This window comes from Mycobacterium sp. 2YAF39 (assembly GCF_052114565.1).
Classification (GTDB): Bacteria; Actinomycetota; Actinomycetes; order Mycobacteriales; family Mycobacteriaceae; genus Mycobacterium.
This window is the reverse complement of the sequence record NZ_JBFREZ010000002.1, coordinates 112,323-168,544: the sequence shown is the minus strand read 5'-3', so window position 1 is coordinate 168,544 and position 56,222 is coordinate 112,323. Positions and strand designations below refer to the sequence as shown.

Sequence of the window (56,222 nt, the reverse complement as noted above, 5' to 3'; positions counted from 1 at the left end):
CGGAACGACACGAGCGGGGGAAGTGCCCGATGCGGTCCCGATCAACCATGTGATCGCCCCGCCGCGCATTCTGTGGTCCGAGGGCGCGTCTCCGGGGGAGCTGGTGGTGCAGATCCGCAGCACCGACCGCACCGGTCTGCTGGCGCGGCTGACGGCGGTGTTCGAACGCGACGGCGTCGATATTGCGTGGGCGAAGGTCACCACGCTGGGCTCGTCGGTGGTCGACCTGTTCGGAATCGTGGTGCCCGATGACGTCGTCGCGGTGCGCGACGACCTCGAACGCGACCTGTTCGCCATCCTGCCTGCGCCTGCGCCTGCGAAGCCGGTTTCAGAGGCCAGTTAGGGTCCGGCGGGTTGGGTCCACGGCCACAGGCCAGGGGAGAGCGCTGGGGGCACCGCCCGCCGAAGGCAGGGGGACGACACGGGGAAGTAGGGTGGACCGCGTGTTTGAATCGCTCTCCGACCGGTTGACCGGCGCCCTGCAGGGGCTGCGCGGCAAGGGGCGGTTGTCCGACGCCGACATCGATGCCACGACCCGCGAGATTCGGTTGGCGCTGCTCGAAGCCGACGTGTCGTTGCCGGTCGTGCGCGACTTCGTCGCACGCATCAAGGAGCGCGCCAAGGGCGCCGAGGTGTCCGGCGCGCTGAACCCAGCCCAGCAGGTCGTCAAGATCGTCAACGAGGAACTGATCACGATCCTCGGCGGCGAGACACGCCAGCTGGCGTTCTCCAAGACCCCGCCGACGGTGATCATGCTCGCGGGTCTGCAAGGTTCCGGTAAGACCACGCTCGCCGGCAAGCTCGCGAAATGGCTTAAGGGTCAAGGGAATGCGCCGCTGCTCGTGGCGTGCGACCTGCAACGTCCCGGTGCCGTCAACCAGCTCCAGATCGTCGGACAGCGGGCCGGTGTCGAGGTCTTCGCCCCGCATCCCGGGACCAGGGAAGGGTCCGACGATTCGGCACCCGGTGACCCCGTCGCGGTGGCGGCCGCCGGTCTCGCCGAGGCCAAGGCCAAACACTTCGACGTCGTCATCGTCGACACCGCGGGCCGGCTCGGCATCGACGATGAGCTGATGGGCCAGGCCGCCGCGATCCGCGACACCGTCGACCCCGACGAAGTGATCTTCGTGCTCGACGCGATGATCGGCCAGGACGCCGTCACCACCGCAGAGGCGTTCCGTGAGGGCGTCGGCTTCACCGGCGTGGTGCTGACCAAGCTGGACGGCGACGCCCGCGGCGGCGCCGCGCTGTCGGTCCGGGAGATCACCGGCGTGCCGATCCTCTTCGCCTCCGCAGGTGAGAAGCTCGAGGACTTCGACGTCTTCCACCCGGACCGGATGGCGAGCCGCATCCTGGGCATGGGCGACGTCCTCACGCTCATCGAGCAGGCCGAGCAGGTTTTCGACGCCGAAAAGGCCGAGGAAGCCGCCGCGAAGATCGGCAGCGGTGAGCTAACGCTCGAGGACTTCCTCGAGCAGATGCTGGCGATCCGCAAGATGGGCCCCATCGGCAACCTGCTGGGCATGCTGCCCGGCGCCGGCCAGATGAAGGACGCGCTGGCGGCCGTCGACGACAAGTCGCTCGATCGGCTGCAGGCGATCATTCGCGGCATGACGCCCGCAGAGCGTGCCGACCCGAAGATCATCAACGGTTCGCGCCGGCTGCGCATCGCCAACGGCTCCGGCGTCACGGTCGGCGAGGTCAATCAGCTGGTCGAGCGGTTCTTCGAGGCCCGCAAAATGATGTCGTCGATGGCGGGCCAGATGGGTATGCCGTTCGGCCGCAAGAATTCGTCCCGGAAGTCGAGCAAGAGCAAACGGGGCAAGAACAAGAAGAGTGGCCGTGGGCCGACGCCGCCGAAGGTGCGCAATCCCCTCGGTGCCGGCATGCCGCCCGGATTCCCGGATCTGTCCGATATGCCCAAGGGGCTCGACGAGCTGCCTCCCGGCCTCGCCGACATCGACCTGTCGAAGCTGAAGTTCCCCAAGAACTGATGCCACTGCACGTGCGCGGTCGGGGTTTACCCGACGAAGAGCCGGTGGAGTGGTGGATCGTGGACGGCCTGCTGAGCGCCGACCCGGTCAAGGACGCCGAAACCGTGTTTGACGGCGGATGGATCCTGCCCGGGCTCGTCGACGCGCACTGCCACGTCGGCCTCGGAGAGCACGGACCGATCGAGGACCTCGACGAGTGCGTGGCGCAGGCCGAGACGGAACGCGACGTGGGTGCACTGCTGCTGCGCGACGCAGGCTCACCTATCGACACCCGCAGCCTCGACGAACGCGACGACCTGCCGCGGATCATCCGCGCCGGCCGCCATCTCGCCAGGCCCAAGCGCTATCAGCGCGGGTTCGCGATCGAAATGGACGACGAGTCCCAGTTACCCGATGCCGTCGCCGAACAGGCGCGGTTCGGCGACGGCTGGGTGAAGCTGGTCGGTGACTGGATCGACCGCGAGATCGGCGATCTGGCGCCGCTGTGGTCCGACGACGTGCTGAAAGCCGCGATCGATGCGGCGCACGACAACGGTGCCCGCGTCACCGCACATGTGTTCAGTGAGGACGCGCTGCCGGGGCTGATCAAGGCAGGCATCGACTGCATCGAGCACGGCACCGGCCTGACCGACGACACCATCGAGCTGATGGTCGAGCACGGCACCGCGCTCGTACCGACGCTGATCAACATCGAGAACTTTCCCGGAATCGCCGACGGCGCAACCAAATTCCCGGCCTATGCCCGTCACATGCGAGACCTCCACGAGAAATGCCCTGCGCGCATCGCGGCCGCGCGGGAGGCCGGCATCCCGATATTCGCGGGCACCGATGCGGGGAGCATGGTGGCCCACGGCCGGATCGCCGACGAGATCGACGCGCTCAAGGGCATCGGGATGAGTCCGACCGAGGCGTTGGGCGCGGCGTGCTGGACCGCCCGCGAGTGGTTGGGCCGCCCAGGTATCGAGCACGGTGCATCGGCCGACCTCGTCTGCTACCAAGACGACCCGAGGCAGGGCGCACGCGTCGTCAATCACCCGGACCTGGTGATCCTGCGGGGCAGGGCCTTCGGCTAGTACACGTCGCGCAGATACCGGTGTGACTTGATGAGGTCGTTGACGTACGCGTGAGCCGCGGCGGCATCCATCCCCCCGCAGTTGGCGATGATGTCGTGCAGTGTCGCGTCGACGTCCTTGGCCATCCGCTCCGCGTCACCGCAGACATAGACGTGCGCACCGTCGGAAAGCCAGTCGAAGAACTCCGCTGCATGCTCCAGCATGCGGTGCTGCACATACGTTTTCGGGACGCCATCGGCACCGTCGCGCGAGAAGGCGCAGTCGAGCCTGGTGAGCGTGCCCGAGTCCACAAAGTCCTCGAGCTCCTCGCCGTAGAGGAAGTCGGTGGCACGTCGCCTGTCCCCGAAGAACAGCCAGGACCGTCCCGGTGCCCGATTCGCCTGGCGCTCATGTAGAAATGCACGGAAGGGTGCGATGCCGGTACCCGGGCCGATCATGATGATCGGCACATCGTCGGCCGGCAGTCGGAAGTGGTTGTTCGGGCGCAGGTGCACGCGCACCGTGTCACCGCGCTCGGCAAGGAACGTCGACGCGACGCCGCCGTGCGTGCGGTCCTCGGCGCTGTAGCGCACAGTCGCGACGGTCAGGTGCACGCTTTCGGGGTGGACCAGCGGGCTCGACGCGATCGAGTAGTCGCGAAATTGCAACGGGCGCAGCGTGTCGACCACCTCGTCGGCACTCAGGCCTGCGAGTGTGATCAGGTCGAGGACATCCTTGCCGTAGAGCCACGATCCGGGTGCCGTCACCGCTTCACTGCGCAGCGCGGACGCTGCCTCGTCGTCACTGGTCCGGTCCGCGGCCAACGTCCTCAGTGCCCGCGACGGCATACGGATCTCCAGGCTTTGCGTGAGCAGGACGCCGAGTGGTGCGTCGTGACCGGCGACGGTGTAGTCGGGCCCGACGCCGAGCTGGGCCAGCACGGCAGCGACGAGCACAGGATCGTTGCTCGCATGCACCGCGATCGAATCGCCTGCCTTATAAGCGATTCCGGTGCCCGAGAGGTCCAGCTCGTAATGGCGGACCTCCTTGTCGGACTCCGGTGCGGTGAGCAGTTGGTTGACGATCAGCCGGACGTCGACCGGATGGTTGCGCTCCCGGCTGGGTGTCGCTTCGGGCTCCTGCGACTCAGGAGTGCTCACGACGGCAGCCGGCGCAGGACCGGTCAGGTCGGCCGCCAGCAGCTTCACGACGTCGGTCGACCACGCCTTGGCCGGCTGCTCGTAGAAGCCGTCGATGTCGACGCGTTCGGCCAGCCGGGTCGCGCCGAGCTCCTCGAGTCGCTCGTCGAGAATCTTGCCCGCATGGCAGAACAGGTCGTAGGAGGAGTCGCCGAGGGCGAGCACCGCGAAACCGAGATGTTCGAGCCGCTCCGTTTCACCGCTGATCGCTTCCCAGAACAGGGTGGCGTTGTCGGGGAACTCGCCGTCGCCGAACGTCGACGTGACCACCACGAAGTGAGTCGCCGTCTGCAACTCGGAGACGTCGATCTGGTTGAGTTCGATGGCCTCGGCCTCGATGCCGACGGTTTCCAGCGTTTCGGTGAAGGTCATGGCCGCGTCTTCGGCGTTGCCCATATCGGTGCCGTAGCCCACGATCAGTGAGAACTGCTGGTCAGTCACGATCGCGCCCCTTCGGTCTGCCCCCAAATTTAGGGTGACCTTACTTGAACGGGCGGCGCTGCGGCGGCCTCCCTATTCGAGGCCCGTGGCGCTAACCGGACTGGCCGAAGCCCCAGTCGAACAGGTTGATCGCCTGACCGTACAGATCGCCGTCGCCGTACATCTCCACCACGACGAGCCGGCGGTTGCCCCGTTGCGCGGCGGCGACGTACGTGTGGTGGGCGAGGTTGGTGAACCCCGTCTTTCCCGCGAATGCGCCGGGGTAGCGGGACAGCAGCTCGTTCTGGTTGGTCAGCGTCCTACCGGGGAACTGCGCCGACTCCTGCCGCATGATCTGCGCGATCAGTGGATAGTTCAGCGCCGCGCGGTAGATCACCGCGAGGTCGTGGGGCGTCGTGATGGATTCCCATCCAGGACCGTCGAGACCCGACGGTGAAGCGGCCCTGGTCGAACGCGCACCGACGGCAGCCGCCTTCCGATTCATCGCGGGGATCGCGACGCCTTGTCCGCCGAGCATGTCGGCCAACATGTTCGCGGCGTCGTTGCCCGACACCATCAGTAGCGCTTCCAGCAGCTGCTGGACGCTGTACGGCTGGCCCGGCTTCAATCCCACGCACGAGCATTCGACCTCGGTGTGCGACGAATTGGCGCGTGCGAAGTTGTTCGGGCGCAGGTTGTCCAGCACCACCATCGCCAGCAGCGGCTTGATCGTGCTTGCGGGTGCATGCTGCTCATTTGGGTTGCGGGAGGCCAGAATTGCGCCGCTGTCCAGATCGGCAACCAACCATGCCTGCGCCGGTCCGTCGGGCAGTGCGACGGCGCCGACCGGCTCAACAGCGGGCTGAGCCCCCGCGGGTGACGCGACGGCATTGGCCGAACACAGGGTGATCGCCAACGCGGCCAACAACTTTCGCACGGACGCCGAGCGTAACCGGTGCGTTTCCGGTCGCGGTCTCGAACGCGTTGCGATTCAGCAACTTCGCTGGCTAAAGCGCGCCGACGGTGGCATTCCGGTCGAGCGCAAAGCCCCAATCCAGCAGGCTGGCGGCCTGATCCCAGTACGTCGGCTGCCCGGGCTTGTCCATGCCGAACATCAGCGCGATGACCAGTCGCCTGCCGTTGCGCTGGGCCGCGCCGACGAACGTTTTCTTCGCGATGTCGGTGAAGCCGGTCTTGCCGCCGATCGCGCCGGGATAGCGCTTGAGCAACTCGTCCTGGTTGACCAGCACCGTGTCGCCCTTCTTCGTGGGGAAGACCGCGGTCGGCTGGGCGGTGATCTGCGCGAACACCGGGTCGGCCATGGCGGCGCGAAAGATGACCGCGAGGTCGTGCGGCGAGGTCCACATGTCGATGCCCGGGCCGTCGAGACCCGATGGCGAGCCCGCGTTGGTGCCGTACGCGCCGAGCAGTGCCGCCTTACCGTTCATCTTCATCACGGCGACGTCCTGACCGCCGAGCATGCTCGCCAGGGTGTTGGCGGCATCGTTGCCCGACACCAGCAGCAACGCCTCGAGCAGCTGGCGCGCGGTGTAGACCAGGCCGGGCGTGACGCCTGCGCAGTTGCACTCGACCTTGGTGTCGGCTTCGTTCGCGACGATCGTGGTGTCGAGCGGAATCTCGTCGAGCACCGTCAACGCAAGCAGGACCTTGATGGTGCTTGCCGGAGCGTACTGGCCGTATTCATCGCGAGCGGCCAGCACCTCGCCGCTGTCCATGTCGGCGAGTACCCAGGCCTGAGCCGGCCCCTCGGGTATGGGCACCGAACCCGATGGCTGGATGACGCCGGCCGGCACGGCAGACGCCACCGCGGTCCCCCCGGCAACCAAGCACAACGTGGTCGCGATGCAGACAAGAAAGCTCCGCATGACGGCTGAGCCTATCGCCAGCCAAGAGACTGCGGCGCGATCGTGTTCAATCGACGCATGTTGAGCCTTGAAGAGATATCGGATCGTCTCGAGATACAGCAGCTGCTGATCGATTACTCGACGGCCATCGACCGGCGGCAGTTCGACGATCTGGACCGGGTGTTCACGCCGGATGCGTACATCGACTATCGGGACATGGGCGGGATCGACGGCCGCTTCCCCGAGGTCAAGGCGTGGCTGGCGGAGACGTTGCCGAAAATCTTCCAGGCGCACGCCCACATGCTGGGCAACTTCGACGTGCGCATCGACGGTGACTCCGCATCGTCGCGAACCTTCTGCTTCAACCCGATGGTGTTCGGCGGGGAGAAGGACCAGGTCATGCTTTGCGGCCTGTGGTACGTCGACGAGTTCATCCGCACCGCAGAGGGTTGGCGGATGAACAAGCGCGTCGAGGAGAAGTGCTTCGACAAGCTGCTGTGAGCAGCTCAGCGCCGCCCCAGCTTGGCGGCCGCCCGGGTTAACCGGTCCGAAATGCGCACGGAGAACAGCGGATTGAAGAAGTCGGTGCGCAGGCGGGTCAGCGTCGAACTCGTGATGCGCCACTGGCCGTCGCTCTTCTCGTACGTCTCGTGATAGTGCCCCCAGCCGTCGAGGTTCAGGCCCGGTGCCAACCGCACGATGTCGTTGAGCGCCCAGATGCCGCGGGCGGTCGTCGGCGACGTCAGCTCGATCTCGGGTGCGTGGACCTGATGCACGGTCGGCTGCGTGTTCAGGTTCTTGCGCACGTACGCGACGAACTCGTCGGCGCCGTCGATCACCTTGCCGCCCGACGGCGAGGTGTCGCTGTGGAAGTCGTCGGAGAAGATGCCGCGCCAGGCCTGCCAGTCCTTGGTGTCCAGGAAACGGCAGTAGCGCGCCTTCAACTGTTTGATGGCCTCGATCTCGAGCAAGGTCTGCGCGGCGTCCATGGCGTGAGCGTGACACTTACGCCCAAATTTGGAAAGGTCCGGCACCGAGTGTGCGGTTTTGTACACCCACCGCGGCGTGTCGAGCTCGAAACCGCACACTCGAGCGCGATTTCCACCGGTAGGGCCTGTTCTGGCACAATGGGCGGCTGTCTGCCACACGACTACGGCCGGGTGGCGGTCACACACGTAAAGCAAAACCGGGTGCGGGCAATCGGCCGGCACCGCTGAATTGCAGCGTGGCAATCACAGGAGAAGTCGCTTAACCATGGCTGTCAAGATCAAGCTGACTCGGCTTGGCAAGATCCGCAATCCCCAGTACCGCATCGCCGTCGCCGACGCGCGCACCCGCCGCGACGGTCGCTCGATCGAGGTCATCGGCCGGTACCACCCGAAGGAAGATCCGAGCCTCATCGAGATCGACTCGGAGCGCGCCCAGTATTGGCTCGGCGTTGGCGCCCAGCCCACCGAACCGGTGCTGCAGCTGCTGAAGATCACCGGTGACTGGCAGAAGTTCAAGGGTCTGCCCGGCGCCGAGGGCACGCTGAAGGTCAAGGAGCCCAAGCCCAGCAAGCTGGACCTTTTCAATGCCGCGCTGGCCGAGGCCGATGGTGGACCGTCCGGCGAGGCCACCCAGGCCAAGAAGAAGAAGGCTCCCGCCAAGAAGGCAGCAGAGAAGGCCGAGACGGCTGACGACACGGCCGCCGAGACCGCGCCTGCCGAAGCCGCCGTCGAGAGCGCCGAAGCCGCACCGGCCGAGGCCGCACCCGAGTCCTCCGAGAGCTGAGCGCGACTGTGAGTTCTGTCGTCGTCGACGCAGTCGAGCATCTGGTTCGCGGGATTGTGGACAATCCCGACGACGTCCGGGTCGATATGGTGACCAGCCGCCGCGGGCGCACCGTTGAGGTGCACGTCCATCCCGACGACCTCGGAAAGGTCATCGGGCGTGGTGGACGCACCGCGACCGCGTTGCGCACGCTGGTTGCCGGCATCGGAGGCCGGGGGATCCGCGTCGACGTGGTGGACACCGACCAGTAGCCGATATGGACCTGGTTGTCGGGCGGGTCGTCAAGGCACACGGGATCACCGGTGAGGTGGTCGTCGATGTCCGCACCGACGACCCCGACACCCGTTTCGCGCCGGGAGCCAGCCTGCGTGCACGCACCAAAGGCGGAACCGAACGACGCTTGGTGGTCGACTCCGCGCGCCAACACGGGGGGCGACTGCTGGTCCGGCTCGACGGGGTCGCCGACCGTGACGGCGCCGACGCGCTGCGAGGCACGCTGTTTCTCGTCGATTCCTCGGATCTGCCTCCCATCGAGGACCCCGACGAGTTCTACGACCATCAGCTCGAAGGGCTAGCTGTCCGCACGACCGCCGGGGAACAGGTCGGCACGGTCGCCGAGGTGCTCCACACCGCGGCGGGCGAACTCCTTTCGGTGCGCAACGATGACGGCGAGATCCTGGTCCCGTTCGTCGGCGCCATCGTGACGTCCGTGTCGCTGGCCGACGGGGTCATCGAGATCGATCCGCCCGAGGGTCTGCTGGACCTGGAATGACCATGCGAATAGATGTGGTCACGGTCTTTCCGGAGTATCTCGACCCGCTGCGACAAGCGCTGCCGGGCAAGGCGATCGAGGCCGGCATCTTCACGTTCGCCGTGCACGATCTGCGACGCTGGACTCACGATGTGCACCGATCGGTGGACGACTCGCCGTACGGCGGCGGACCCGGCATGGTGATGAAAGCCCCGGTCTGGGGTGACGCTCTCGACGAAATATGTTCCGGGGAAACACTTCTGGTCGTGCCGACACCGGCGGGCAGGTTGTTCACCCAGGCCGATGCGCAACGGTGGAGCAACGAGAAACATCTCGTGTTCGCGTGTGGTCGATACGAAGGCATCGATCAACGGGTCGCCGACGATGCGGCCCGCCGGATGCGCGTCGAGGAGGTGTCGATCGGCGACTACGTACTGCCCGGCGGGGAGTCCGCCGCGCTGGTCATGATCGAAGCGGTGGTGCGCCTACTGCCCGACGTGCTCGGCAATCCCGCTTCGGCCCAAGATGATTCGCATTCAGATGGTGTTCTGGAAGGGCCGAGCTACACCCGTCCGCCGAGCTGGCGCGAACTCGACGTGCCGGAGATCCTGCTGTCCGGCGACCACGCCAAGATCGCGGCGTGGCGGCGCGAACAGGGGTTGCAGCGCACGCGCGACCGGCGGCCCGACCTCTTGGATTGAGCGCGCTCAGTTGACGTATTCGACGTTGCCGTCGAAATCCATGATGCCCAACTCGACGCCGAGCTCCGGCTCACGCTGCTGCACTTGGGTGCGAAACTCTCGCAATGCTGCGGAAAGCATGTCGGTCTCAAATGCCCTGTCCGTCTTGATCCGATCGCCGTAGGCCACTGCGGCGGCCCCGCAATCGCGGTGCGTCATCCCGACGACGCGCTTCACCCAGTGCAGGTCCACCGAGATCGCAAGGTTTTCCCAGAACGTCTCGTGCCAGGCTGCGAAGACCGGAGCCACCACGCCCACCGGGCCGCCTGCGAAGGCGAACTCGCTGTAGTTGTTCTGCCAGCCGCGGTCGGTCATGTAGTTCCACGCGTTCGTGGTGAACCGCGGATCTATGCACTTCATCAGCATCGCCTCGTAGCCCACGTCGAGCTGCGCGCGTGCCTGCGGGGCGGTGGCCAACGCGGCGACACCGAGCCCCAACCCGCCGAACATGACGCGCCGCGAGAACGACAGGGAACTGGCGTCGTGGGGGTTCTCGGTATCGGTCATCGGCTGTCACCCTTCGCGCGTCTAGCCATATTGCGAAGCGCTAACGGTAACCGGTCACCAACAGTTTTCGGCGTCGTTGGCGGGGTTTTGGAGCGGAGTTAGATGCGGCCGCCCGGGAACATGGTCTTGACCGCCTGGGTGATGGTGTTGCGCGCGGTGACGTCGTCGCTGGGCTGCATCGAGCCGATCGCCATGACGTAGCGCCGTTCCGGCCCGATCACACCGGTCGACAGGTGCACCCAGTCGCCGGCGTTCCAGCAGCAGAACCAGCCCTGTTTGACCGCGACGGGCTCGGCGTAGAAGCCGTCGGGGATGCCGAACCGCTGCGGGTAGACCCCACCGGGCACCGTGCCGTCGGGGGCGGTCGCCGTGTGCGCCGCCAGGTTGGACAGGATGACGCTGGCCTGCTCTTTCGGCAGTCCGCCCGTGCCGGCGAGCAGCTTGTCGTAGTACCGAACGAGGTCTGCCGTCGTGCTCAGGGTGTTGAACCAGCGCCCGTTGTACGGCGTCGAGGTCGAATCCAGTCCGTACCGGGCGGTGACCCGCGCGATGATCGCGCTGCCGCCGCTGCGATTCCAGAAGACCTCGGCGGCGCTGTCGTCGGAGGCCCGCAGCATGAAGTCGAGCGCCTTGCGGTCGGCGGTGGAGAGCTCGGTTTGCCCCTTCGACTGCTGTAACAGCAGGTCGTCGGCGATGAACAGCTTCGACACCGACGCTATGGGCATCGCCTCGCCGTTGCCGTTGGAGATGAGCTGGCCGGTGTTGCGGTCCAAGACGGTGATGGTGATGTCGGCGCCGGCCTTGGCGGCTTCGGCTGTCGCCATCCGCGCGCGCTCACTGAGCCCGTTGAAGGTCGCGGCAGGCTCGTCTGGCGGAGACTCGGGCAGCGGCGCCATGCCGCCCTGCGGCACGATGACGGTCAGCTGCGGACCCGAGGCCGCCGGCGGGGTTCCGTACACCCTGGCCTCACATCCATTGATGACGGATGCGGTGAGAATCACGATCGCAGTCGCCGTGACCAGCTTCGACGGCCGCCGTCGCATTGCCCTCCCTCGCCTCGCCATATCGTCAGAACCCGTGGCTCTCAGCGTAACGGCAGCTGCCTGCCATCGCTTGCTTAGGTGGGCTTGATGGTCTGGCGGTAACCTTGGCCCCGGATCGCGCCGGCCGGGGTCACAGGATTTCACTGGATCGGGGCCCATCTGGCACAATTGAGCAGTTGTCTGCGTGGGCGCGTACTCCGCCCGCCGTGAGATACACCCCGAAACGCCCGATAGCTCGGCTCGGCGCCGCGACCAACACGCGACAGCACGCCCGCAGCCGCCAACAGCAAGGAAGTGTCACCGATGAACACGCTGGACTTCGTCGATCAGACGTCGCTACGCGACGACATCCCGGACTTCAGCCCCGGCGACACCGTGAACGTGCACGTGAAGGTCATCGAGGGCTCCAAGGAGCGCATCCAGGTATTCAAGGGTGTCGTGCTGCGGCGACAGGGCGGCGGTATCCGCGAGACCTTCACCGTGCGCAAGGAAAGCTACGGCGTCGGTGTCGAGCGGACATTCCCCGTGCATTCGCCCAACATCGACCACATCGACGTCGTCACCCGCGGTGACGTGCGCCGCGCCAAGCTGTACTACCTGCGCGAACTGCGTGGCAAGAAGGCGAAGATCAAGGAAAAGCGCTGACTGTGTCCGGCCGCCGACGCGCCGGATTCTGACGCGTGGCAGCCGAGGAACGCGGCGATGATCATCGCGCTGGCTACCCTGATGCGGTGAGTGGAACCACCGATCCCGATGAGTCGCTAGAGACTGCCCCCGAGGACTCCGATTCGGTTTCCGATGTCGCCGCCGGGGCGGCTCCGCAAGACGCCGACGAAGCCCCGAAAAAGAAGCACGGTGCGCTGCGCGAGTTCGCGATTCTGATCACGATCGCGCTGGTCCTCTACTACGTCATGCTGACGTTCGTCGCTCGCCCGTACCTCATTCCCTCGGAGTCGATGGAGCCCACGCTGCACGGGTGCCCCGGCTGCACAGGTGACCGGATCATGGTCGACAAGCTGAGCTATCGGTTCTCTCAGCCAGAGCCGGGTGACGTCGTCGTCTTCAAGGGCCCACCGAATTGGAACGTCGGATACAAGTCGATCCGATCGCACAACCCCGTGATGCGCGTTGTCCAGAACGGGCTGTCCTTCATCGGGTTCGTCCCGCCCGACGAGAACGATCTGGTCAAGCGGGTGATCGCAGTGGGCGGTCAGACCGTCGAGTGCAGGGCGAACACGGGACTGACCGTCGACGGCAAGCGCCTAGACGAGCCGTACCTGAACTTCACCACGATGAACGTCGAACCCTCCAACCCCTATGCCGCCTGTCTTGGTTATGAGTTCGGGCCGGTGAAGGTCCCCGAAGGCAAGCTGTGGGTGATGGGCGACAACCGCACCCATTCCGCCGATTCGCGGGCGCACTGCACGAGTACACCCACCGATGCGCAGCGCGGGCTGTTGTGCACGGGTGACCCGGAGGCGGGCACGGTGCCGATCGCCAATGTGATTGGCAAAGCACAGTTCATCGCTTGGCCCCCCGGGCGCTGGGGCGGCGTCGACAGCGTGGACCCGCAGACCCAATAGGAGTTTCGCGATGAGCCGCTTGCGCGAAGAGCCGAGGGCCTGAGTTGCCGGCGACATGGCCTCCACGGACGGTGATCCGGAAATCCTCCGGCCTTCGCACGTTGGAGTCCGCGCTGTACCGGGGTGGTCTGGGACCGGTGGCGGGCGTGGACGAAGTGGGGCGCGGCGCCTGTGCGGGACCTCTCGTCGTCGCGGCGTGCATGCTCGGACCGAACCGCCTGGAAAGCCTCGCGGCGCTCGACGATTCCAAGAAGCTCAACGAGCGGGAGCGCGAACGGCTGTTTCCGCTGATCCGCAGGTACGCGCTGGCCTACCACGTGGTGTTCATCCCCTCGACGGAGGTCGATCGGCGCGGGGTCCACGTTGCGAACATCGAGGGCATGCGGCGTGCGGTCGCCGGGCTGTCCGTCCGGCCCGGCTATGTGCTGTCGGACGGATTTCGGGTGCCCGGCCTGCCGATGCCGTCGCTGCCGGTGGTCGGGGGCGACGCGGCCGCCGCGTGCATCGCGGCGGCAAGTGTGCTGGCGAAGGTGAGTCGTGACAGGCTGATGGTCAAGATGGAGGCCGAGCATCCGGGCTACGGCTTTGCCGAGCACAAGGGATACAGCACTCCCGCGCACAGTGCGGCGCTCGCCGAGCTGGGGCCGTGCACGCAGCACCGGTATTCGTTCATCAATGTGCGCCGGCTGGTGGCGGTCGACGGAGAGGTGGGCAGCGAGATCGGCACCGTACTGGTACCCGACTTCGCACTCGACACCGAACCCGAGCAGCAGAGCCGATTGGGGTAGGGGAGGATTGGACTCGCGATGAGCGGTTGGGAAGGACGGCTGAGCAGATGAGTGCCGAGGATCTCGAAAAGTACGAAACCGAGATGGAGCTCTCGCTCTACCGTGAATACAAGGACATCGTCGGGCAGTTCAGCTACGTCGTGGAGACGGAGCGGCGCTTCTACCTCGCGAACAGCGTCGAAATGGTGCCCAGGAACTCCGAGGGCGAGGTCTACTTCGAGCTGAGGTTGGGCGACGCCTGGGTGTGGGACATGTACCGTCCCGCGCGCTTCGTCAAACAGGTGCGGGTCATCACCTTCAAGGACGTCAACATCGAAGAGGTCGAAAAGCCCGAGCTGCGGCTGCCGGAGTGACGCCGGCGGTCATTTCGGGTTGAACGCTCCCTTCGGAATGGTGAGCGGCAGATCCACCGAGCTGACCAGACCAGGTTGTGCGGCAACGACATACGGTACGGCGTTCACGACGCGCATCGCGGTGGCCACCATGGCGCCCGCCCCTGAGGTCATGCTCTCGATTCCGGCCTTCTTGCGGTCCCGAAGCGTCGCATCGATCGTGCAGTCGATGTCGGGGGTGCCGGTGATCACCACGCGATAGCCCAGCGCGTTGGGCAGGGTGGGCCAGTGTGGCGCGACGTCGGGCGCCAGCCGGGTGACGTGTTCGATGACGATGGCTTCGTGTCCGTCGACGACCCCGATGGCCTGCATCCGCAGTGCGCCACAGGTTCCGGCCTCGACGGTACCCATCGCGACCTCCAACGTCCGTTCGGTCATCGCGCGATCGAAGGTCTCACGCATTTCGGTGACCTCCACGCCCAGTGCATCGGCGATCATGCGGATCTGGCCCTGCCACTCACCGGAGATGGCGCCCGGCATCGCGATCCACGGCTCGTATTCGGGCGGGCGGCCGAATCCCATGGCGTCGCTCATGATGTCGGGCACCCCGTAGTCGTCGTAGAGACCGATCTCGTAGGCGTGGATCTTCTCGATCTGCGACGACACCGTCGACAACACCAGGGGCAGGTAGTCGGCGGCGAAACCGGGTTCGATACCCGACGCATACAGCGACACCTGACCTTGTTTGGCCGCAGTGTCCAGTTGGTCGCGCCACTCGGCCGGTTCGTAGGCGTGCGGATTGACCAGTCGCGTCGTGCTCGTCGTCACCACGTTGAGTCCGGCGCTGAGCAACTTCACGTAGTCCGGAATGGCCTGGGCGTCACGCTCCGGGCCGCTGGCCGCATAGATGACGCAGTCGGGCTTCAGTGCGATCAGCGCATCGGCGTCGGTCGTGACGGCCAACCCGATCGGTTCGCCGTTGGCCAGCTCGCCTGCGTCCTTGCCGTCTTTCTCCGGCGAGTGCACCCAGACGCCGACGAGCTCGAGATCTTCGCGCTCCTGAATGGCACGAATCGCGATCGATCCGATGCCGCCCGTCGCCCACACCACCACGCGGTGCTTACCTTCTGTCATCACTACTCCTCATCGGGTTGCGCCCTGTTCGATCCGCTTTGAATAGTAATCACTATTAACGGCAACTGGAACAAAATTTAGGTTAGAGTCGGTCGACGTGACCCCTTCGGCCTCGACGTGGCGCTGATGTTCACACTCAGATTCGACATGCGTGCGCCCGCCACAGGCGCGCCGGCGACCGAGTTGTACGCGGCGGCCATCGAGATGTGCGCCTGGGCCGAGACGCGTGGCGCTGTCGTCGCGGTGCTGTCCGAACATCACGGGACCGACGACGGCCACCTGCCGGTCCCGCAGATCCTTGCCTCCGCCATCGCCGCTCGCACCGCGCGACTGGCAATCCTGTTGGCGGCCGTCCCGATCACGTTCTGGGATCCGGTGCGTTTGGCCGAGGAGATGAGTGTTCTCGACATCATCAGCAAGGGGCGAGTGTCCTACGCGTTCGGAATCGGGCACCGTGCACAGGAATACGAGCATTTCGGGGTGGACATGGAGGGCCGCGGCAAGCTGGCCGACGAATCACTCGCGCTACTGAGACGGCTGCTCGCCGGTGAACCCGTCGACCATGGTGGCCGGCGCATCCACCTGACGCCCCCACCCGTGACGGCAGGGGGGCCGTGCATCCTCATCGCCGGAGGGACTCGGGCCGCGGCGCGGCGGGCGGCCCGATACGGGCTCGGGTTCATCTCGCAGACCGACTCGCCTGGGCTCAAGGAGTTCTACGAATCCGAATGCCGCGCCAATGGTCATGAGCCGGGCGTGATTCAGTTCCCCGACGCAGGTGCGCCGACCACGGTATTCGTCGCCGACGATGTCGATGAGGCATGGGAAGAGCTCGGACCCCATCTACTGCACGATGCGGTGACGGCGGCCTCTTACCGGCACGGTGACGACTCGGTGGCAAGCATCTCGCGCGCCGAAAATGTGGCGGCCCTCCGTGCGGCGGACGGTCCCTACCGGATCTTCACCATCGACGAGGCGGCCGCATACATCCGAAGCGGAAGGCCGCTGCCGCTGCTGCCGCTGTGCGGCGGGGTGCCGCCGGAGACGGCGTGGCCCTATCTGGAACGGGCGGTCATGGCGGCCGAGCGCGCATGACCGACAGTGAGGAGCTCGGTGTGAAAAGTTCACTGCGCACGGTGGTTTGGTCGACGGGCGGTGTCGGATCGATCGCGATCGACGCGATTGTCCGCAGACCCGACCTCGAGCTGGTCGGGGTCTGGGTCCACTCCGATGACAAGGTCGGCAAGGACGCGGGGGAACTCGCAGGCGGTGCGCCGGTCGGCATCGCGGCCACCAGCGACGCCGAAGCACTCATCGCGCTGAAACCCGATTGTGTGGTGTACGCGGCGAGCGGGCCGGAACGCGACGCGGGCGCGGTGCCCGACTACCTGCGGTTGCTGGACGCGGGAATCAACGTGGTGTCGACGACGTCGACGAGCCTGATCTACCCGCCCGCCTACTACTCGCCTGAGTGGCGCGTGCAGCTGGAGACCGCGGCCAAGGCTGGAAGTGCATCGTTCTACGCATCCGGCATCTTTCCGGGGTTCGGCTCAGATCAGCTGGCGCTGATGCTCGCCACCCAATCGAAGAAGATCCGCTGCCTCAAGGTCACCGAGGTCGCACTCAACGACCACTACCCGGTAGCTGACGTGATGATGAACGGCATGGGTTTCGGCCATCCGCTGGACTTCGAACCTCTCTTGAAGACGCCCGGCTTCATCGAAATGGCTTGGCGAGCACCAATACATCTAATTGCGGCCGGCCTGGGTGTCGAGGTCGACGAGGTCCGCGGGAGTCTCGACCGGCGCCTCACCGACAGAGACATTCAAGTGGCGTTCGGCACGATCAAAGCAGGAACGTGCGGCGCAGTGAGTACCCGGGCGGCCGGAGTCGTCAACGGCCGGGAAGCGATCGTCGTCGAACACATCATCAGGATGGCGCGCGATGTGGCACCCGACTGGCTCGCGTCGGAGTTCGACGCAACATATCGCATCGACATCGAGGGCGATCCCGACATACATTGCGCGATGAATGTCGGTGCCGTGGAAGGTCACGCGGCGGGCCACGCGGCGATGGCCGCCACGGCGATGCGGGTGGTCAATGCGATTCCCTACGTAGTCGACGCACCCGCAGGCCTATTGAGCTCGCTCGACCTTCCGAACACGTTGCCCCGCCACGCATTCGATTGATTTCGGGACCAGAATCTGATGACCGACAAGATGGGCAGCCCATGACCGAAGTGAAGACCACCGATCTGTACTACGACCCGTTCGATTTCGACATCGATGACAATCCTTATCCGATCTGGGGCCGGTTGAGGGAAGAAGCGCCGCTCTATCGCAACGAGAAGTACAACTTCTACGCGCTGAGCCGCTATGAGGACGTCTCGCGGGAACTCCACAACTGGGATACCTACCGGTCGGGCAAGGGCACCACGATCGATGTCATCATGAGCGGCATCGAGGTGCCTCCAGGGGTCATCCTTTTCGAGGATCCGCCGCTTCATGACCTTCATCGGCGTGTGTTGTCAAAGGTTTTCACGCCGCGGCGGATGGAGGCTATCGAACCTCTGGTTCGTCAGTACTGCGTCCGTGCACTGGATGCATTGGCCGGGACCTCGACGTTCGACTTGATCACGGATTTCGGGGCGCTGATCCCGATGCGGACGATCGGCTATCTGCTGGGCATTCCCGAACAGGGGCAGCAGGAGATTCGAGACAACACCGACGCGTCGATCGGACTGAAAGATGGTAGCTTCCAGTCAGTCTCGGCCGAGGCCTTCGAGAACGCATATCAACTTTTCGCCGAGTACATCGAGTGGCGAGCTGAACACCCGTCCGATGACTTGATGACACAACTGCTCAACGCGGAGATCGAGGAGAACGGCGAGCTTCGGCGGCTGACGCGTATCGAAGTGCTGACCTATACCAGCATGATCGCCGGGGCGGGCAACGAGACAACCACCCGCCTGATCGGCTTCATCGGCCAACTCCTGGCCCAACACCCCGCGCAACGGCGCGAGCTCGCCGAGGACTTCTCGCTGATCCCCAGGGCGATAGAGGAGGTGCTGCGCTACGAGTCGCCGTCACCGGTACAGGCACGCTGCGTCGCAAGGGACACCGAGATATACGGGCAGTCAATCGCCGAAGGGTCGGTCATGTTGCTGCTCAACGGGTCAGCCAACCGGGACGAGCGGCACTTTCCGAATGGCGAGAGTTTCGACATCCACCGCACCGGAGCGCATCTGTCGTTCGGCCAAGGGCTGCACTTCTGCCTGGGTTCGTCGCTGGCCCGTATGCAGGCGCGGGTGGCACTCGAAGAGATGCTGACCCGATGGCCGGAATGGAACGTCGATCTTGACAATGCGGCGATGGCACATACTTCGAGCGTCCGTGGATGGGGTCGGTTGCCCATCGTCACCGCCTGACCGTTGAAACAGGTTCTGCCAAACGATAGGAGTGTTGATGTCGTACGAGAGCACAGCCGAGCCGATCAAGATCGGCTACCTGATGGACTTCAAGTTGTCCGACGACTTTCCGCAGCATTACCGCGACGATCTCACGATTCCGTTCGACATGGTCTTCTCTGACGCCATGGCGAAGGGCATCATCGACCGGCCCGTCGAGATCATCTATCGCGAGGTCGAGGGGCTGCCCAAGGGCACTGTGAAAGCGGTGATCGATGCCTATCAGGAACTCGTCGACGAGGGCTGCCTGGCGATCTTCGGTCCGCACATCGGGGACAATGCGGTGGCGATCAAAGATGCGCTGAACGAGCGATTCCGGGTGCCTGCGATCAGCGTCACCGGATCGGATGAAGCGCTGGGAGAGTGGTTCTTCGCCTTTCCCATGGGTTCCCACTTCGACGAGCCGATCTTCTGGACCGATCTGCTGGTCAAGGGTGGTCACACCGACGTGGGTGTGCTCATGGAGCAGTCACTGGTGGGGGAGGCCTACCTTGCGAACTTCCGAAAGGCTTGCCAGCAGCGCGGGATCAGGATCGTCGCCGAGGCCACTATCGCTCAGACCGCGCAGGACGTCGGCCAGGCCGTACGCACGCTGTATGACGCAAAGGCGCAAGCGATCGTGCACGCGGGCTTCGGCTTCGGAATCGTATTGGTCAATCCCGCACTGGCTGAACTTGACTGGGATCCGCCGCGCTTCGCAGGAACCGCGTTCGAGAACGCGTGGATCAACCCGGTGATGTGGAATGCGTTCATGGGTTGGACGGGCCTCGATCAGTACGACGAGGGCAACCAGGTAGGCCAGCGCTTCCTCGACGAATTCAAGGAGCGAACCGGCAGGCGCCCGGAATGGTGCGTGCCGGTGGTGAATCGCGATGTCGCCGTGGCGATTCTGCACGCAATCGTCGACGCGCACCCACTGAGTCCGCGCGGAGTCAAGGAGGCGCTCGAGCGAGTCAAGTCGGTCCCGGCAGCTTCCGGCGCGCCCGGCACCAGGATTTCGTTCGGCAACTGGACCCGTCGGGGCTGGATGGGCTCCGGCTACCTGGTGGCCCGGGAGCTGGAACCCGACGGTGTCAACTCCCGGCTCGTCGCCCGGTTCGGCGAGGCGTAACCGACAGCCGCCTTCGTAGTTCGCCGACCCCGGGACCGTCGAGCATCGCGAGTGTGTCCGTGCGACCAGCGACCGCCATCATCAAGAGTGCACCGGGGCCATGTATTTCGGCTCCCGAACCCCATGCTCTGCCGATATCTTCACCGTGGAGGGAAATTCCTTTTAGGCGACCCCGTGGGACGAATCCGAGCGGATGGGGGCCGGTCAGGAAGTCAAGTGCCCAACTCACCTTTTCGTCATCGGGGTGAAACGGTAGGCCGAGCGGAATCCGGATATCGCCCGAGTGCACCAGGACGTCGGTCAGGCCGGAAAAAGGTCCGGTGATCGGTGGGCTGAGCCGGTGGTCGGCGCGCAGACGGAGAGTCTGCGCGATGTCGGTCACCGATTCGCGGGCACGGCGTCGCGCGAGTTCGTCTATCGCACGGTTGAACCCACGGTATCGCAGCGCAGCGAACTGGAATTTCCAGAAGCCGTCGGCAAAGACACTGACGAGGTGGGCGGCGACGGTCTTGACATCCCATCCCGCACACAGGCTCGGCGTTGCGAGGGCGTCTTCGTCGAGGGTGTCGATCAGGTCGGCAATTCTGCGTCGTTCAGCGGCAACGGCGGTGAAGATCTGTTCGTCGACCTCACGACTCACGGACGCTGATGCCCCGCAAGGTTGTGTCACGAGCCAGGATCAACGCATTCCGCGTGCCGATCTGTTGGAGGATGTTCTCCGGGATCCACTGCTCACCGATGATGCATCGGGCAAGCGTATCGGCAGCGGGGCTGCCGTTGCGTATCTCTCCGGAGCGAATACCTTCGGAGAGTAGGGCTTTCATCTGTCTTATCCGGGTGGTGAATGACCATGCGGGATTGGACGTGTCCGGTGGCGTGTGCCGTAGCCACGCCAGTTGAATTCGGAACTCGTCGGGGAACTGGTCCAGTGCGTTGATGTTCAGCCAGCTCAACGCATCAAGCTTTTCGACCGTGGTGGAATCCGTTCGTACGATATCCGTCCACGCGCCACCGACCTTGTGTCCGAATTCCAGCATTATCGACATCAGCAGCTCGTCTTTGGAGCCGATGACGCGATACACCGTGCCGGTACCCAATCCCGCTGCGGACGCGATATCCCGAATGGTCGTCATCTCGTACCCGCGACGGCCGAACTCGGAGCGGGCCACCGCGCGCACGTGAGCCGCCTTGAGATCACTGTCGTCCTCGGTGTCGACCCAACTCTTGATCACGTCTTCGGCGGCCGCGAACGCATTCGACCCGTCCAGGTCTGTATCGGAGGGGATGTCGACGGCGAGGCCCTCGAGAGTGATGCGGCTCTTCAACGTGGCCAGTTCGTCCGTCGCAGCCTTGTGGCGTATGACGTCCAGACCGACGTGCAACATGCTCTGGCACACGCGGTCGGCCAGGGTGGGTAGATCCAGGTCGGACCTGATGTATCCGCTCCAGCGTCCTGCCCGAAGCGCCTGCAACATGGCGGCCTGGATCGTCGACGGCGGGCGCTGCGTCAACTCCATCAGCTCGGGATCTGAGCTCGGACCCTCGTAGAAGGACATCTGCAGGGCGGCCCGATGCTCGACCGCGCAGCGGGCGATCGCACATCCGAGCTCGGTGATCTGTTCGGCGACAGGACGCGGATCGGGCTCATCGAGACGTTCGAGCGCCAGCTCGCCGACGCGGTCCAGGTCCGCGTGGTAGCGCCTGATCAGCTCGACGAGGATGGCTTCCTTGGAGTCGAAGTGGTGGTAGAGGCTGCCCGCGAGGATGCCTGCGGCGTCAGCGATCTGTTGCAGCGACGTACGAAGTCCGGATGTCGCGATGACCGAGTTCGCGGTCTTGAGGATTTCCGTGCGCCGTGTGGCATCGACCGCCGGTTCGTCGGTGACGGCGGTGAGTTTTGCGGCGCGCTGGCCCTTCTTGACGGGCGCGCTCCGTTTGGAGCTCCGCCTCACGGCGTCGGCATTGGCCATCGCTGACTAGGTACCCTTCCTGGCGTCGTCGGCTCCGACAACTGGTACGAGATCCTACCGACCGCGGCCCGAACTGCGGGGACGCCGCAATCGGAGGTTGAGCTCACGAGGGTGCGGCTGCCCGCGACGCGACCAGCGGACGGTCGTAGGAGGGATCCGTCTTATCGTGCGTGGCCACTTTCATGGAGTCCGCCATCATCGCGATCACCTCGTCGGTGATGAACGACGTCGACTCCGCATTCCACTCGACCACACAGACCCGGTCAACGATTGCCCACCGGCCGTCGCGACGTTTTAGGCGATCCACATAGCGTCCGCCCGAGATGGTCACGTGGTTGGCGGGCTCGCGGTCGGTCCCCACGAACAGGTAGTAGGTCTCGGAGTGCGCCTCGTCCCCGTTCAGTTCCACGGTGTGGTTGAGAAGGTAGTGCTCGTATCGGGTCTGTGTGGAGTGGTAGGCGAAGGCCCAGTCGATGAAGTCGTCGACTTCGCCGATGAATCCGACGTGATCGTCGACGGCGCCGTCGTGATAGGCCGATCGAAGTAATTCGCGATCGCGCCGGTCCATGCCGCGGGCGTACCGCTGCATGCAGTCCTGGATCGCGGCACGGTCCTCGAGGCGAGTGATCCGGTCGGCCAGATCGGCGTCGCTGCTCATGCGTTCTCCCATCCGTTGAGGCCGACGACCTCGGCTATGTCGCGGCGGGGCGCCGGCGCGAACCTGAATCCCTTGCGCAGCCGCGCCACCGGCAGCAGAGCACCCTGAACGAACGATTCGGGTATCCCGAGCAATTCGCGAACTTCTTGTTCGTAGTGCAGGTGCAGTGTCGTGATGCACGTCCCGTAGCCACGGGTATGCAGTGCCAACTGAAAGTTCCAGACCGCAGGAAAGATCGATCCGTAAAGAGTTGCCAGATAGAAGGATTCGTCGCCGTCGGTCCTCGGCATGGTGGGCTCGTAGCATGGGATCACCAACACCGGCACCTTGGCCAGATTCTCGACCAGCCACTCGGTGGACGACATCAACTTGGCCTCGGGAGTTCCCGACGGCATGAAACCGGCGATCAACTGACCGCCGACCTTCGCCAGATACGCCGCACGGTACAGCTCGGCTATCCTGTCCCGCAACGATTGTTCGGTGATGACCAGCCATCGCCACGACTGCTGATTGGATCCGTTGGCCGCCTGCAGTCCTTTCCGCAGACATTCACGAATCTCGTCGAGGTCGACCGGTGCGTCGAGATCGAGCGCCCGCCGCGCGGATCGGGTGGCGGTGAGCAGTTCGTCGCTGTCCACGTCGATCCTCAGGACTTCGACGGCTCGGGAAACGCGACCTCGGCGTTGTCGGGCATCGCACTGATTCCGAGGCGATCGCAGACCGCGAGCACTTCGTCGACGATCGACTCGGGCACGATGAACTTGTCGGTCGCCGACACCTCATCGAGGTGCGCCAGGATGTCCTCGGCGGTCGGCTCGGTTTCGGAGTCGGCCAGCCAGCCCTCACCGAGTCCGACGAACACGCGTGCATATCGTCCCGCGCACGCCGAGTAATTGCGGTGGGTGAAGTCGCAGGCCCGGCTCGCCAAGAATGCGACGAGCGGCACAACCAGTTCCGCTCGGATGGCGCGCATGAAGCCCGACTCCTTGAGGAACTTCTCGTCACCGACGGTCTCGGTGACCATCCGCGAAAAGCCGGTGGGCAACACGGTATTCGAGAGAATTCCGTGTGCCGCGCCCTCTATCGCGATGACGTTGGACAGCCCGACGAGACCGGTTTTGGCTGCCGCGTAGTGGGCCTCCATCGGCTGGCCGAAATTGCCCGCCGACGACGAGATGAACACGAACCGGCCGTAGTTCTGTTCTGCCATCACTTTGAATGCGGGCTGGCTGAGATAGAAGCCGCCGTCGAGGTGAACCCGCAGCATCTGGCGCCAGTCGTCGGGGGAGAGCTCATCGAACGGGATGCTGTTGAAGATGCCTGCGTTGCTGACGACGATGTCCAGTCGCCCGAAGATGTCGACCGCTGTGTCGACGATGGACTGACCGCCCTCAGGACTGTCCACCGAATGATGCGAAGCGACCGCCCGTCCGCCCGCCTCGCAGATCTCTTCGACCACCTGATCGGCTACCGCGGCGTCCGCACCATCGCCGCGCATGGTGCCCCCGAGGTCGTTCACAACCACCGCCGCGCCCCGCCGCGCCAGGTCGAGGGCGTACAGCCTGCCCAGCCCGCGGCCGGCACCCGTCACGATTGCGACCTGGTTCGCGAAGTCGATCAATGTGCACTCCTCGCTGATTGACTCAAGTACGACCGGACTTTACGGTGGAACAGATATTTGGTCAACGAATGCGATCGGAGGTGGCCGTGGCGGATGCAGCCGACGCTGATCGCCTGCAATCGCTGGGCATGTTGGCGTCCGCACTCGCAGGCCGACCCGTCGCGGTGGCACCCCTCGATCCGGGTGAGCCGTCGTGGACCGACGGACAGACCGTTTACGTCGATGCGTCCGCACCTACGCGCGCGAACCTCGAATCGGTGGCGCTGCAGGCGTCCCTGATCGCGGCTCACAGTCTGGCCCCCGACATCGTGGGCGCACTGGTCCGGCACCCTCGGTTGGCCAAGCGTTACCTGACCATCGAGGGACATCGTGCGTTGGCTGCCAACGCCGATGTGCTGCCAGGCGTGTTGAGCGCGATGGCCGATCCCGATACCGCGAACCGCAGCGACTCCGCCGAGGTGTCGCTGACGATCGCCTCGGGTTCCGAAGCGCTGGCTGATGCGCCTTCTGGATGGGGTGTCATTCGTGCCAGGAAGGTATTGGCGGCGGGCAGTCGCGCGGCCGACCAGGTGGACCACGAAACGGCTGCTCACGTGCCACGTCGCGACAGCAAGGAGGCTCTCGAGGAACTCGATGACGGCGAGGTCGATGACAGCGACGATCCCGACCTGTTCACCAGTCCCGTCGGCGGGGGCGGATTCATCGGAAAATGGCTGAAGAAGATGTTGTCGTCGGCACGCAAGACAGGAGGTGGTGGCGGCGGACCGCCAGGCGCCGATTCGCCGACCCATCGAACCAATTCGGCCAACCGCGGCGCATTCGCGGTTTCGTCCACCGCGACCGCATCAGCGGAGGACGTCGCCGACATCAAGACGGCGGGTTTCAAGTACCCGGAGTGGGACGCCGACCGCAAGAGCTATCGGCCGGACTGGTGCACCGTGCGTGAGATCGAGCCGCGGATAAAGGCGTCGGCCCCCGACGCCATCGACGGCGCCATCGGGGTCCGGCGTCCCCTCGCTCGTCTCGGCATGGGTCTGCATCGTCGTCATCGGCAGTCCCAAGGCGACGACATCGACATCGACGCGGCAGTCGAGATGCGCGTCGAAGTGAGGGCGGGGTCGACGCCGGATGAGGCCGTCTATCTCGACAGCCTGCGGCGGCGGCGCGACTTGTCCGTACTTCTGCTCCTAGATGTCTCCGGATCGACCGCGGAAGCGGGAACCGTAGGGCGAACGGTCCACCAGCAGCAACGGGCGGTAATCGCAGACCTCACCGTCGCGCTGCACGACTTGGGTGATCGCGTCGCGCTGTACGGCTACAACTCACAGGGCCGCGCAGCGGTGAACATGTTGCCCGTCAAGAGATTCGACGATCATCTGGATGCCGGGGTGATGCGGCGGCTGAACAGTCTCGAGCCGGGAGCGTATTCGCGCCTCGGAGCGGCCATCCGCCATGGTTCGGCCGTCCTGGAGGCCCGGGGCGGGACGTCACGACGGCTACTGGTCGTGGTGTCTGATGGTGTGGCTTACGACCACGGTTACGAGCGTGCTTACGGTGCGGCCGATGCGCGACGCGCCTTGACGGAAGCTCGCCGGCGGGGGACGGGTTGTGTGTGCCTGACCGTGGGAGCGGGCACCGACGTCGGGACGCTGAAGAAAGTCTTCGGAAGCGCCGCGCACGCGACCATCGCCCGGCCGGAGCAACTCGCGGGAATCGTCGGCCCTCTCTTTCGGTCGGCCGTCCGATCCGCGGAAGTACGGCGTCGAGTGTCATGACGTCACCCAGAAGGTTCTTGAAACAAACATCTGTTCCGGTTAGGCTTCAGCCACCGCAAAGAGGCGGGTGACGAGAGGGGCGTTATGGGCACCGAGCCCGGGGTCGCGTACCAGAACGGCGCCATACCGCAGGCCGATACGTCGCGCCCGTACTACCGCTCGGTGGGCAACGAAGAGGCCGTGTTCAAGGCGGCCTATCGCCAGGGTCTGTCGCTGGTCTTGAAGGGACCGACCGGCTGCGGCAAGACGCGCTTCGTCGAGGCCATGGCACACGATCTCGGCCGTCCGCTGATCACCGTGGCGTGCCATGACGACCTCACCACAGCCGATCTGGTGGGCAGATATCTGCTGCGGGGCGACGAAACGGTATGGGTGGACGGGCCGTTGACGCATGCGGTCCGCGAGGGGGCGATCTGCTACCTCGACGAGGTCGTCGAAGCCCGTCAGGACACCACTGTCGTCCTGCACCCGCTCGCCGACTACCGGCGACAACTTCCCATCGAGCGCCTCGGGATCACCCTCGACGCGGCACCGGGTTTCGGCCTGGTCGTGTCCTACAACCCCGGCTACCAGAGCGTCCTGAAGGACCTCAAGGACTCCACGCGGCAACGGATGGTCGCCATCGAGTTCGGATTCCCCGTGCCAGAAGTCGAAGAAGGCATCGTCGCCCATGAATCGGGCGTGGACCACGCTACGGCTGTCGAGTTGGTGAAATTCGGGCAGGCGATTCGGCGCCTCGAGACCGGTGGACTTCGCGAGGTCGCCTCAACGCGGGTGCTCATCGCCGCAGGCCGGCTCATCGTCGAAGGCCTGACCACCCGCGATGCCGCCAAGGCCGCGATCGCCGGTCCACTCACCGACGATGCGTCGGTGAGCCGTGGTCTCAACGAGATGATCGACGTCTACCTGGGCGCTTCCCACGTTGATTGACGCTGCTGGTCGCCCCCGCTATGGTCTGAACAAATATTAGGTCGACCCAGGAGAGGTCAGATGTCCTACGAAAGCACTGCTGAGCCGATCAAGGTCGGCTATCTGATGGACTTCACCCTCCCCCCGGGATTCCCGGAGGATCTGTTCGCATCCTTCACCCAGACCTTTGAGCTGATCTTCGAGGAGGCGGTCGAGCAGGGGCTGATGGACCGGCCGGTGCAGATGATCTACCGCGAGGTGGAGGGGCTGCCCAAGGGTTCGGTGAAGGCGGTGATCGATGCCTATCAGGAGCTCGTCGACGAGGGCTGCCTCGTGGTGTTCGGCCCCAACATCACCGACAACTGTGTGCCGATGCGCGAAGCGATAGAAGAGCGCTTCAAGGTTCCGGCGATCAGCGTCACCGGAACCGACGACTGGCTGGGTGAGTGGACCTTCGCCTTCCCTCAGGGGTCGATGACGGACGAACCGATCTTCGTGGCCGACCTGATCGCGAAACGGGGACTGACCGAGATCGGTGTGTTGGTCGAGCAGAGCCTCATCGGCGAGAGCTACCTGAGGAATCTTCGGAGTGCATGCCGCCGCAAGGGTATTCGTATCGTCGCCGAGGCGGCGATCGCCCAGACCGCTCAGGACGTCACCGAAGCCGTGCGCAGTCTTCATGATGCGAAGGCCGAGGCGATCGTGCATCTCGGCTTCGGCTTCGGAATCATCTTCGTCAATCCCGCACTGGAAGAATTGGATTGGGACCCACCGCGCTTCACCACCACGGCGTTCCAGAACGCATGGGTGAACCCGGTGATGTGGCAGGGGTTCATGGGCTGGATCGGCGTCGATCAGTACGACGAGGGAAACAAGGTCGGTCAGGATTTCCTGGATCGCTACGCCAAGAGATACAACGGAAGTCGCCCCGAGTTCTGTGTGACGGTCGTGAACCACGATGCTGCCTCGACACTGGTGCGTGCCTTCACCGACGCTCATCCTCTCTCCCCGCGGGGAGTCAAGGAAGCGCTTGAACGGGTCAAGATGATGCCCGCCGCGTCCGGGGCACCGGGAACCCGTGTGTCCCTTGGCAAATGGACACGCCGCGCGTGGATGGGAGCCGGCTATCTGGTCGCCCGCAAGCTGGATCCCGACGGCATCAACTCGCATCTAGTCGATCGCTTCGGAGAGGAAGGCTGATTCGATGACCACACAGGAGTCCATCCCGCCCGACACCACGGACGCCTCGCCGAAACCGGCAGGCACCGGCCCGAATTGGGGCCGAGTGGTCGCTCTGCTGTCGTGGCTCGGCTTCCTCGGCCTGTTTCTCGCAGTCGGCCGTGTTGCCGTCGATCCGCGCGTGGCCAACCCGAATGTCGAGGGGCGGCCCCGTCCGGTCGAGTTCCTGACCGGATTCGACCACTGGCAGGTCATCCCGCAGATCGGCGCCCTCATCATGGTCGTGGTGCTGACCATTGTCTTCATCCGAGGTTGGCGCAAGAACCCCGGCAGCCCGGTGCTGATGATGGTCCTGGTGACGACATTGATCGTCTGGCAGGACCCGATCATGAACTGGTCGCCGTACGCGGTGTACAACCCGGCGTTAATGCACTGGCCTGAGAACTGGTACCTGATCATGATGTCGCCGACCGTCGAACCCTTCATCGTGTTCGGATACGTGACGTTCTACTTCGGCCCGTACTTCCCGGCGATCTGGATCCTTCGCAAGTTGCAGGCCAAGTGGGGGCCTGAAGCGTTCGTCAGCCGGCATCCGCTGCTCAGTTTGGGTGCGCTGGTGCTGGTGATCGGTTTCGTCTTCGACGCCATTCTCGAGATCAGCCTGGTGCGCACGGGGCTGTACATCTACTCGCAAGCGATCCCGTTCGGCACATTGTTCGCAGGCGACACCTTCCAGTTCCCGCTGATCTGGGAGTCGCTGTCGGTGACCTTCGTGATGATCCCGGCGGCCATCCTCGTCTACCGCGACGACACAGGAAAGTCGGTGGCGGAGAAGCTCGCTGCGAAGGCCAAGTTGTTCCCGAAGAAGCCAGTACTGGGCATGTTCATCGTGATGTTTGCGATCATCAACGTGTCGTACTTCGCCTACGGTGGATGGTTCTGGGCGATCAAGGCCAGCGGGCTGGCGACGTCGGTCGCGTGCCCGTGGCCGTATCCCGAGGCGAAGGTTTATGACCCGCAAGGGTATTACCGGGCGAACGGGGCCGAAGGTCCTTATTCGGTCGGCAAGTGGTCTACCTGGCAGCAGGGACCGTCGCGCAACACCGACGTCGAGTTGGGCAGTAAGAGCGATCGTTGTGCCGCTGAGAACGCGAATGGGTGATGAGCGCTTGCGCGAAGAACCGACAATGACTGAGCCTCGCACCGTCGTCATCACGGGCGCTGCCCGCGGTCTCGGTCTCGCCTCGGCCGCGCGCCTGTACCGGGAGGGCTGGCGGGTGGTCGCCGCCATGCGCAGCCCCGACAGGGGAATGCCGCTGCTGCGGGGGGCAACGGGAGCGAGCGAAGACGACGATCGGCTGATCGGCGTCCAGCTCGACCTGATGGATTGGGCCTCGATCTCGGCCGCCGCCAAGACAATCGAGGAGCGTGTGGGCGCGCCCTACGCACTGGTGCACAACGCGGGCATCTCCTCAGCCGGGATGGTGGAGGAGACGGATATCGACCTGTGGCAACGGATGTTCGCCACGCACGTGATGGGCCCGGTCACGCTCACGCAGGCGCTGCTGCCGTCGATGCGTGCGGCAGGACAGGGCCGCATCGTGATCGTCGGCAGCACGGCAGGGGTGCGAGGGCAGCCGGGTACCGCACCGTATTCCGCGAGCAAAGGCGCGATGGAACGGTGGGGCGAATCGTTGGCTGCAGAGATCGCACCGTTCGGGCTCGGCGTGACGGTCCTGATCACAGGGACCTATGACACCGAAATCATCACCGATGCGGGCACCACCGACGACCGTGACTTCGCTGGGCCCTATGCGCGACTGCACCAGACGATGAACGGCCGCGGCCGGTTCGCGATGAAGTTCGCCCGCGCACCCGAGCGGTTCACCGACGGTCTGGTGAAGGCATTGGCCGACCGCGGGCCCTTCCGCCGCCGCGGGGTCGGCCCCGATGCATCGATGTTATTGGTAACCAGCCGACTGCTGCCGGCCCCTGGCATGCACCACATGTCACGACTGGTGCTGGGCATTCCGCGGCAGGGCTCGATGCGGGACGGCGCCTACCCGCTGACGACGGCGCAACGGGCGATGGTGTTCGCCGCCAAGGTCCTTCCGCAGCCGGTCCTGACTCGGTTAGCGTCGCTGGCGATGCGGCTTTCGCCAACGAAGCCCGCACCTGACGAGAGTGGGAGCAATGACTGAGGCAACGAAGGTGACGTTCGAGTCGAGGATGATGATCGACGGCAAGCTCGTCGACGGTGAGTCAGGGACCTTCACCAACATCAATCCTGCCAACGAAGACGTGCTCGGCGAGGTCGCCGACGCCTCGAAGGCCGACATGAACCGGGCGATCGACGCGGCCCGACGGGCGTTCGACGAGACCGACTGGTCGACCAATCGTGAACTGCGGAAGCGTTGTCTTCTTCAGCTGCACGATGCGATCGAAAGTGAGCTCGAGGAGCTGCGCGAGGAGCTCATCCTCGAAGTCGGCGCCCCGCGCGCGGTCACACACGGTCCGCACCTGGATGCTCCGCTCGAGGACGGCCTGAAATACCCTGCCAGGCTGATCGACACCTTCGAATGGGAGGCCGATCTCGGCGACAAGGTCGTGTCCGTCACCGGTGTCAACACCAGGCGCAAGGTGTGGCACGAGCCCGTCGGCGTGGTCGGCGCCATCGTCCCGTGGAACTTCCCTTTCGAAGTCACCATCAACAAGCTCGGCCAGGCGCTCGCCACCGGCAACACCGTGGTGCTCAAACCCGCACCCAATACCCCGTTCAATGCGACCCGCCTGGGCCGGCTCATCGTTGAGAAGACTGACATCCCAGCGGGTGTGGTCAGCGTCGTCACGGCATCGGACCACTTCGTCGGCGAGGAACTGACCGTGTCACCGAAGGTCGACATGATCTCCTTCACCGGTTCGACGGTCGTGGGTAAGCGGATCATGGAAAAGGGCGCCGCGACGATGAAACGCCTTTTCCTCGAACTCGGTGGCAAGTCGGCGACGATCGTGTTGGAGGACGCCGACTTCAACACCGCCTGCCTGATCGGTATCGGCCCGCTGATGCACGCCGGACAGGGCTGTGCCGCACCCACCCGAATGTTGCTGCCGCGCAGCCGATACGACGAGGGTGTAGCGATTCTGAAGGGCATCTACGAGAATATCCGTGCCGGTGACCCGCAAGACCCCGGCACCATCTGTGGTCCGGTCATCTCTGGCAAGCAGCAGTCGCGCATCCTCGGCTATATCCAGAAGGGTATTGACGAGGGAGCGACGATGCTCGTCGGAAGCCCTGAGCCGCCGAAGGAATTCGACAAGGGATTCTGGGTCACCCCAACGCTTTTCACCGATGTCGACAACTCGATGACGATTGCCCAGGAAGAGATCTTCGGGCCCGTGCTCGTCGTCATTCCCTACGAGGACGAAGAAGAAGCGATCCGGATCGCCAACGACAGCGTGTACGGCCTGGCGGGCAATGTGATGTCGAGTTCGCTCGACCATTCGCTTGCCGTTGCGCGCCGGCTGCGCGCCGGATTCATCGGCCTCAACGGCACCGCGGGATACGGCGCGGATACGCCGTTCGGCGGATACAAGGACAGCGGCATCGGTCGCCAGAACGGCCTAGTGGGATTCAGCCAGTACACAGAAGTGAAATCCGTCGCCTACCCGGCCGACGGATAAGACACCCAAGGAGCAGTGATGGAACAGCTTTTCGACGATCTCGACGACTTCGGAACCTTCGACGACGCGATTTCCGGTGACGTGCGCGATCCGTACACCGAGCTGGCCAGGCTGCGCCGGGAGGAGCCGGTACAGCGGCTCGAAACCTCGGGGATGTTGCCCCACGAGAAATCGCTGCCGATGTTCATCGTGTACCGGCACGAGGAAGTGCAGCAGATGCTGCGCGACAACGAGACATTCTCGTCGAAGGGCGTGATCGACGCGTTCGGACCCGTCTTGGGCGAAGGCGTCATGCTCGGCATGGACGAACCGATCCACGGGCGGCTGCGCTCCCTGGTGTCGAAAGCGTTCACGCAGAAGGCGCTAGCGAAATGGGAGGACGAGCTGGTCGGTCGTGTCGGCAACGCGCTGATCGACAAGTTCGCCGCCAGAGGCAAGGCAGATCTGGTGAAGGAGTTCACCTTTGACTATCCGAGCCAGATCATCGCCGGTCTGCTCGGTCTCCCCGAGGAGGACTATCCACAGTTTCAACGGTGGTCCATCTCGCTGCTGAGCTGGATGATGAACCCGGAGCGGGGTCTGGCCGCGTCGGCCGCGCTGTGTGACTACTTTGCGCCGATCCTCGAGGCCCGTCGCGCCGATCCGAAGGACGACATGATCAGCCGGCTTGCCGAGGCCGAGATCGACGGCCAGAAGCTTGCGGACGAGGAGATCTTCTCGTTCCTGCGGCTTCTGCTACCCGCCGGGGTGGAGACGACGTATCGGTCGCTCGGCAGTCTGCTTCTGGGGCTGCTGTCCGACCCCGCCCAGTTGGACGCGATCCGCGCCGACAGATCTCTGCTACCGCAGGCCATCGAGGAGGGAGTCCGGTGGGAACCGCCGCTGCTCACAATCACGCGAGTGGCGACCAAGGACACCGAACTGGGCGGTGTGCAGATCCCAGCCGGGGCGACGGTGATGCCGATGCTGGGGTCGGCCAACCGGCAAGAGGATCGCTATCCCGAACCAGAGAAGTTCGACATCTACCGGCAGTCGAGGGGCGCGAATCTCGGGTGGGGTCATGGCGTGCACGTCTGCCTCGGCATGCACCTCGCCCGCCTCGAGATGCGCACGGCGATCAACCTTCTGCTGGATCGCCTGCCGAACCTGCGACTCGACCCCGACGGCGACGACCCGCATGTTCGCGGGCAGGTGTTCCGTTCTCCGACCTCGGTGCCCGTGCTCTTCGACCCGCAGTAGGAGAGCCGCGACGCGGACGACACCGGCGCGGCCATGTAACCTAATGTTTGTTCAGACCCAGTGCAGGGAACGGCGACCTGCGAGGAGGCGCGATGACCGACTACGAGACCGTGGACTTCTTCACCGACGAATCACTCGTCCCGGACCCGTATCCCTACTTCGATCACCTGCGCTCGAAGTGCCCGGTGGTGCAGGCGACTCCGTTCAATGTGCTCGCCGTGACGGGTTATGACGAGGCGCTGGCGGTCTACAAGGACCCTGCCTTCTCGTCGTGTGTCTCGGTCGCGGGCCCGTTCTCCGGCATGCCCTTCGGCGCCGACGGCCAGGACGACGTTTCCGAACTGATCGAGGAACACCGCGCTGCGGTGCCGATGGCCGAACACATCACCTCCCAGGACCCGCCAATGCACACCCGCACCCGCGGTCTGATGCAGAAGCTGATCACCCCCAAACGCCTCAAGGAGAACGAGGAGTTCATGTGGCGGTTGGCCGACCAGCAGCTCGACACCTTCATCGAACGTGGCAGCGCGGAGTTCCTCACCGATTACGCAAAGCCCTTCTCGTTGCTGGTGATTGCCGATCTGCTCGGCGTACCGCCGGAGGATCACGACGAGTTCAAGGCCGCGTTCGCGCTCGAGACGGTCGGCGAGTTGGGCAAAGAGGCGCCAACCTCCCACAACCCTCTGCAATGGCTCAACGACAAGTTCCACGCCTATATCGAAGATCGCAGGCGTGCGCCTCGCGAGGACGTGCTGACCGAGCTGGCGCAGGCCAAATACGAGGACGGATCGACGCCTGAGATCGACGATGTCATGAACCTGTCGACATTCCTGTTCGCTGCAGGAACCGAGACGACGACGAAGCTGGTGAGCTCCGCGGTGCGCGTGTTGGGCGACCACCCGGAGTTCGAGACTTCGCTGCGCGACGACCGCTCCAAGATCCCGGCGTTCCTCGAGGAGACGCTGCGCATGGAGAGCCCGGTCAAGTCGCACTTCCGGATGGCGCGCACCTCGACGACGGTTGGCGACGTCAAGGTGCCCGCGGGTTCGACGGTCATGGTGCTTCCGGGTGCGTGCAACCGGGACGGCCGAAAGTTCGACGATCCCAATACATTCAGTCCCGATCGGCCCAACGTGCGGGAACAGATCGCCTTCATCCGAGGCGCCCATTCCTGCCCGGGCGCTCCGCTGGCCCGCGCGGAGGGCCGGATCTCACTGAACCGGATCCTCGACCGTATGCGCGATATCACGATCTCGACCGAGCACCACGGTCCGCCGAACGATCGCCGCTTCGCCTACGAGCCGACGTTCATCATGCGGGGGCTTTCCGAACTTCACATCACCTTCACCCCGGTCGGTTAGCGCCCGCGAACGCCTTGTATTGACACTGCTATCCGCGTGTCTAGTCTGAAGCGTGTGAGCGCTGAGCCCATCGAGGAGTTCCGCACCAGGGCGAGATCGTGGCTCGCGGCGAATATGCGCACGATCGATCCGGCCAATCCACCTGTATTGCAGCGTGATTCAGACCAGTTGTGGATTCGGGCCCGAGAATTGCAGCGCCGGCTGCACGACGGTGGGTTCGCGGGGATCTGCTTTCCCCGTGAGTACGGCGGGCTCGGGCTGGACTACGAATACAAGAAGGCGTTCGACGCCGAGAGCGTCGGCTACGAAATGCCGATCATCCTGAACATCCCGTGCTTCGCCATCTGCTGCGCGACGCTTCTCGACATCGGCAGCGAGGAACAGAAGCGAACACACATTCCGGCCGCGCTGCGCGGTGAGGAAGTCCTGGTTCAGCTGCTCTCCGAACCCGGCGGCGGTTCCGATCTTGCTGGTGTCATCACCCGCGCCGATCGCCGCGGTGACACATGGGTGCTCAACGGGGCCAAAACCTGGAGTACCGGCGCCTTCGCCGCCGATTACGGCCTCTGCCTGGCCCGCACCGATTGGGATGTCCCCAAGCACGAGGGGCTCACCATGTTCCTGGTGCCGCTTCGTCACCCGGGCATCACGATGAACCGCATCCGGCAGGTCGACGGGACAGAAGAGTTCTGCGAGGAGTTCTTCGACGACGTCGAACTTTCCGACGACGCGGTCGTCGGAGAGCCCGGAAAGGGCTGGGACGTCGCTTCCCGGCAGCTCTATCACGAGCGGCGCACCATGGGCGACGGATCGGAATTCACCAGCGGCGGCGGAATCGCGGCGGCCCAGGACGTTCAGGTCGATCTTCTGCGGCTGATCGAGAAAACCGGCCAGGGCGACGATCCGCGGATACGAGGGGTGGCCGGTCGGGCGCTGGTGCACCGGGAGGTCAAAAAGCAACTGAGCGAATACGTGTACCGCGCTGTGCTCGAGGGCAGGTTGCCGCCGACCGCGGGGTCGATCATCAGAGCTTCCATGGCCGAGGCGCACAACGTGGAGACCGACGCCGCTCGCGAGATCGCCGGCACCGCCGCGGTCGTCAGCGACGACCCCGAGATGCTCGGTGTCGGCACGCGTTATCTCGGAAGGCAGATCGCCAACATCGGCGGCGGCACTGTGGAGATGGCGCGCAATGTCATCGGCGAACGGGTGCTGAATTTTCCTCGTGAGGCGGCGGCCGACCGGGGAGTACCGTTCAACAAGGTGCGACGAAATAGGGGAGACGAGTGACCGATCACCTGCGGGACATCAGGGAGCTGATGGACGACACCGATGCCTACCGCGACGAGCTGCACCGGCGATGGACCGGACTGCTGAGTTACCGCTACATCGGGCGCAATCATGGCTCCATGAACATCGGCGAGACCGATGACACCGTCACAGTCCGCCGCGATATGCGTAACGAAGCGGGCGGAATCATGGTGGCGCCGTTGGCAATTTCGTCGCCCGAAGGATGTCAGACCGACATGGTGGCGGTGCCGAATCCTGTCATCGCGTCGGTGCAGATCATCGATCCCGGGTATGACGTCAAGCGGTTCGAAATCGTCGGCTCGGGCAATGTGCATCAGGGCCGGACGATGGGATACGGCCGGTGCAAGATCGTCGATGCCGACAATCCGGACCGGGTGATCGCCTTCAACGAGGGTCAGGGTGCGATCATCGGGATCCCACCGGAAGGCCTTGACAAGATGGATGTTTCGGGCACCGAACTGGTCATCGAGGACTCGCCCGACCTTCCGCCGCTGTGGGAGGCGTTCGGCGCATCCAAACGTGCCGACGGACATTGGGTGCTTCCGCCGCTCAGTATCGAACTCGCGTCTCCGGACGCGGCGCTACACATCGGCCCGCAGCATGTCGTGCTCGAGACCGCGGCGATCGACCTCGCGGCCGAGGCGGCGGGTACGAGGAGGCTCCAGGTGGTGAGCTGGCACGTGATGTTCATGTCGCGGGGCAAGGTCGGGCCGTTCCGCGTCGCCGGGGAAGCGCACGCGGGTGGGCCCGGCAAGGTCGGCGTCCGCATGATGCTGCACGACGAAGGCAACGGCGACAAGGCCGTCACGTCCGCCGCCGCGGTCTTCGAAATCGTGCAGTAACGGGACACTCCTGGGTGAATGTGCACGTCGGAGGCGATCCGCGCAGAACCAAACTTTTGTCCCGCATGCTATTGATTTAACCGCGAAAATCTCATAGGTTTCGGTCATCTTCGAGTGCGGGATTCAGCCTGCGCCCGTAATCGGTGGAGGATGAATGGCTGGGAAACTCGAGGGCAAGGTCGCTTTCATCACCGGCGCCGCCCGCGGTCAGGGACGTGCCCACGCAATCGAGATGGCCAAGGAAGGTGCCGACATCATCGCGGTCGACATCTGCCGCGACATCCCGTCCAACCCCTATCCGTTGGCCACGCCCGATGATCTCTCCGAGACGGAACTGTCGGTCAAGGAGATCGGACGCCGCGTCGTCGCCCGCATCGCCGATGTGCGGGAGCGCCACGAGTTGCGCGATGCCGTCGAAGCGGGTGTTGCCGACCTCGGCAAGATCGACATCGTGGTCGCCAATGCCGGGATCCTGCCCATGGCGATGGGAAGAGCTTTCGATGCGATGTCGTTCGTCGACGCCAGCGACGTCGACCTGCTCGGTGTGATGAACACCGTCGCCGTCACCGTCCCGCATCTGCCCAATGGCGCCTCGGTGATCATCACGGGCTCGACCGCCGGGATGATCCGCGGCACCACCGACAACCCGAATATGGGTCCCGGCGGCAGGGGTTATGGCTGGAGCAAGCGCGTGCTCATCGAGTACGTCGAAGAGATGTCGATGGCTCTCGCCGACAGGATGATTCGCGTGAACTGCATCCATCCGACCAACTGCAACACCCATCTGCTCCAGAACGACGGCATGTACAGCATGTTCCGCCCCGACCTCACGCAGGAGGGCAAGCAGGCCACCCGCGAAGATGCCGAGCCGTTGTTCACCATTTTCCAAGCCATGCCGATTCCGTACATCGAACCCGAGGACATGGCGAAGCTGGGGGTGTTCCTGGCCAGCAATGACAGCCGCTACATCACCGGCCAGCAGATCCGGGTCGACGCGGGCTCATTGCTCAAGTGGCCCAACGGACCTGGGGGATAGCGGCGCGCCTACGGCCGATGCAGGAAGCCGTGCAGGATCGCCTGGACGAGCTCGTCGACGATCGTTTCGCGCGAGGGCGGCCTGCTTCCGAAGAACGTGGAACGCATGGCGACCATGCCGACGATCATGGCGACCGTCGAGTGTGCGGGCAGATCCGGTTGATTGGTCTGCATCTCGCGGATCTTGATGCCTTCGGCGCTGATCTGGCTGAGCACGGTCAGCGCCCGCCGGATGTCGGCGATGCCTGCGCCGTCGATCTCGTCCGCGCTGAGCCCATCCGACGCCACGAGCGTCAGCAGAAGGCCTCGATGTTCGACGAGAACGTCGTAGAGCTGACCGACGAAATGCCGGGTCAGTTCCTCTTCGTCGGTCTCCTCGGGAACAACGGCCTGCCACGTCTTGCCGAAATCGTCGACGAAGTTCGTGAACGGGAGCACCAGCGCTTCGCGGAACAATCCGGCCTTCGAGCCGAAGTGGCGAAACAGCAGATACTCGCTGACGCCTGCCGCCTCGGCGATTTCACGCGTCGTGGTGCTTCGGTAGTCCCGCCGGGCGAACAGGTCGCGAGCGGCGTCCAGCAGGAGGCGTCGTGGCTCTCCGCGGGGGCGGCGCGTGACGGCAACCGGTTTCTTCGACGAACTTCGCTGGGGCAGGGTTGCTCACTCCTCGGGCCGCGCTGGTGACGGCATTCACGATAGCGTCCTTGACTCCCATCTTAGAATAGTGTCCACTATTAAGGAGGTCAGATCGTATCGGAAGGGATGTGGTTGTGGGTCAACTCATCATGCTCGGCACGCTGTTCGGGCTGATCCTCCTGATATTCGGACTGGTCATGTACTTCGACCCCGAAGCACGGGGTAACTCGAGCGACGAGCGCAATCAATGAACACCGAACTCACACCGTTGTTGGCGGCATCCAACATCTTCGGCTGGGGCAGCGGCATCATCTTCACCCTCGTCGGCATCTATCTGAGCGTGCGCCGCGGCCGTCTGCATCCGCTGCTACTGCTGTGTATCTCGGCGATCTCCTTCTCGTGGATCGAAGCTCCGTACGACTGGGCGATGTACGCCCAGTTCCCGCCTGCGCTTCCGCGCATGCCGTCGTGGTGGCCGTTGAACATGACCTGGGGAGGGCTGCCCTCGTCCGTGCCGTTGGGCTACATCGGCTACTTCTGCATCCCTGCCGTCACGGGCGCAGCGATCGGACGGCGGCTGAGCGCGCGATTCGGATGGCGGCAGCCGATCACGCTGCTGTTCGTCGGACTCGTCGTCGGCTTCTGCTGGGCCCTGCTGTTCAACGGAGGGCTCGGCGCCCGGCTCGGGGTCTTCCACTACGCCTACGTGCTCCCCGGCCTGGGCCTCTTCGAAGGCACTCTGCACCAGTACCCGGTCTATGACGCCATTGCGATGGGCATCCAGATGATGGTCTTCACCTATCTGTTGGGTCGAACCGACGAACAAGGCCGCAATGTCATCGACATGTGGTCGGACAGGCTGTCGAAGACCAAGTCCCAATCGGCGCTGATCTCCATCGTCGCGGTCATCGTCCTCGGAAATGTGTTGTACGGAGCGGTATTTGCACCCCACCTCGTCACCATGAAAATGGGTTACGTGACCTCGGGTCCAGATGTGCAACTGTTCCCGGGTGTGCCCAACCAGCCCAGATAACTTCTCATTCGCTCGGAGGGCGATTCTGTGTGACTGTTGATCCAACTGCCGACTTGTACTACGACCCATTCGATTTCGGAATCGACGACGATCCGTATCCGGTGTGGAAGCGCATGCGAGCCGAGGCGCCGCTGTACTTCAACGAGAAGTACAACTTCTACGCACTGAGCCGATACGACGACGTCTCGCGTGCACTGCCCGATTGGGAGACATACAGATCGGGGCGGGGCACGACCGCCGACATCCTGTTCAACGGCATCGAAGTACCGCCTGGAATCCTGCTTTTCGAGGATCCACCGCTGCACGATCTGCATCGGCGCCTGCTGTCGCGGGTGTTCACGCCCCGCCGCATGCTGGCTGTAGAGGAATTGGTGCGCGAGTTCTGCACGAGCGCACTCGACCCCCTTCTCGACGCAGACGGTTTCGACTTCGTCGCCGACCTCGGCGCATTCATGCCGATGCGCACGATCGGCCATCTGCTGGGGATCCCCGAAGAAGGACAGCAGCGGATCCGCGACCTGAACGATCAGAACATCACGGTCGCCGAGGGCACGACCGATGTCAGTTCGAAGGTCTTCGAAGAGTCGATCGCGATGTTCGCCGAGTACATCGAGTGGAGGGCGACGCATCCCTCAGATGACCTGATGACGGAACTGCTCAACGCGGAAGTCGAGGAGCCCGACGGTGGGCGGCGCCCGCTCGAGCGCATGGAAGTCCTGGCCTACACCGCCATGATCGCCGGCGCGGGCAACGAAACCACCGCTCGGCTCATCGGATTCATGGGACAGCTGCTCGGCGAGCATCCGGATCAACGACACGAACTGGCCGAGGATCCATCGCTGATCGCCTCGGCTGTGGAGGAGACACTGCGATACGAACCACCGTCTCCGGTGCAGGCGCGATACGTCGCCAATGACGTCGAGCTCTACGGCCACACCGTGACCGAGGGGTCATACATGCTGCTGCTGAACGGGTCGGCCAATCGCGACGAAACGCACTTCACCGATCCGGATCGTTACGACATCCACCGCAAGGGTGGGCATTTGAGCTTCGGACAGGGACTGCATTTCTGCCTCGGCTCGGCGCTGGCGCGGCTCGAGGGACGCGTGGCGTTCGAAGAGGTCCTCAAGCGATGGACCGACTGGGAAGTCGATTACGACGCCTCGAGTCGTGCGCGAACGTCCAGTGTGCGGGGTTGGGCCCGGCTGCAGGTCAAGACCGGATAGCGCCGACTCGGTCGAGTGCGGCGGCCAAGCCGCAGCCGTGCGGCAAGGAGCGCAGTTGGATTTCTTCGAGCGGGGCTAGCTCATGGTGGCGAGGTTGCGCCAGAGGTTACGCAGACTGTCGGTGCCCCCGAAGAGCGTGGTGAAGTGCGTCGAATCGATCAGCACAATGTCGCCGGTGCGCTGTCCGCTCGGAGGCATCCAGATGAGTGCGTTGAATTCGGTGTTGCCCGCATCGGTGAAGGGATGCGGGCGGTTCGGGTCCACGCGCTGGCGTCCGAGCACGCGTAGAGCGTCGCTTTCGGGTGCGGTCAGCTCGTAATGGGGAAGATGCGGGTGGAAGTTGAATGTGGTGACGTCGTCGAGGAGCCTCGCGGTGTCCACATCACGGAACCCCGTCAGTGGTGCGATCTCTTTGGTGCCTTCGACGACGGCGGGCCGCAGTCCCCATGTGTTGTGGACGGGCACATCGAGGGCCTTCATGAGGGACCGCGTGTACTGACCGAACCGCTGCTGGCGTGGCACCAAGGGGTCGCCGTGGTGCTGGAATTCCACCTGTCGTTGAGCGAAGTCATCGGTGAAGCCCACATCGTGGTGCGGCGCCAGCAGCAGGCAGGTGCCCTCGCGCTTCAACCACTCCTTGATCACGGCGATCTCCTCGGGCGCGGCTTCCTGTTCGGACAGGATGTGATCGAGCCCGAAGACCATCAGAGTGTCGGTGTCGGCGAGCACCCGCTCGTCGATCGGCAGCTTGTAGCCGGCTTGGTCGATGCGCTGGAACACGGCGACCGGGTGGCCCGTCGCCTCACCCGCAAGTTCCTGGAAAGCCAGCGTCGAACGGTGGAAGAGCTCAAGCGTCCCGGCGATGCCCTGAAGGAAGTGGGCTTCGTCATACTCGGGTGTTTCGTAGCTGGGCCACAACGCGTTTCGGACCTCGGTCATGGTGGAGAAGCGGTTGTACATCTCGCCGGGATTACGTTGTGACTCCCATGGATAGCTCCACGTCCAGTAGATACTTATCCTTCGGCGCCCGTCGTGTTTCCGCGCGACATGGCTCTGGTTATAGGTACGGGCTGGAATCGGGGTGCCCATGATGCGCTCTACTTTCCGCCGAGCGTCGTCAGATAGCGCAAGGCATTGATGCCGGGAAGGAAGAAGTAGGCGCCACCGGTGAGAGTCGTGAATGCCGGTATGCCCTTGTGCACCTTACGAATCGGACGCTTAGGGACCGTGAAGTCCAGTGTGCCGTCCTGGGTGCCGCAGATCGGATCGTGTTCGTTGCCGAGTTCGTGGAACGCCTTGTCATTTATCCAGACGTTCTGCGCGAATTCGAATTGGCGAACGAGGTCCGCACAGATGATGAACGCGGCGATACCGCGGTCGACACCGTCGTCGGGCGCGCCGTCCGGGAGTGCGGGACCGTAGGTGGCCCCGCGCCGGATCATCCTGCGACGGTTCATGTTGTGTGCTGTGTCGCGAGGGTTGAGCCGTCGCGCGTGGGATCCCAGCGGACATGCGTAACCGAAGGGGTCCATTTCCTTGTAGTTGTAGTCGTTATTGCGCATCGGGTCCGCGCCCAGCTCGGGGTCGTCCTTGTCGGGTGCGAGCACCAGCGGGGCCCCGCTGCGCCAGCGACCCATGAACTTGGCGGCGAGCAGTTCCTCGTCGTCCGGCGTCTCGGAATTCTCGCGTAAGTAGTCACGGAACTCCGCCACGTGTTCGCGCAGGCGGCGATAGGCCATGAAACTTCCATTGCGAGACAATGTTTCGGGCTGTGGCAGATTGGCCACCGGCCCATCCTCGTCCGGGTAGCCGAGGATGAACTCGCCCGGCTTCAGCAGTGCGCCCGAACCCGGAGTGGGTTCCTCACCCGAGCCTTCCATGACCGGTTGCGACAGCCTGTCGCGGAACCCGAAGTGGTCGTGGGCGTAGTTGAACGGCGGCGTGGCATTCAAGTCGAGGAAAGACAGGCTGCGGACGCCGTCGGTGCGTGCGAGCAACTGGTCATGATTATCGATGGATACCTGAGATTGCTCGTCGTCGCGGGCGAACAGGATCGCGATGGCGTGCACATCGTCGCCCGCGAGGCCACCAACCCAGTTGTCGGGATGGTTCGGACCCGTGTCTCCGAGAATGTCGGCGCGCGAGGCCATTCCTTCGCGGAATTCGTCGGGAAAGCTGGCCAGAGACTCCTCGGGTACACCGAGCGCGCGCAACCCGGTCCATGTGAACGCCAGGGTGATCCACCGCCGGCTCTCGTCCATGGTGTCGGTTGCGTCGGCCGCGGACTGCACCAGATCGAGCAGTTCCGACAGCCAGGCTCGGCCGCCGGCCTGCGTGTCGAACGTCAGAAACTCATACCGCCCGGTGATTGCCGGCGTTCGGGTCAGCAGGATGTGCTGAATGTCGTCGAGTTCGAGCACGTCCGCTACTGCTTTCCTTTTGCCCACGCCCAGGCCGCAATCCGCCACTGGCCGGAGGTCTTGCGGAGCGCGACGGTGAAGAACGAGCCGGTCTGCGTGACCTGCCTGCCTTGGACATTGAATGTCATGGTGGCGGGCACAAGGACATACGCGCTGTCGCCGGACACATCGTTGTGCACCGGGTTGCCGAGCGTGACGACATAGTCCGAGGCGCCGTGTCGTTGACCCTCGACCAGCACGTCTCGATACCAGTCTTCTGCGGCTGTCGGCCCTAACCACAGGTGTGGCGCCATACCGTCGAGAATCGACGCCGTATCGGCGAATGCGGATGACATCGCCTGTGCGTCGCCTGCGTTGAAAGCGTCGATGTACAAGTTCACCGTTGCCATCGGATCATCCGAAGTCATGAGTTACTGCATCTGGTCGAGCATGTCCGAGAAGGCGGCCTTCAGGCGCAGCGCCTTTTTGATCTCGTCGGCGGTGACGTACGGGTACTCGCCGTATTCCAGAAAGCTGGGGCACTGGTGTTCGCGGACGAACTTCATGAACGATTCCGGGTTCTCCTTCCAATCCTCGGGGAACCCCTCGAGGTTGACGAACGCGGTCGTGATTCCCGTCGCACTGAACAGCTTGACGGCGTCCTCGGTGTACTTGTCGAAGTCGGTGTCGAAGATGCCCTGGTACTGGAAGTGCAGGCCCGACCCGACGTCGAACAGCACCCACCTCAGGTAGTGCAGTCGCAGTGGCGCGAGCGCCTCGGGGCTGGCCGCGATCGTCTCCTCGATCGTCTTGCCGTACGCGCGCAGCGCTTCTTCGCGGCCTTCTTTGACCTTCGCGATGATCGAGAAGCCGTAACAGGCAGGCGTCCTCGGATACGTCGGACCGTAGCGGCCCCGCTCGAGTTCGAAGTAACCCTCTTTAGGGATGGCCATTGCGGCCGGTTTCGACCACACCTCATCTGACGACATTTTCCGCCCCTTTACTCGAACCGGACCAAATTCGGAGATTAGCACTAAGCAATTGACCCGCATCGCTATTCGCGGAGTCAGATACGTGACTCACGGGTAATGATACCAGGCCATACTCATTGGTACGGGAGTGCCGAAAGTTAGTTGGGCTCAGGGCCTTTGCCGCGCCAGAGCAGAGGATAGCTAAGCCTGATTCTCGAATTTCGGACTCGTTGGCAGGTCATTCTTGCAATACTGTGGTGAGATGTGGTCTTGACCGTATTCTACGGCCAGACGGGTCCTTTCACTCGCGGAAAGGGGGAGCCGTGAAATTAATTGTGCGGTATTTGATCATGGGGCTGGCTTCGGCGTCAGTTCCCGTTGCTCTCGTTGGTGCACCGCCTGCGTTGGCGGATTGCACAAATGCGGGCTACGCCACCGTGTGTGCGCAGGGGGAGGTACGCGGCGGCGGGCCCACCCCGCCGTCCGGTCCTGCCTATCCGGGCTACTGCGCCGACCCCTGGTATTGCAGCGACGACTGGGGCGTCGACATCAATCTCGGCCGCCCTGGCGGCCCCGGAGGCCCCGGAGGCCCTGGCGGCCCCGGCCGCCCTGGCGGTATCGGCCCCCGGTGATTGAGCATTACCAAAAATCCCATTCCATTTCGAGCAAGGAGCTACAGATGTTCTCTCGCAGTGTCATAGGTGCCGGCATGATCGCCGGGGCAATGCTTTTCGGCAGCGCGGCGACGGCCGCTGCTGACCCACCGAACTGCACGGCCGCCGACCTTGCCGGCGTAATGGCCGGTGTGTCCGCGGGCACGTCCTCATACCTGTTCACCCATCCGGACGTGAACGCGTTCTTCACGGGTCTCAAGGGCAAACCCCGCGATCAGATGACAGCCGACATCCAGGCGTACTTCGACGCGAACCCCGTGGTCCGCGACGAGCTCAAGGCGGTCAGGCAGGCAGCCCCCGACTTCCGGGCTCGCTGCGATGTGCAGATGCCCGAGATGCCGATGGGCTAGGCCTGACACACTGGGCTCGTGCGCTCCACACCGCAGTGCTGGCTCACCGACATGGACGGCGTGCTCGTCCGCGAGGAACACGCCCTGCCCGGCGCCGCGGAGTTCCTGGCGCGGTTGGTCGACAAGAAGCGTCCGTTCCTCGTCTTGACCAACAACTCGATCTTCACGCCACGGGATTTGTCCGCGCGGCTCCTGCGCTCCGGGCTGACCGTCCCCGAGGCCTCGATCTGGACGTCCGCGCTGGCGACAGCGGCGTTCCTGGCCGACCAGCTGCCCGGCGGGTCGGCGTACGTCATCGGCGAGGCCGGCCTGACCACCGCGCTGCATGCCGTGGGCTACACGCTCACCGATATCGAACCCGACTTCGTCGTGCTCGGTGAGACGCGCACGTATTCGTTCACGGCCATCACCAGGGCAATCCGGCTGATCATCGGTGGCGCGCGGTTCATCGCCACCAACCCCGACGCCACCGGGCCGTCGGCAGAGGGCCCAATGCCTGCGACCGGCTCGGTGGCCGCGATGATCACCAAGGCCACCGGGCGCGAACCGTACTTCGTGGGCAAGCCGAACCCGATGATGTTTCGCAGCGCGCTCAATCGGATCGAGGCGCATTCGGAGAACACCGTGATGGTCGGCGATCGGATGGACACCGACGTCGTCGCCGGTATCGAGGCCGGGTTGGAGACCATCCTGGTGCTGACCGGTTCGACCGCGGTCGAGGACATCGAGCGCTATCCATTCCGGCCGAGCCGCGTGCTGCCGTCCATCGCCGAGGCGATCGACCTCGTGTGATCGTTGTCGAACTGCTCGGCGATCGCGGTGTCCTCCTGACAGGCCGCGACGACAGCGCCGTGATCATCGAGGAGTGAGTGAAATGGCCGACATCGAACTGATCGGGGTGCCCTTCGACGGCTACGGCCGTGCCGGTAACCAGACCAAGGCCGCCGGGGCGCTGCACGATGCGGGCCTACCCGACGCGTTCGACCATCACCACGTCATCGACCACAATCTCGAACTGCCCGAGCCGGACCCCGAGCGCGGCGAGACCACCACCCTGATCAACGAGCCCGCGCTGCTCGCCATGACCGACGCGCTGAACATCCGTGTGGGGGAGGCCGTCGCCGCGGGCCGGTTCCCGTTCGTCTACGGCGGCGATTGTTCGTCGCTGTTCGGCATCGTGACCGGCCTCCGTGATCACGTCGGCGATGTCGGGCTGGTGTTCATCGACGGACACGAGGACACCATGCCACTCGACGTTTCCGAGGACGGCGAGGCGGCCAACACTGAGATCGGCCTGCTGCTCGGCTTGACCGGACGGCTGCTAACCGGTGGCCTCGGCGACCGGCTGCCCGCGTTGCGGCCTGAGCATCTGATCGTGCTCGGGCCGAGAGACCACGCCTGGAGACGACGTTTCAATGTCGGCACACTTGCAGACAGTGGGGTGTGGGTCGCGCCCCTCGCCGAGGTCGCCGACGACCCGGCCGGGGCAGGACGCGGCGCCGTCGCGGAGCTCGCCGGTCACGTGGACCGGTGGTGGCTGCACATCGATCTCGACGTGCTCGATCCCGTCGAGTTCGGAGCTCAGGGACTGCCCGATGTCGAGGACGAGCCCGGTGGCCTGACGTGGGATCAACTCACGGATCTGGTGGTATCGCTGTTCGGTTCCCCGGCGCACTGCGTGGGCGCCAGCTTGGCGATCTACGATCCCGATCAGGATCACGACGGCGCCGATGCGGCGAAGATCGTCGAGTTCGTTCGAAACGCATTGGCCCGCACGACAATAAGCCCTTAACACAGGAGACACGTGGCCGCCGAACCCATCGACGAATACTTCACCGCGACCATCTCGGCGATGTCCGGGTCTGGGCGCCGACATGGCGACGATGAACCGGTCCGGGACGGCTCCTTGCTGACGGCGCGAGTGTGCCTTGCGCTGTTCGACGTCGCGCTCGGTAGCCGCCATCTCGACTTGGCCGCGCGCTACCTGAGATCACAGGGCAAGGGCTACTACACCATCGGATCGTCGGGCCATGAGGGTAATTCCGCGGTGGCGGCGGCGCTGCGGCCCACCGATCCGGCGCTGCTGCACTATCGGTCGGGCGCCTTCTACCTCGCGCGCGCCGCACTGGTCGAGAGCCGCGAGGCACTGCGCGATGTGCTGCTCGGCTGCGTGGCCGCGACGGACGAACCGATCTCCGGCGGACGCCACAAGGTGTTCGGACGCCACGACCTGCACATCATTCCGCAGACGTCGACCATCGCGTCGCATCTGCCGCGCGCGGTCGGTGTCGCGTTCTCCATCGCACGCGCCAAGAAACTCGGGGTGGAATGCGCGTGGCCCGAGGACGCGATCACGGTGTGCAGCTTCGGCGACGCGTCGGTGAACCATTCGACGGCTGTCGGGGCGATCAACAGCGCGTTGCACGCCGCGTATCAAGGTGTGCCGATGCCGCTGCTGTTCGTCTGCGAGGACAACGGGATCGGCATCAGTGTGCCGACACCGCGCGGCTGGATCGAGCGGACGTACGGCGAGCGCGACGGACTGGCGTATTTCGCGGCGGACGGATCGGATCTGGCCGCGACCTTCGATGCGGCGACCGCCGCGGCCGACTGGGTGCGGACCCGTCGTCGCCCGGCATTCCTGCATCTGCGGACGGTACGGCTGATGGGCCACGCCGGGTCCGATTACGAGCCGTCGTATCGCCGTACCGAGGAGATCACCGCCGACTACGAGCGGGATCCGGTGCTGCGCACCGCGAAACTCTTGATCGACATCGGCGTGCTGACACCCGCCGAAGTGCTCGACCGTTACGAGGCCAAACGCGCGAACGTCATCGCACTGGCCGATCAGATCAGCGAGCTTCCCCAGCTCGAGAGCGCGCAAGCAGTGATGGAACCGCTGCGCTTTGCGCAGGATGAAGCGCAAGCCGCGGTCCCTGCGTCGCTGATCGCATCGGTCAAGTCCGGCGACACGGACACGCCGATTACGGTGGCGACGGCGATCAACCGTGGGCTGCACGACATCTTGGATCGCTATCCGGAGGCGATGATCTTCGGAGAAGACGTCGCACGCAAAGGTGGGGTGTACGGCGTGACACGCGGGCTGCTGAGCGCAAGCAGCTCGGCGAGGGTGTTCGACACACTGCTCGACGAGCAGTCGATCCTCGGGCTGGCGCTCGGCGCGGGCGTCTCGGGACTGCTGCCTATCCCTGAAATCCAATACCTCGCTTACTTTCACAACGCCGCCGACCAGATTCGCGGCGAGGCGGCGACATTGCAGTTCTTCTCCAACCGCCAGTACCGCAACCCGATGGTCGTGCGAGTCGCCGCCTACGGATACCAGAAGGGTTTCGGCGGGCACTTTCACAACGACAACTCCATCACCGCGATGCGCGACCTCCCCGGTGTCGTCATCGCATCGCCCGCACGACCGGATGACGCCGCCGCGATGCTGCACGCCTGTGCCGCCGCTGCGAGGGAAGCGGGTGTGGTGTGCCTCTTCCTCGAGCCCATCGCGCTCTATCACACGCGAGACCTGCACGATGACAACGACGGCGGTTGGCTGGCGCCGTATCCGGAGGCGGGCGTGGCGATCGGCCGGGCACGAACCTACGGAGACGGCACCGATCTGACGATCCTGACTTTCGGCAATGGAGTGCGGATGAGCCTGCGGGTCGCGCGCAGGCTGGCGGCGGCCGATATTCGCGCCCGCGTCGTCGACCTGCGGTGGCTGGCGCCGTTGCCGGTGGAGGACATGCTGCGGGAAGCCGACGCCACCGGGCGTGTGCTCATCGTCGACGAAACCCGGGAGACCGGCGGGGTCGGCGAGGGTGTGCTGGCCACATTGATCAAGCACGGCTTCGCGGGACGACTCGATCGCGTCGCGGGCAATGACAGCTTCATCCCGCTCGGCGACGCCGCGTTGCACGTGCTGCTGTCGGAGGAAACCATCGAGGCGGCAGCGATAAAGCTCGTCCAATCAGTCACTTGATAGCTTGACCGGGTGAGTTCCGACCCGACCCGGCCGCTGGCCGGGGTGCGCATCGTCGAGATCTCCAGCTTCGTGGCGGTGCCGCTGGCCGGGATGACGCTGGCCCAGCTGGGCGCCGAGGTGATCCGCGTCGACCCGATCGGGGGAGCGGCCGACTACCGCCGGTGGCCGCTCACCGATGACGGCGAGAGCATCTACTGGGCGGGACTCAACAAAGGCAAGCGCTCCGTCGCCGCGGACATGCGCTCGTCCGACGGCCAGGATCTGGTGCAGCGGTTGATCGCGGGCAGCGGCGTCCTGATCACCAATGTCGCTGGGCGGCAATGGCATTCCTATGATGTGCTGACCAGGCTGCGACCCGACCTGATCCACGTCGAGGTGTCCGGGCGCGCGGACGGTGGCACCGGCGTGGACTACACGGTCAACGCCGCGATCGGCTTCCCGATGGTGACCGGTCCGGCCGAGCTAGCCACCCCCGTCAACCACGTGCTGCCCGCGTGGGATGTCACCTGCGGGATCTACACGGCACTTGCGGTGACGACCGCGCTGCGGCACCGCGACTCCACCGGTCAGGGACAGCGGATCAGCATTCCGCTGGAGAACGTCGCGCTCGCTACAGCGGGAAACCTTGGTTTCTTCACCGAGGTCATGATCAACGGCACCGCACGCCAACGGATCGGCAACTCGGTGTACGGCCAATACGGGCAGGACTTCACCGGGCGCGACGGCGCCTCGTTCATGATCGTCGCACTCACCAAAAGGCACTTCAGCGATCTGACCGAACTCACCGGAACGACGAAAGCCGTTGCCGCGCTTGCGGAGACACTCGGTGCGGACTTCACCGATGAGGGGCAGCGATACGAGCACCGCGATGCGTTGTTCGGCCTCTTCAACGAATGGTTCTCGCAGCACACGGCGCAGGAGATCACCGACGCCTTGTCGACCAGTTCCGTGCTGTGGGACCGGTACCAGAGCTTCGCCGAGGCGGCCCGCGGCGATCGGGTGACCGCCAATCCGATGTTCACTCCCATCGACCAGCCGCGCATCGGCGAGTATCTGGCGCCGGGGCTGCCCATGTCGATCGGCGGCGTCTATCCAGCTGCGGAGGTCGCTCCGGCACTCGGCGACGACACCTCGGCGGTGCTCGGGGACTGGCTCGGTCTGTCGTCGGACGAGATCGCCCGACTCACGGTTGCGGGCACGGTCGCATGAGCCGGCTGTTGGGGCTGCTCGCCCTGCAACCCGGTGACGCCGAGGATGTGTGGATCGGCGCGGCCAGCGGTCCGGAGGGGAAACGGTCGTACGGCGGGCAGTTCATGGCGCAAAGCCTTGCTGCGGCGTGCCGGACCGTCGACTCCGATCGCGGGCCGACCAACATGCATCTGCAGTTCCTGCGCGGCGGCGAGGCCGGTGACCCCGTCGAGTACAGCGTGACAAGGGTTTTCGACGGGCGGACCGCGGCCGCGCGCCGCGTCGATGCCCGGCAGGGCGGACGGCTGCTGACGACGGCCACGGTGTCGTTCGCGATCGAGTTGCCCGGACCCGAACACGGCACGCGTCGCGCCATGCCGCACGACGCCGACGATCTGGCGCCGACGGGCCCCGCCGGACCCGCGCCGTCGATGCCCTTGGAGGAACTCGATATCAGGATCGCCGACGAGTCGTCGGGTGAAGAGTTCGTGCGCAGGTTCTGGTGGCGGACAACGGCCGACCTTCCCGACGACCCGCTGGTGCACACGTTGGTCGCGACGTTCGTCACCGACGTGTACATGATCGACCCGGCGCTGCAGGTGCACGGGCACTCGATGAAAGCGCGAACGCACCGCAGCGGCACCACCGATTCGTCGATCTGGTTTCACCGACCCGTCCGGGCCGACGAGTGGAACCTGTTGGAGACACGCTCACCCGCCGCCGCGCGGGGTCGCGGTGTCGTGACCGGCAGCCTGATTCGAGCCGACGGGGTCATCGCAGCGACGCTGGCGCAGGAAGGGCTCATCGCAGCGCGGGACTGAGCTGTCATGGTCCGCGTTCGCTGTTGCCGTTGGGCTCGTTTGGTGGTCGGAGTTGTTCGGGACGGTGGTAGTGGTTGATGCGGGCTTGCCCGGTGTCCAACTGCGGCGGGGGGATCCATTCGACGTCGTTGTCGGTGTTGATTCGGGTGGTCCACCCCCCGGGTCCGACCATGCGGTTGTCGGGTCCGCACGCCAGCCCGAGGTCGTCGATGTTGGTTAGTCCGTCGTGAGCCCAGTCTTTGGCGGCGTGATGGACCTGGCTGCCGTAGGCCGGGACGGTGCAGCCGGGTTTCGTGCAGCCCCCGTCACGCGCGATGAGCATGATCCGCTGCGCGGGGGAAGCGACGCGGCGGGCGCGGAACAGATCCAGCGCCGAGCCGGTGGCCCTATCAAAGACCGCAAGGTAGTGGTTCGCGTGCGCGGCCAGGCGGATCACGTCTTTGATCGGGATGATCGTGGCGCCGCCGGTGACGCCGACTCCGGCGCGGCTTTCCAGGTCTTGCAGGGTGGTGCGGATGATTATTGAGGTCGGTAATCCGTTGTGCTGGCCGAGTTCACCGCTTGCCAGCACACTGCGTCCGACGGCGACCATCGCGTCGTGCTGGCGCTGGGTCAGACTGCGGTGGTCGTTGTCGATGTGGGCCTGTGACGGCGTGCCGGAGATGCAGGGGTTTTCGTCGGCGGGGTTGCACATGCCTGGTGCGGCCAATTTGGCGAAGATCGCCTCGAAGATCGCCGCGGCCTCCGGAGTGAGATCTCCTTTGATCGGCGTCATTTTGTCCGGGCCTTGGGGTCCTTTCGAGACGCTGCGGCGGCGTGCGCGTTCGGTGTCATCGGGTTCGGGCCCGTCCTGGTCGAGCAGGAAGATGGCGCGATCGGCATAATCTTTGAGTTCTTTGGGCCCGACGCCGGTGGCGACGTGCACCCAGTCCGCCTCGATCTCGGCTCGGGCTGCGGTATCCACCCAACCCGGGACTCGGTCCATCGCCTCGCGGATTTTTTCCACATGCTCACCGTTGATCAGCCCGCGCGCTTGAGCAGAAGCGGTGCACGGCAACACCGGTTCCAGCGGTTCACCGGTCAGGGTGCGGCGCGGCCCCAACAGCGCCGCTTCGTCCAGGCGGCGACCCGCCTCGCTGGTCGAGATGCGCCACCGAATCGCCAACACCTGGCGCCAGGATTTGGCGCCGAGTTCTTTGGGTGTGGTTTCGGCTTGCAGGCGGGCCAGGGCGCGGTGCCATTGGGTGGGCAGCAGACACGTCAGGGTCTCGAGGTCGTCGAGCATGGTGAGCAGTTCGCGGTGGGTGAGCATGTCGAGTTCGCAGGCGGCCAGCGACTCGTGCGCGGTGCGTAGTGCGGCCATCGCGACCTGCACCGGAGTCGCCAACATGATTCGAACATACATTCGACCACCGACAACCCCGGCCGGAATTGTGACAGCTGAAACCAAAGTGGCAGAAGATATTTCAGCTTTGGCTCACCGTGCTGGCTGTCGCACTCGAGCGCGGCGAACTGAACCGGCTCACCCGCCATCGGCGCAGCACTGTCACCACGTACGTGAGGAGAATTCCCACGGCCAGTGAGGCAAGCACGCCGAACGCGGGATGGCCGCTGAAGACCGCGTAGACCTGGTAATGGACCAGGTACGTGTACAGGGACGCTTCCGCGAGGATTCCAACCGCCACCGTCAGTGCGGACGGGCACCGGATCGTGGGCACCCAGATGAGCAGGAGCAGACCGGCCATCACCATCAAGTCGCGCACCGTGGTGTCGAAGTAGCCGTACAGGCTGATGATCAGGGCGACGGACACCGCGATCCGCTGCAGCGTCGTCGTCGCCTTCGCCGCCGCCCAGCCGATCGCGAAGAACCAGAACGCCAGCATGGTGAACCATGCATCGCGGCCGAGGTGCATCCCGACGATGTCGTACCGCAGTGCAAGCCCGATGACGAGCGCCACGACCGCGATGGTGAAGGGACGCCGTCGTTCCAGCCGATCCATCAACGGGAGCCAGAACACGAGCGCCAGCACGACAAGCGTCCACACCAGCACCTCGACGAACCACAGCCGGCCCGCGGTCATGCTGTCGTGTGGACCGAGGAACTTGTTGGCCAGCAACAGATTCGTCCACGTGTAGTCGCGGGTGAGCAGTAGCGCGACGACTACCCACAACACCGACGGCACCGCGATCCACGCGATGGTGCTGCCCAGGTGCCGTACCCGGTCAGTGCGCGGAACGGGTGTGAGGCAGAACCGGCCGAAGTTGTAGCCGGCGACGCCGAGCAGAATGTGCGCGCCGCCCCACAGCTCGTACAACTCGGCGTGCGATCCGACGATGAGCACAATCGCTGCGGCGCGCAGCGCGACGCTGGTCTCCAGCGTCGCTAGCCAACCGCGGCGTGCAGGCTTCGAGATGCGTTCCAGCTGCCGAATCGACATGCGCTGCCAGTCCGGGGGCAGCTGGCCGATCGCCCGTTCCAGCCGAACCGTCATCGCGACGTACGACAGTGAGTTGCCGCCGAGGTCGACGAAGCTGGCATCTGGATCGAGCGTGGCTGCATCGGCCTGTAGCGCGTCAGCGAACAGTCCGCGCAGATCCGTCACGGGCGGCTGATCGCTTGCGCGCGCCAGACTGCGCACCGTTTCGTAGTCGGGCTTGCCCGAGGGCAGCAGTGGCAGTTCCTCGACGGCGGCGGCACGAACTGCGCCCGCGGGTACACCCGCCGCCGTGGCCGCCGCCCGCTGGATGTCGCGCTCGGTGTGGCTGCCCGCAGCGGCGACCACGATGAGGTCGTCGTCGCTGGTGCAGAACGCAGGCATCCCCTTGGCGCGCAACGCGGCCTCGACCTGCTGGAGGTCGATACGCAGGCCGTACATCTTGACGAACCGGCTGTTGCGGCCCACGACCTCGTAGAGCCCGTCGGGGCAACGTCTGGCGATGTCGCCCGTGCGCAGTGTCTCGACGGTCTTGCCCAGCGCCAGATCGTCTTGCCCGTGCGCGTAACCCATCATCACGTTCGGACCGCGGTAGACCAGCTCGCCGACGTCGTCGCCCGGCCAGCCGTCCAGAGGCTCGACGGTGAATGATCCGCCACGAATCGGAATTCCGATCGTATTGGGTCGAGACAATGCGAGTTCCGGTGGCAGATAGGACATCCGGGCCGTCGCCTCGGTCGCGCCGTACATCACGAACAGCTCGAAACCTGTGTGCTGGGCCAACTCGGCGAATCGGTGCACCCGCTCGGGTGGCATTCTGCCGCCGGCCTGGGTGACGTACCGCAGGTGGGGCAGATCCGCGGCGTCGAAGCCGACGCTGGCGAGCAGTTCGAAGGTGTAGGGCACCCCGGCGAATGACGTGGCGCCGTGCCGGCGGAACAGCTCCCAGAACTTTTCGTCGACCACGGACAGGTCGGTCAAGATCAGGCCGGCGCCGGCGAGCAGGTGACTGTGGATCACCGATAGTCCGTAGCAGTACGACATCGGCAGTGTTGTTGCAGCCCTGTCAGTTTCGCTGATATCGAGATACTCGGCGATGACCGTGGCATTCGCGACGAGGTTCGCGTGCGACAACCGAACCAGCTTCGGCGAGCCCGTGGTGCCCGACGTCGACATCAGCAACGTGAGGTCGTCGTGCAGGGGGCGCTGTTCGACGTGCCGGTGGTGGATCCCGCGATCGTCGATGACGATGTCGGGAGCGTAGATCTCCTCGATCGCAGTGCGGTCGCGTCGTGCGTCGACGAGCAGCACGACGTGTCCGGCCGCTATTGCGCCGAGATAGTGCACCAGCGTCGGGATGTCGTTGCGCGCCTGGAGAAGGACGAGACGCCGCTGGCCGTCCAAGGCGTGTGCGGCTTCGGCCACCCGGTCAGTGAGCTCGCGGTAGGTCAATTGCGAAGTGTCGGTGAAGATCGCGACGCGGTCGCCGTGGCCCCGCAGGTGCTCGAGGAGCGCGCTCATGTGAACACGACTCCGTTGCCCACCACCTCGATACGCACCTTCGCGTCGATCGGCGGGGGTTTCAGGCTGTTCTGGCGCACGATGATCGGTTCGACGTCGCCCGCGGGATCGATGGTCAGCAGGACGTCGTGACCGAGAAACTCGACCGCCAGCACCCTGCCGACGCCGTTCAACTCGCCACTGTCCGTAACAACCTGCGCCACAAGCTGTTCGGGCCGCAGCAGCAGCGTGCCGGGCCCGTCGTCCGCGTGCACCGATACCCGTCCGATGGCGCAGTCCGCGAGCCCGGACGTGACGACACACGGCATCGTGATGCTGTCGCCGAGGAACTCGGCCGTGAAGCGGTCGCCGGGCTCGCGGTACACCGACTGTGGCGTGCCGACCTGGGTGAACCGTCCGTCGCGCATCACCGCGACCTGGTCGGCGATCGACAGCGCTTCCTCCTGGTCGTGAGTCACCAACAGCGATGTGACGCCGGCGTCGGCGAGCAACCCGGCGACGACCTTTCGGGTGGACGCGCGTAGTCCGGTATCGAGTGCACTGAACGGTTCGTCGAGCAGCATCACCACCGGCTGCCTGGCCAGTGCCCGGGCGAGCGCGACCCTCTGCTGCTGACCTCCCGAAAGTTCATGGGGGCGACGGTCGGCGAATGACGGATTGAGCGAGACGGTTTCGAGTAATTCGGCGACGCGACTGCGTACCTTGTCGCGGCCTTCGCCGCGGATGCCGTAGGCAATGTTCTGTCCGACCGTCAGGTGCGGGAACAATGCGCCATCCTGGGCGACGTAGCCGACGCCGCGTCGATGCGGCGGTACGGAATGCCCTCCACCGACGACCTGCGTGCCGTCGATCGTCACCGTCCCGTCGCAAGGAGCCTCGAAGCCGGCGACGAGTCGCAGCAGCGTCGTCTTTCCGCAGCCGGACGCGCCGACGACCGCCGTTATGGTGCCCGGCTGCATCTGAAGGTCGATGTGGTCGAGTACGACATGGTCATTGAAGGACTTCGCGAGCCCTCGGATATCGACCATTGCCTGGGTCACAGCGCGGCCACCTTCATCGACTGGCGGAAGAGCAGAACGGTCACCGGTATGGCCAACAGCACCAACACCATGGCGTACGGCGCAGCGGCCGCGTAGTCGAGTTCGCTACTCCATGACCAGAACATCATCGACAACGTTCGGGTTCCCGTCGGTGCCAGCAGCAGCGTCGCGGTCAATTCGGTTGCCACCGCGACGAATACCAGGGACGCGCCCGCAGCCGCAGCGGGTGCGGTGAGGCGCAGCGTCACGCGGAAGAACGTCGCCGACGGCGAAGCGCCCAGCGACCGCGACGCTTCTTCCAGGCCCGGTGGAACCTGGGCCAGCCCGGCCCGGACGTTGACCAGTGCGCGTGGCATGAACAGCAGGACATAGGCGAACACGATCAACGGGACGCTCTGGTAAAGCGGTCGCGCGTAGTGGATGGCCACGGTGACCAGCGCGAGCGCGGTGACAATGCCGGGCAGCGAGCTGGTGACATAGTTGGCGCCTTCGACGACGCGTGCCAGCGGGCCACTGGACCGCACGGCGACCCACGCGACGGGGAAGGCCAGCACCACGGTGATGAGGGCGGCGAGGCCCGCCAGCCCGATGGTCT

General features: G+C 64.8%; 57 protein-coding genes (2 of these 57 cut by a window edge). 36 read left to right on the top strand and 21 right to left on the bottom strand.

Going from position 1 to position 56,222, the window contains the following annotated elements:
• From AB4Z42_RS06305 to AB4Z42_RS06295, 3 genes are all read left to right on the top strand, one after another.
• Positions 1-343 carry the 3' end of a [protein-PII] uridylyltransferase gene (locus tag AB4Z42_RS06305; protein ID WP_442008285.1) on the top strand. 2,135 nt of this gene lie to the left of the window's left edge, so 343 of the gene's 2,478 nt are visible here — the last part of the coding sequence; its start codon lies off the left edge, out of view; it ends in the stop codon at positions 341-343.
• 100 nt (positions 344-443) lie between these two features.
• A complete protein-coding gene (ffh, locus tag AB4Z42_RS06300) occupies positions 444-1,994 on the top strand; it encodes a signal recognition particle protein (protein WP_442008284.1) in 1,551 nt (516 codons plus the stop codon).
• Positions 1,994-3,067 (top strand): metal-dependent hydrolase family protein, encoded by a 1,074-nt coding sequence (locus tag AB4Z42_RS06295; protein WP_442008283.1) that lies wholly within the window; start codon positions 1,994-1,996, stop codon positions 3,065-3,067. The genes ffh and AB4Z42_RS06295 overlap by 1 nt, the downstream gene beginning before the upstream one ends.
• On the opposite strand, the gene AB4Z42_RS06290 is transcribed toward AB4Z42_RS06295, so the two are convergent.
• The 3 genes from AB4Z42_RS06290 to AB4Z42_RS06280 all read right to left on the bottom strand — a co-directional run bounded on the left by AB4Z42_RS06290 (position 3,064) and on the right by AB4Z42_RS06280 (position 6,551).
• Positions 3,064-4,689, bottom strand: coding sequence for a diflavin oxidoreductase (locus AB4Z42_RS06290; protein ID WP_442008850.1), 1,626 nt, complete (start codon positions 4,687-4,689; stop codon positions 3,064-3,066). The two genes, AB4Z42_RS06295 and AB4Z42_RS06290, sit on opposite strands and share 4 nt — an antisense overlap.
• Before the next feature lie 88 nt (positions 4,690-4,777).
• Positions 4,778-5,602, bottom strand: a complete 825-nt coding sequence (locus AB4Z42_RS06285) for a D-alanyl-D-alanine carboxypeptidase family protein (protein WP_442008282.1) — start codon at positions 5,600-5,602, stop codon at positions 4,778-4,780.
• 70 nt (positions 5,603-5,672) lie between these two features.
• Positions 5,673-6,551, bottom strand: a complete 879-nt coding sequence (locus tag AB4Z42_RS06280) for a D-alanyl-D-alanine carboxypeptidase family protein (RefSeq protein WP_442008281.1) — start codon at positions 6,549-6,551, stop codon at positions 5,673-5,675.
• A gap of 57 nt (positions 6,552-6,608) precedes the next feature.
• Between AB4Z42_RS06280 and AB4Z42_RS06275 the strand changes: the two genes are divergently transcribed.
• Positions 6,609-7,031: a nuclear transport factor 2 family protein gene (locus tag AB4Z42_RS06275; protein WP_442008280.1), complete on the top strand. Its 423-nt coding sequence runs from the start codon at positions 6,609-6,611 to the stop codon at positions 7,029-7,031.
• A 5-nt stretch (positions 7,032-7,036) separates the two neighbouring features.
• On the opposite strand, the gene AB4Z42_RS06270 is transcribed toward AB4Z42_RS06275, so the two are convergent.
• Positions 7,037-7,519 (bottom strand): nuclear transport factor 2 family protein, encoded by a 483-nt coding sequence (locus tag AB4Z42_RS06270; RefSeq protein WP_442008279.1) that lies wholly within the window; start codon positions 7,517-7,519, stop codon positions 7,037-7,039.
• A gap of 265 nt (positions 7,520-7,784) precedes the next feature.
• Between AB4Z42_RS06270 and rpsP the strand changes: the two genes are divergently transcribed.
• The 4 genes from rpsP to trmD are packed head-to-tail and all read left to right on the top strand — an operon-like array spanning position 7,785 to position 9,755.
• Complete coding sequence (gene rpsP / locus AB4Z42_RS06265) at positions 7,785-8,303, top strand: 30S ribosomal protein S16 (RefSeq protein WP_442008278.1); 519 nt, start codon at positions 7,785-7,787, stop codon at positions 8,301-8,303.
• Positions 8,304-8,311: 8 nt separating this feature from the next.
• Positions 8,312-8,554 carry an RNA-binding protein gene (locus tag AB4Z42_RS06260; RefSeq protein WP_003881089.1) on the top strand — a complete coding sequence of 81 codons (243 nt, stop codon included), beginning with the start codon at positions 8,312-8,314 and terminating at the stop codon, positions 8,552-8,554.
• A 5-nt stretch (positions 8,555-8,559) separates the two neighbouring features.
• On the top strand, positions 8,560-9,075 hold the full coding sequence (gene rimM / locus AB4Z42_RS06255) for a ribosome maturation factor RimM (RefSeq protein WP_442008277.1): 516 nt from the start codon (positions 8,560-8,562) through the stop codon (positions 9,073-9,075).
• Between the two features lie 2 nt (positions 9,076-9,077).
• A complete protein-coding gene (gene trmD / locus AB4Z42_RS06250; RefSeq protein WP_442008849.1) occupies positions 9,078-9,755 on the top strand; it encodes a tRNA (guanosine(37)-N1)-methyltransferase TrmD in 678 nt (225 codons plus the stop codon).
• A gap of 6 nt (positions 9,756-9,761) precedes the next feature.
• Here trmD and AB4Z42_RS06245 read toward each other — a convergent pair whose 3' ends face one another.
• Both AB4Z42_RS06245 and AB4Z42_RS06240 read right to left on the bottom strand, forming a co-directional pair.
• Positions 9,762-10,301: a hypothetical protein gene (locus AB4Z42_RS06245; RefSeq protein ID WP_442008276.1), complete on the bottom strand. Its 540-nt coding sequence runs from the start codon at positions 10,299-10,301 to the stop codon at positions 9,762-9,764.
• A gap of 98 nt (positions 10,302-10,399) precedes the next feature.
• Positions 10,400-11,344 (bottom strand): hypothetical protein, encoded by a 945-nt coding sequence (locus AB4Z42_RS06240; RefSeq protein WP_442008275.1) that lies wholly within the window; start codon positions 11,342-11,344, stop codon positions 10,400-10,402.
• A 303-nt stretch (positions 11,345-11,647) separates the two neighbouring features.
• Here AB4Z42_RS06240 and rplS point away from each other — a divergent pair, with 303 nt between their 5' ends.
• The 4 genes from rplS (at position 11,648) to AB4Z42_RS06220 (ending at position 14,068) form a co-directional block, all read left to right on the top strand.
• Complete coding sequence (gene rplS, locus AB4Z42_RS06235; RefSeq protein ID WP_014214050.1) at positions 11,648-11,989, top strand: 50S ribosomal protein L19; 342 nt, start codon at positions 11,648-11,650, stop codon at positions 11,987-11,989.
• Between the two features lie 86 nt (positions 11,990-12,075).
• On the top strand, positions 12,076-12,927 hold the full coding sequence (gene lepB / locus AB4Z42_RS06230; RefSeq protein ID WP_442008274.1) for a signal peptidase I: 852 nt from the start codon (positions 12,076-12,078) through the stop codon (positions 12,925-12,927).
• 44 nt (positions 12,928-12,971) lie between these two features.
• A complete protein-coding gene (locus AB4Z42_RS06225; RefSeq protein ID WP_442008273.1) occupies positions 12,972-13,715 on the top strand; it encodes a ribonuclease HII in 744 nt (247 codons plus the stop codon).
• Positions 13,716-13,762: 47 nt separating this feature from the next.
• Positions 13,763-14,068: a DUF2469 domain-containing protein gene (locus AB4Z42_RS06220; protein ID WP_221367291.1), complete on the top strand. Its 306-nt coding sequence runs from the start codon at positions 13,763-13,765 to the stop codon at positions 14,066-14,068.
• A 9-nt stretch (positions 14,069-14,077) separates the two neighbouring features.
• On the opposite strand, the gene AB4Z42_RS06215 is transcribed toward AB4Z42_RS06220, so the two are convergent.
• Positions 14,078-15,181 carry an NAD(P)H-dependent amine dehydrogenase family protein gene (locus AB4Z42_RS06215; protein WP_442008272.1) on the bottom strand — a complete coding sequence of 368 codons (1,104 nt, stop codon included), beginning with the start codon at positions 15,179-15,181 and terminating at the stop codon, positions 14,078-14,080.
• Positions 15,182-15,307: 126 nt separating this feature from the next.
• On the opposite strand from AB4Z42_RS06215, the gene AB4Z42_RS06210 reads away from it, so the two are divergent.
• From AB4Z42_RS06210 to AB4Z42_RS06195, 4 genes are read left to right on the top strand one after another with little or no spacing between them, the layout of a single operon-like run.
• Positions 15,308-16,276 (top strand): LLM class flavin-dependent oxidoreductase, encoded by a 969-nt coding sequence (locus AB4Z42_RS06210; protein WP_442008271.1) that lies wholly within the window; start codon positions 15,308-15,310, stop codon positions 16,274-16,276.
• Positions 16,277-16,296: 20 nt separating this feature from the next.
• The gene (locus AB4Z42_RS06205; RefSeq protein WP_442008270.1) at positions 16,297-17,370 is read left to right on the top strand and encodes an NAD(P)H-dependent amine dehydrogenase family protein; all 1,074 of its coding nucleotides are present in this window, start codon (positions 16,297-16,299) and stop codon (positions 17,368-17,370) included.
• Positions 17,371-17,411: 41 nt separating this feature from the next.
• Positions 17,412-18,608: a cytochrome P450 gene (locus tag AB4Z42_RS06200; protein ID WP_442008269.1), complete on the top strand. Its 1,197-nt coding sequence runs from the start codon at positions 17,412-17,414 to the stop codon at positions 18,606-18,608.
• 37 nt (positions 18,609-18,645) lie between these two features.
• The gene (locus tag AB4Z42_RS06195; RefSeq protein WP_442008268.1) at positions 18,646-19,758 is read left to right on the top strand and encodes an ABC transporter substrate-binding protein; all 1,113 of its coding nucleotides are present in this window, start codon (positions 18,646-18,648) and stop codon (positions 19,756-19,758) included.
• On the opposite strand, the gene AB4Z42_RS06190 is transcribed toward AB4Z42_RS06195, so the two are convergent.
• The 5 genes from AB4Z42_RS06190 to AB4Z42_RS06170 all read right to left on the bottom strand — a co-directional run bounded on the left by AB4Z42_RS06190 (position 19,721) and on the right by AB4Z42_RS06170 (position 24,007).
• On the bottom strand, positions 19,721-20,398 hold the full coding sequence (locus AB4Z42_RS06190; protein ID WP_442008267.1) for a maleylpyruvate isomerase family mycothiol-dependent enzyme: 678 nt from the start codon (positions 20,396-20,398) through the stop codon (positions 19,721-19,723). The genes AB4Z42_RS06195 and AB4Z42_RS06190 overlap by 38 nt on opposite strands.
• Positions 20,388-21,728, bottom strand: coding sequence for a TetR/AcrR family transcriptional regulator (locus tag AB4Z42_RS06185; RefSeq protein ID WP_442008266.1), 1,341 nt, complete (start codon positions 21,726-21,728; stop codon positions 20,388-20,390). The genes AB4Z42_RS06190 and AB4Z42_RS06185 overlap by 11 nt, the downstream gene beginning before the upstream one ends.
• Before the next feature lie 103 nt (positions 21,729-21,831).
• A complete protein-coding gene (locus tag AB4Z42_RS06180; protein WP_442008265.1) occupies positions 21,832-22,386 on the bottom strand; it encodes a nuclear transport factor 2 family protein in 555 nt (184 codons plus the stop codon).
• On the bottom strand, positions 22,383-23,024 hold the full coding sequence (locus AB4Z42_RS06175) for a nitroreductase family protein (protein WP_442008264.1): 642 nt from the start codon (positions 23,022-23,024) through the stop codon (positions 22,383-22,385). The genes AB4Z42_RS06180 and AB4Z42_RS06175 overlap by 4 nt, the downstream gene beginning before the upstream one ends.
• A gap of 8 nt (positions 23,025-23,032) precedes the next feature.
• Positions 23,033-24,007, bottom strand: coding sequence for an SDR family NAD(P)-dependent oxidoreductase (locus AB4Z42_RS06170; RefSeq protein ID WP_442008263.1), 975 nt, complete (start codon positions 24,005-24,007; stop codon positions 23,033-23,035).
• Positions 24,008-24,075: 68 nt separating this feature from the next.
• On the opposite strand from AB4Z42_RS06170, the gene AB4Z42_RS06165 reads away from it, so the two are divergent.
• The 11 genes from AB4Z42_RS06165 (at position 24,076) to AB4Z42_RS06115 (ending at position 37,340) form a co-directional block, all read left to right on the top strand.
• Positions 24,076-25,782 (top strand): nitric oxide reductase activation protein NorD, encoded by a 1,707-nt coding sequence (locus tag AB4Z42_RS06165; protein WP_442008262.1) that lies wholly within the window; start codon positions 24,076-24,078, stop codon positions 25,780-25,782.
• A gap of 84 nt (positions 25,783-25,866) precedes the next feature.
• Complete coding sequence (locus tag AB4Z42_RS06160; RefSeq protein WP_442008261.1) at positions 25,867-26,712, top strand: AAA family ATPase; 846 nt, start codon at positions 25,867-25,869, stop codon at positions 26,710-26,712.
• Between the two features lie 60 nt (positions 26,713-26,772).
• Positions 26,773-27,891, top strand: coding sequence for an ABC transporter substrate-binding protein (locus AB4Z42_RS06155; RefSeq protein ID WP_442008260.1), 1,119 nt, complete (start codon positions 26,773-26,775; stop codon positions 27,889-27,891).
• A gap of 4 nt (positions 27,892-27,895) precedes the next feature.
• Positions 27,896-29,032, top strand: a complete 1,137-nt coding sequence (locus AB4Z42_RS06150; RefSeq protein ID WP_442008259.1) for a spirocyclase AveC family protein — start codon at positions 27,896-27,898, stop codon at positions 29,030-29,032.
• Between the two features lie 25 nt (positions 29,033-29,057).
• Positions 29,058-30,071, top strand: a complete 1,014-nt coding sequence (locus AB4Z42_RS06145; RefSeq protein ID WP_442008258.1) for an SDR family oxidoreductase — start codon at positions 29,058-29,060, stop codon at positions 30,069-30,071.
• On the top strand, positions 30,064-31,551 hold the full coding sequence (locus AB4Z42_RS06140) for an aldehyde dehydrogenase family protein (RefSeq protein WP_442008257.1): 1,488 nt from the start codon (positions 30,064-30,066) through the stop codon (positions 31,549-31,551). Before AB4Z42_RS06145 ends, AB4Z42_RS06140 begins: the two co-directional genes overlap by 8 nt.
• An 18-nt stretch (positions 31,552-31,569) precedes the next feature.
• Positions 31,570-32,790, top strand: a complete 1,221-nt coding sequence (locus AB4Z42_RS06135) for a cytochrome P450 (protein WP_442008256.1) — start codon at positions 31,570-31,572, stop codon at positions 32,788-32,790.
• A 92-nt stretch (positions 32,791-32,882) separates the two neighbouring features.
• A complete protein-coding gene (locus tag AB4Z42_RS06130) occupies positions 32,883-34,151 on the top strand; it encodes a cytochrome P450 (RefSeq protein WP_442008255.1) in 1,269 nt (422 codons plus the stop codon).
• 114 nt (positions 34,152-34,265) lie between these two features.
• Positions 34,266-35,441, top strand: a complete 1,176-nt coding sequence (locus AB4Z42_RS06125; protein WP_442008848.1) for an acyl-CoA dehydrogenase family protein — start codon at positions 34,266-34,268, stop codon at positions 35,439-35,441.
• Positions 35,438-36,304, top strand: a complete 867-nt coding sequence (locus AB4Z42_RS06120) for a hypothetical protein (protein ID WP_442008254.1) — start codon at positions 35,438-35,440, stop codon at positions 36,302-36,304. Before AB4Z42_RS06125 ends, AB4Z42_RS06120 begins: the two co-directional genes overlap by 4 nt.
• A 154-nt stretch (positions 36,305-36,458) precedes the next feature.
• Positions 36,459-37,340, top strand: coding sequence for a mycofactocin-coupled SDR family oxidoreductase (locus AB4Z42_RS06115; RefSeq protein ID WP_442008253.1), 882 nt, complete (start codon positions 36,459-36,461; stop codon positions 37,338-37,340).
• Between the two features lie 8 nt (positions 37,341-37,348).
• On the opposite strand, the gene AB4Z42_RS06110 is transcribed toward AB4Z42_RS06115, so the two are convergent.
• The gene (locus AB4Z42_RS06110) at positions 37,349-37,993 is read right to left on the bottom strand and encodes a TetR/AcrR family transcriptional regulator (protein ID WP_442008847.1); all 645 of its coding nucleotides are present in this window, start codon (positions 37,991-37,993) and stop codon (positions 37,349-37,351) included.
• A 229-nt stretch (positions 37,994-38,222) separates the two neighbouring features.
• Here AB4Z42_RS06110 and AB4Z42_RS06105 point away from each other — a divergent pair, with 229 nt between their 5' ends.
• A complete protein-coding gene (locus tag AB4Z42_RS06105) occupies positions 38,223-39,008 on the top strand; it encodes a spirocyclase AveC family protein (RefSeq protein ID WP_442008252.1) in 786 nt (261 codons plus the stop codon).
• A 29-nt stretch (positions 39,009-39,037) separates the two neighbouring features.
• Positions 39,038-40,234 (top strand): cytochrome P450, encoded by a 1,197-nt coding sequence (locus AB4Z42_RS06100; protein WP_442008251.1) that lies wholly within the window; start codon positions 39,038-39,040, stop codon positions 40,232-40,234.
• A gap of 75 nt (positions 40,235-40,309) precedes the next feature.
• Here AB4Z42_RS06100 and AB4Z42_RS06095 read toward each other — a convergent pair whose 3' ends face one another.
• From AB4Z42_RS06095 to AB4Z42_RS06080, 4 genes are read right to left on the bottom strand one after another with little or no spacing between them, the layout of a single operon-like run.
• On the bottom strand, positions 40,310-41,323 hold the full coding sequence (locus AB4Z42_RS06095) for a hypothetical protein (protein WP_442008250.1): 1,014 nt from the start codon (positions 41,321-41,323) through the stop codon (positions 40,310-40,312).
• Between the two features lie 8 nt (positions 41,324-41,331).
• Complete coding sequence (locus AB4Z42_RS06090; RefSeq protein ID WP_442008249.1) at positions 41,332-42,654, bottom strand: Dyp-type peroxidase; 1,323 nt, start codon at positions 42,652-42,654, stop codon at positions 41,332-41,334.
• 5 nt (positions 42,655-42,659) lie between these two features.
• Entirely contained in the window at positions 42,660-43,061 is a 402-nt protein-coding gene (locus AB4Z42_RS06085; protein ID WP_442008248.1) for a nuclear transport factor 2 family protein, read from the bottom strand.
• Between the two features lie 3 nt (positions 43,062-43,064).
• Positions 43,065-43,622, bottom strand: coding sequence for a hypothetical protein (locus tag AB4Z42_RS06080; protein ID WP_442008247.1), 558 nt, complete (start codon positions 43,620-43,622; stop codon positions 43,065-43,067).
• Between the two features lie 305 nt (positions 43,623-43,927).
• Here AB4Z42_RS06080 and AB4Z42_RS06075 point away from each other — a divergent pair, with 305 nt between their 5' ends.
• From AB4Z42_RS06075 to AB4Z42_RS06045, 7 genes are all read left to right on the top strand, one after another.
• Positions 43,928-44,236, top strand: a complete 309-nt coding sequence (locus AB4Z42_RS06075) for a hypothetical protein (protein ID WP_442008246.1) — start codon at positions 43,928-43,930, stop codon at positions 44,234-44,236.
• Between the two features lie 47 nt (positions 44,237-44,283).
• A complete protein-coding gene (locus AB4Z42_RS06070; protein WP_442008245.1) occupies positions 44,284-44,628 on the top strand; it encodes a heme-binding protein in 345 nt (114 codons plus the stop codon).
• An 18-nt stretch (positions 44,629-44,646) separates the two neighbouring features.
• On the top strand, positions 44,647-45,420 hold the full coding sequence (locus AB4Z42_RS06065) for an HAD-IIA family hydrolase (RefSeq protein WP_442008244.1): 774 nt from the start codon (positions 44,647-44,649) through the stop codon (positions 45,418-45,420).
• An 82-nt stretch (positions 45,421-45,502) separates the two neighbouring features.
• The gene (locus tag AB4Z42_RS06060; RefSeq protein WP_442008846.1) at positions 45,503-46,420 is read left to right on the top strand and encodes an arginase family protein; all 918 of its coding nucleotides are present in this window, start codon (positions 45,503-45,505) and stop codon (positions 46,418-46,420) included.
• A gap of 60 nt (positions 46,421-46,480) precedes the next feature.
• Entirely contained in the window at positions 46,481-48,619 is a 2,139-nt protein-coding gene (locus AB4Z42_RS06055; protein ID WP_442008845.1) for a thiamine pyrophosphate-dependent enzyme, read from the top strand.
• Positions 48,620-48,631: 12 nt separating this feature from the next.
• Positions 48,632-49,831 (top strand): CoA transferase, encoded by a 1,200-nt coding sequence (locus AB4Z42_RS06050; protein WP_442008243.1) that lies wholly within the window; start codon positions 48,632-48,634, stop codon positions 49,829-49,831.
• On the top strand, positions 49,828-50,631 hold the full coding sequence (locus AB4Z42_RS06045; RefSeq protein ID WP_442008242.1) for an acyl-CoA thioesterase: 804 nt from the start codon (positions 49,828-49,830) through the stop codon (positions 50,629-50,631). Before AB4Z42_RS06050 ends, AB4Z42_RS06045 begins: the two co-directional genes overlap by 4 nt.
• A gap of 4 nt (positions 50,632-50,635) precedes the next feature.
• On the opposite strand, the gene AB4Z42_RS06040 is transcribed toward AB4Z42_RS06045, so the two are convergent.
• The 4 genes from AB4Z42_RS06040 to AB4Z42_RS06025 form a co-directional block, all read right to left on the bottom strand.
• Positions 50,636-52,036 carry an HNH endonuclease signature motif containing protein gene (locus tag AB4Z42_RS06040; RefSeq protein ID WP_442008241.1) on the bottom strand — a complete coding sequence of 467 codons (1,401 nt, stop codon included), beginning with the start codon at positions 52,034-52,036 and terminating at the stop codon, positions 50,636-50,638.
• Between the two features lie 61 nt (positions 52,037-52,097).
• Positions 52,098-54,587 (bottom strand): AMP-binding protein, encoded by a 2,490-nt coding sequence (locus AB4Z42_RS06035; RefSeq protein ID WP_442008240.1) that lies wholly within the window; start codon positions 54,585-54,587, stop codon positions 52,098-52,100.
• Positions 54,584-55,615: an ABC transporter ATP-binding protein gene (locus tag AB4Z42_RS06030; RefSeq protein ID WP_442008844.1), complete on the bottom strand. Its 1,032-nt coding sequence runs from the start codon at positions 55,613-55,615 to the stop codon at positions 54,584-54,586. Before AB4Z42_RS06030 ends, AB4Z42_RS06035 begins: the two co-directional genes overlap by 4 nt.
• An 8-nt stretch (positions 55,616-55,623) precedes the next feature.
• Positions 55,624-56,222, bottom strand: partial view of an ABC transporter permease gene (locus tag AB4Z42_RS06025; protein WP_442008843.1) — the 3' portion only. 976 nt of this gene lie beyond the right edge of the window; the window shows 599 of its 1,575 coding nt (coding positions 977-1,575); its start codon lies off the right edge, out of view; its stop codon occupies positions 55,624-55,626.

What these genes read in the sequence shown, in the direction of transcription:
- AB4Z42_RS06280 (WP_442008281.1), bottom strand. Translation starts at nt 6,551, where the DNA reads ATGCGGAGCTTTCTTGTCTGCATCGCGACCACGTTGTGCTTGGTTGCC.
- rplS (WP_014214050.1), top strand. Translation starts at nt 11,648, where the DNA reads ATGAACACGCTGGACTTCGTCGATCAGACGTCGCTACGCGACGACATC.
- rimM (WP_442008277.1), top strand. Translation starts at nt 8,560, where the DNA reads ATGGACCTGGTTGTCGGGCGGGTCGTCAAGGCACACGGGATCACCGGT.
- AB4Z42_RS06150 (WP_442008259.1), top strand. Translation starts at nt 27,896, where the DNA reads ATGACCACACAGGAGTCCATCCCGCCCGACACCACGGACGCCTCGCCG.
- rpsP (WP_442008278.1), top strand. Translation starts at nt 7,785, where the DNA reads ATGGCTGTCAAGATCAAGCTGACTCGGCTTGGCAAGATCCGCAATCCC.
- AB4Z42_RS06125 (WP_442008848.1), top strand. Translation starts at nt 34,266, where the DNA reads ATGCGCACGATCGATCCGGCCAATCCACCTGTATTGCAGCGTGATTCA.
- AB4Z42_RS06240 (WP_442008275.1), bottom strand. Translation starts at nt 11,344, where the DNA reads ATGCGACGGCGGCCGTCGAAGCTGGTCACGGCGACTGCGATCGTGATT.
- AB4Z42_RS06130 (WP_442008255.1), top strand. Translation starts at nt 32,883, where the DNA reads ATGACCGACTACGAGACCGTGGACTTCTTCACCGACGAATCACTCGTC.
- AB4Z42_RS06275 (WP_442008280.1), top strand. Translation starts at nt 6,609, where the DNA reads ATGTTGAGCCTTGAAGAGATATCGGATCGTCTCGAGATACAGCAGCTG.
- AB4Z42_RS06195 (WP_442008268.1), top strand. Translation starts at nt 18,646, where the DNA reads ATGTCGTACGAGAGCACAGCCGAGCCGATCAAGATCGGCTACCTGATG.
- AB4Z42_RS06165 (WP_442008262.1), top strand. Translation starts at nt 24,076, where the DNA reads ATGCGATCGGAGGTGGCCGTGGCGGATGCAGCCGACGCTGATCGCCTG.
- AB4Z42_RS06045 (WP_442008242.1), top strand. Translation starts at nt 49,828, where the DNA reads ATGAGCCGGCTGTTGGGGCTGCTCGCCCTGCAACCCGGTGACGCCGAG.
- trmD (WP_442008849.1), top strand. Translation starts at nt 9,078, where the DNA reads ATGCGAATAGATGTGGTCACGGTCTTTCCGGAGTATCTCGACCCGCTG.
- AB4Z42_RS06040 (WP_442008241.1), bottom strand. Translation starts at nt 52,036, where the DNA reads ATGTATGTTCGAATCATGTTGGCGACTCCGGTGCAGGTCGCGATGGCC.
- AB4Z42_RS06140 (WP_442008257.1), top strand. Translation starts at nt 30,064, where the DNA reads ATGACTGAGGCAACGAAGGTGACGTTCGAGTCGAGGATGATGATCGAC.
- AB4Z42_RS06030 (WP_442008844.1), bottom strand. Translation starts at nt 55,615, where the DNA reads ATGGTCGATATCCGAGGGCTCGCGAAGTCCTTCAATGACCATGTCGTA.
- AB4Z42_RS06200 (WP_442008269.1), top strand. Translation starts at nt 17,412, where the DNA reads ATGACCGAAGTGAAGACCACCGATCTGTACTACGACCCGTTCGATTTC.
- AB4Z42_RS06270 (WP_442008279.1), bottom strand. Translation starts at nt 7,519, where the DNA reads ATGGACGCCGCGCAGACCTTGCTCGAGATCGAGGCCATCAAACAGTTG.
- AB4Z42_RS06055 (WP_442008845.1), top strand. Translation starts at nt 46,481, where the DNA reads ATGTCCGGGTCTGGGCGCCGACATGGCGACGATGAACCGGTCCGGGAC.
- AB4Z42_RS06160 (WP_442008261.1), top strand. Translation starts at nt 25,867, where the DNA reads ATGGGCACCGAGCCCGGGGTCGCGTACCAGAACGGCGCCATACCGCAG.
- AB4Z42_RS06115 (WP_442008253.1), top strand. Translation starts at nt 36,459, where the DNA reads ATGGCTGGGAAACTCGAGGGCAAGGTCGCTTTCATCACCGGCGCCGCC.
- AB4Z42_RS06210 (WP_442008271.1), top strand. Translation starts at nt 15,308, where the DNA reads ATGTTCACACTCAGATTCGACATGCGTGCGCCCGCCACAGGCGCGCCG.
- AB4Z42_RS06185 (WP_442008266.1), bottom strand. Translation starts at nt 21,728, where the DNA reads ATGGCCAATGCCGACGCCGTGAGGCGGAGCTCCAAACGGAGCGCGCCC.
- AB4Z42_RS06035 (WP_442008240.1), bottom strand. Translation starts at nt 54,587, where the DNA reads ATGAGCGCGCTCCTCGAGCACCTGCGGGGCCACGGCGACCGCGTCGCG.
- AB4Z42_RS06295 (WP_442008283.1), top strand. Translation starts at nt 1,994, where the DNA reads ATGCCACTGCACGTGCGCGGTCGGGGTTTACCCGACGAAGAGCCGGTG.
- AB4Z42_RS06085 (WP_442008248.1), bottom strand. Translation starts at nt 43,061, where the DNA reads ATGACTTCGGATGATCCGATGGCAACGGTGAACTTGTACATCGACGCT.
- AB4Z42_RS06245 (WP_442008276.1), bottom strand. Translation starts at nt 10,301, where the DNA reads ATGACCGATACCGAGAACCCCCACGACGCCAGTTCCCTGTCGTTCTCG.
- AB4Z42_RS06220 (WP_221367291.1), top strand. Translation starts at nt 13,763, where the DNA reads ATGAGTGCCGAGGATCTCGAAAAGTACGAAACCGAGATGGAGCTCTCG.
- AB4Z42_RS06215 (WP_442008272.1), bottom strand. Translation starts at nt 15,181, where the DNA reads ATGACAGAAGGTAAGCACCGCGTGGTGGTGTGGGCGACGGGCGGCATC.
- AB4Z42_RS06180 (WP_442008265.1), bottom strand. Translation starts at nt 22,386, where the DNA reads ATGAGCAGCGACGCCGATCTGGCCGACCGGATCACTCGCCTCGAGGAC.
- AB4Z42_RS06105 (WP_442008252.1), top strand. Translation starts at nt 38,223, where the DNA reads ATGAACACCGAACTCACACCGTTGTTGGCGGCATCCAACATCTTCGGC.
- AB4Z42_RS06080 (WP_442008247.1), bottom strand. Translation starts at nt 43,622, where the DNA reads ATGTCGTCAGATGAGGTGTGGTCGAAACCGGCCGCAATGGCCATCCCT.
- AB4Z42_RS06155 (WP_442008260.1), top strand. Translation starts at nt 26,773, where the DNA reads ATGTCCTACGAAAGCACTGCTGAGCCGATCAAGGTCGGCTATCTGATG.
- AB4Z42_RS06070 (WP_442008245.1), top strand. Translation starts at nt 44,284, where the DNA reads ATGTTCTCTCGCAGTGTCATAGGTGCCGGCATGATCGCCGGGGCAATG.
- AB4Z42_RS06135 (WP_442008256.1), top strand. Translation starts at nt 31,570, where the DNA reads ATGGAACAGCTTTTCGACGATCTCGACGACTTCGGAACCTTCGACGAC.
- AB4Z42_RS06060 (WP_442008846.1), top strand. Translation starts at nt 45,503, where the DNA reads ATGGCCGACATCGAACTGATCGGGGTGCCCTTCGACGGCTACGGCCGT.
- AB4Z42_RS06145 (WP_442008258.1), top strand. Translation starts at nt 29,058, where the DNA reads ATGACTGAGCCTCGCACCGTCGTCATCACGGGCGCTGCCCGCGGTCTC.
- AB4Z42_RS06095 (WP_442008250.1), bottom strand. Translation starts at nt 41,323, where the DNA reads ATGGGCACCCCGATTCCAGCCCGTACCTATAACCAGAGCCATGTCGCG.